Origin of the sequence: Haloarcula vallismortis ATCC 29715 (assembly GCF_000337775.1) — an archaeon.
GTDB classification, from domain to species: domain Archaea; phylum Halobacteriota; class Halobacteria; order Halobacteriales; family Haloarculaceae; genus Haloarcula; species Haloarcula vallismortis.
Genome location: NZ_AOLQ01000009.1, coordinates 1 through 55,494, shown reverse-complemented (window position 1 = coordinate 55,494; position 55,494 = coordinate 1). Strand labels below are relative to the sequence as shown.

The 55,494-nt window shown below is 63.9% G+C and carries 59 protein-coding genes and 1 rRNA gene (1 of these 60 only partly in view); 28 read left to right on the top strand and 32 right to left on the bottom strand.

What is annotated here, in order from left to right; genetic code table 11:
• Positions 1–1,455, bottom strand: the 5' portion of a protein-coding gene (gene katG / locus C437_RS03550; protein WP_004515507.1) for a catalase/peroxidase HPI. It extends 735 nt beyond the left edge of the window; 1,455 of the gene's 2,190 nt are visible here — the first part of the coding sequence; the start codon lies at positions 1,453–1,455; its stop codon lies beyond the left edge, outside the window.
• 204 nt (positions 1,456–1,659) lie between these two features.
• On the opposite strand from katG, the gene C437_RS03545 reads away from it, so the two are divergent.
• Positions 1,660–2,007, top strand: a complete 348-nt coding sequence (locus C437_RS03545) for an FUN14 domain-containing protein (protein ID WP_004515506.1) — start codon at positions 1,660–1,662, stop codon at positions 2,005–2,007.
• 15 nt (positions 2,008–2,022) lie between these two features.
• Here the strand turns inward: C437_RS03545 and C437_RS03540 are convergent, their stop codons facing one another.
• From C437_RS03540 to C437_RS03515, 6 genes are all read right to left on the bottom strand, one after another.
• Complete coding sequence (locus C437_RS03540) at positions 2,023–2,751, bottom strand: ribosome assembly factor SBDS (RefSeq protein WP_004515505.1); 729 nt, start codon at positions 2,749–2,751, stop codon at positions 2,023–2,025.
• 82 nt (positions 2,752–2,833) lie between these two features.
• Complete coding sequence (gene psmA / locus C437_RS03535; RefSeq protein WP_004515504.1) at positions 2,834–3,610, bottom strand: archaeal proteasome endopeptidase complex subunit alpha; 777 nt, start codon at positions 3,608–3,610, stop codon at positions 2,834–2,836.
• A 2-nt stretch (positions 3,611–3,612) separates the two neighbouring features.
• Entirely contained in the window at positions 3,613–4,098 is a 486-nt protein-coding gene (locus C437_RS03530) for an Rpp14/Pop5 family protein (RefSeq protein ID WP_004515503.1), read from the bottom strand.
• An 81-nt stretch (positions 4,099–4,179) separates the two neighbouring features.
• Positions 4,180–4,899 carry an RNase P subunit p30 family protein gene (locus C437_RS03525; RefSeq protein ID WP_004515502.1) on the bottom strand — a complete coding sequence of 240 codons (720 nt, stop codon included), beginning with the start codon at positions 4,897–4,899 and terminating at the stop codon, positions 4,180–4,182.
• Entirely contained in the window at positions 4,899–5,324 is a 426-nt protein-coding gene (locus C437_RS03520) for an RNA-binding protein (protein ID WP_004515501.1), read from the bottom strand. Before C437_RS03520 ends, C437_RS03525 begins: the two co-directional genes overlap by 1 nt.
• A 7-nt stretch (positions 5,325–5,331) precedes the next feature.
• The gene (locus tag C437_RS03515) at positions 5,332–5,517 is read right to left on the bottom strand and encodes a hypothetical protein (RefSeq protein ID WP_004515500.1); all 186 of its coding nucleotides are present in this window, start codon (positions 5,515–5,517) and stop codon (positions 5,332–5,334) included.
• Positions 5,518–5,670: 153 nt separating this feature from the next.
• Here C437_RS03515 and C437_RS03510 point away from each other — a divergent pair, with 153 nt between their 5' ends.
• Positions 5,671–6,240 carry an NUDIX hydrolase gene (locus C437_RS03510; RefSeq protein ID WP_004515499.1) on the top strand — a complete coding sequence of 190 codons (570 nt, stop codon included), beginning with the start codon at positions 5,671–5,673 and terminating at the stop codon, positions 6,238–6,240.
• A 19-nt stretch (positions 6,241–6,259) separates the two neighbouring features.
• Here C437_RS03510 and C437_RS03505 read toward each other — a convergent pair whose 3' ends face one another.
• Both C437_RS03505 and thiC read right to left on the bottom strand, forming a co-directional pair.
• Positions 6,260–7,084, bottom strand: coding sequence for a hypothetical protein (locus C437_RS03505; protein ID WP_004515498.1), 825 nt, complete (start codon positions 7,082–7,084; stop codon positions 6,260–6,262).
• A gap of 296 nt (positions 7,085–7,380) precedes the next feature.
• Positions 7,381–8,823, bottom strand: a complete 1,443-nt coding sequence (thiC, locus tag C437_RS03500; protein ID WP_004515497.1) for a phosphomethylpyrimidine synthase ThiC — start codon at positions 8,821–8,823, stop codon at positions 7,381–7,383.
• Between the two features lie 117 nt (positions 8,824–8,940).
• Between thiC and C437_RS03495 the strand changes: the two genes are divergently transcribed.
• Together C437_RS03495 and C437_RS03490 are read left to right on the top strand one after the other, a co-directional pair.
• Complete coding sequence (locus tag C437_RS03495) at positions 8,941–9,822, top strand: extracellular solute-binding protein (protein WP_004515496.1); 882 nt, start codon at positions 8,941–8,943, stop codon at positions 9,820–9,822.
• Positions 9,797–10,597, top strand: a complete 801-nt coding sequence (locus C437_RS03490; protein ID WP_004515495.1) for an ABC transporter permease — start codon at positions 9,797–9,799, stop codon at positions 10,595–10,597. Before C437_RS03495 ends, C437_RS03490 begins: the two co-directional genes overlap by 26 nt.
• A gap of 22 nt (positions 10,598–10,619) precedes the next feature.
• Here the strand turns inward: C437_RS03490 and C437_RS03485 are convergent, their stop codons facing one another.
• The 6 genes from C437_RS03485 to C437_RS03460 form a co-directional block, all read right to left on the bottom strand.
• Positions 10,620–11,450, bottom strand: coding sequence for a molybdopterin synthase (locus C437_RS03485; RefSeq protein WP_004515494.1), 831 nt, complete (start codon positions 11,448–11,450; stop codon positions 10,620–10,622).
• Positions 11,451–11,523: 73 nt separating this feature from the next.
• Positions 11,524–11,997 carry a cyclic pyranopterin monophosphate synthase MoaC gene (gene moaC, locus C437_RS03480; protein ID WP_004515493.1) on the bottom strand — a complete coding sequence of 158 codons (474 nt, stop codon included), beginning with the start codon at positions 11,995–11,997 and terminating at the stop codon, positions 11,524–11,526.
• Between the two features lie 44 nt (positions 11,998–12,041).
• A complete protein-coding gene (locus C437_RS03475) occupies positions 12,042–12,665 on the bottom strand; it encodes a MogA/MoaB family molybdenum cofactor biosynthesis protein (RefSeq protein WP_004515492.1) in 624 nt (207 codons plus the stop codon).
• 106 nt (positions 12,666–12,771) lie between these two features.
• The gene (locus tag C437_RS03470) at positions 12,772–13,290 is read right to left on the bottom strand and encodes a TRAM domain-containing protein (protein ID WP_004515491.1); all 519 of its coding nucleotides are present in this window, start codon (positions 13,288–13,290) and stop codon (positions 12,772–12,774) included.
• Between the two features lie 136 nt (positions 13,291–13,426).
• On the bottom strand, positions 13,427–13,744 hold the full coding sequence (locus tag C437_RS03465; protein ID WP_004515490.1) for a DUF5783 family protein: 318 nt from the start codon (positions 13,742–13,744) through the stop codon (positions 13,427–13,429).
• A 100-nt stretch (positions 13,745–13,844) separates the two neighbouring features.
• Positions 13,845–14,504 (bottom strand): helix-turn-helix domain-containing protein, encoded by a 660-nt coding sequence (locus C437_RS03460; protein WP_004515489.1) that lies wholly within the window; start codon positions 14,502–14,504, stop codon positions 13,845–13,847.
• A 179-nt stretch (positions 14,505–14,683) separates the two neighbouring features.
• On the opposite strand from C437_RS03460, the gene C437_RS03455 reads away from it, so the two are divergent.
• From C437_RS03455 to C437_RS03400, 12 genes are all read left to right on the top strand, one after another.
• A complete protein-coding gene (locus C437_RS03455; protein WP_004515488.1) occupies positions 14,684–15,259 on the top strand; it encodes a hypothetical protein in 576 nt (191 codons plus the stop codon).
• Positions 15,256–15,912, top strand: coding sequence for a QcrA and Rieske domain-containing protein (locus C437_RS03450; RefSeq protein ID WP_004515487.1), 657 nt, complete (start codon positions 15,256–15,258; stop codon positions 15,910–15,912). Before C437_RS03455 ends, C437_RS03450 begins: the two co-directional genes overlap by 4 nt.
• Positions 15,912–17,324, top strand: coding sequence for a cytochrome b (locus C437_RS03445; protein ID WP_049919594.1), 1,413 nt, complete (start codon positions 15,912–15,914; stop codon positions 17,322–17,324). The genes C437_RS03450 and C437_RS03445 overlap by 1 nt, the downstream gene beginning before the upstream one ends.
• Complete coding sequence (locus C437_RS03440) at positions 17,321–17,503, top strand: hypothetical protein (protein ID WP_004515485.1); 183 nt, start codon at positions 17,321–17,323, stop codon at positions 17,501–17,503. Before C437_RS03445 ends, C437_RS03440 begins: the two co-directional genes overlap by 4 nt.
• Positions 17,496–20,354, top strand: a complete 2,859-nt coding sequence (gene narG, locus C437_RS03435; protein ID WP_004515484.1) for a nitrate reductase subunit alpha — start codon at positions 17,496–17,498, stop codon at positions 20,352–20,354. Before C437_RS03440 ends, narG begins: the two co-directional genes overlap by 8 nt.
• Positions 20,351–21,424 carry a nitrate reductase subunit beta gene (narH, locus tag C437_RS03430; RefSeq protein ID WP_004515483.1) on the top strand — a complete coding sequence of 358 codons (1,074 nt, stop codon included), beginning with the start codon at positions 20,351–20,353 and terminating at the stop codon, positions 21,422–21,424. Before narG ends, narH begins: the two co-directional genes overlap by 4 nt.
• Before the next feature lie 258 nt (positions 21,425–21,682).
• A complete protein-coding gene (locus tag C437_RS03425) occupies positions 21,683–22,516 on the top strand; it encodes an ethylbenzene dehydrogenase-related protein (RefSeq protein ID WP_004515482.1) in 834 nt (277 codons plus the stop codon).
• Positions 22,516–23,196, top strand: a complete 681-nt coding sequence (locus C437_RS03420) for a molecular chaperone TorD family protein (protein WP_049919586.1) — start codon at positions 22,516–22,518, stop codon at positions 23,194–23,196. Before C437_RS03425 ends, C437_RS03420 begins: the two co-directional genes overlap by 1 nt.
• The gene (locus C437_RS03415) at positions 23,193–24,047 is read left to right on the top strand and encodes a hypothetical protein (RefSeq protein ID WP_004515480.1); all 855 of its coding nucleotides are present in this window, start codon (positions 23,193–23,195) and stop codon (positions 24,045–24,047) included. Before C437_RS03420 ends, C437_RS03415 begins: the two co-directional genes overlap by 4 nt.
• A complete protein-coding gene (locus C437_RS03410; protein WP_004515479.1) occupies positions 24,044–24,895 on the top strand; it encodes a HEAT repeat domain-containing protein in 852 nt (283 codons plus the stop codon). Before C437_RS03415 ends, C437_RS03410 begins: the two co-directional genes overlap by 4 nt.
• A gap of 2 nt (positions 24,896–24,897) precedes the next feature.
• On the top strand, positions 24,898–26,136 hold the full coding sequence (locus C437_RS03405; RefSeq protein WP_004515478.1) for a P-loop NTPase: 1,239 nt from the start codon (positions 24,898–24,900) through the stop codon (positions 26,134–26,136).
• A 172-nt stretch (positions 26,137–26,308) separates the two neighbouring features.
• A complete protein-coding gene (locus C437_RS03400) occupies positions 26,309–26,938 on the top strand; it encodes a trimeric intracellular cation channel family protein (protein ID WP_319946235.1) in 630 nt (209 codons plus the stop codon).
• Positions 26,939–26,948: 10 nt separating this feature from the next.
• Here C437_RS03400 and C437_RS03395 read toward each other — a convergent pair whose 3' ends face one another.
• The 7 genes from C437_RS03395 to C437_RS03365 all read right to left on the bottom strand — a co-directional run bounded on the left by C437_RS03395 (position 26,949) and on the right by C437_RS03365 (position 34,554).
• Positions 26,949–27,986, bottom strand: coding sequence for a YihY/virulence factor BrkB family protein (locus C437_RS03395; protein WP_004515476.1), 1,038 nt, complete (start codon positions 27,984–27,986; stop codon positions 26,949–26,951).
• A 218-nt stretch (positions 27,987–28,204) separates the two neighbouring features.
• Positions 28,205–28,792, bottom strand: coding sequence for a TorD/DmsD family molecular chaperone (locus C437_RS03390; RefSeq protein ID WP_004515475.1), 588 nt, complete (start codon positions 28,790–28,792; stop codon positions 28,205–28,207).
• Positions 28,789–30,084 carry an NrfD/PsrC family molybdoenzyme membrane anchor subunit gene (nrfD, locus tag C437_RS03385; RefSeq protein WP_004515474.1) on the bottom strand — a complete coding sequence of 432 codons (1,296 nt, stop codon included), beginning with the start codon at positions 30,082–30,084 and terminating at the stop codon, positions 28,789–28,791. The genes C437_RS03390 and nrfD overlap by 4 nt, the downstream gene beginning before the upstream one ends.
• Positions 30,084–30,914, bottom strand: a complete 831-nt coding sequence (gene dsrO, locus C437_RS03380; protein WP_004515473.1) for a sulfate reduction electron transfer complex DsrMKJOP subunit DsrO — start codon at positions 30,912–30,914, stop codon at positions 30,084–30,086. Before dsrO ends, nrfD begins: the two co-directional genes overlap by 1 nt.
• 2 nt (positions 30,915–30,916) lie before the next feature.
• Positions 30,917–33,406, bottom strand: a complete 2,490-nt coding sequence (locus C437_RS03375) for a molybdopterin-dependent oxidoreductase (protein ID WP_004515472.1) — start codon at positions 33,404–33,406, stop codon at positions 30,917–30,919.
• A complete protein-coding gene (locus C437_RS03370; RefSeq protein WP_004515471.1) occupies positions 33,399–33,641 on the bottom strand; it encodes a 4Fe-4S ferredoxin N-terminal domain-containing protein in 243 nt (80 codons plus the stop codon). The genes C437_RS03375 and C437_RS03370 overlap by 8 nt, the downstream gene beginning before the upstream one ends.
• 274 nt (positions 33,642–33,915) lie before the next feature.
• The gene (locus C437_RS03365) at positions 33,916–34,554 is read right to left on the bottom strand and encodes a helix-turn-helix domain-containing protein (protein ID WP_004515470.1); all 639 of its coding nucleotides are present in this window, start codon (positions 34,552–34,554) and stop codon (positions 33,916–33,918) included.
• Between the two features lie 304 nt (positions 34,555–34,858).
• Here C437_RS03365 and C437_RS03360 point away from each other — a divergent pair, with 304 nt between their 5' ends.
• From C437_RS03360 to C437_RS03335, 6 genes are read left to right on the top strand one after another with little or no spacing between them, the layout of a single operon-like run.
• Complete coding sequence (locus C437_RS03360; RefSeq protein WP_004515469.1) at positions 34,859–36,652, top strand: vWA domain-containing protein; 1,794 nt, start codon at positions 34,859–34,861, stop codon at positions 36,650–36,652.
• Positions 36,652–39,018: a VWA domain-containing protein gene (locus C437_RS03355; protein WP_004515468.1), complete on the top strand. Its 2,367-nt coding sequence runs from the start codon at positions 36,652–36,654 to the stop codon at positions 39,016–39,018. Before C437_RS03360 ends, C437_RS03355 begins: the two co-directional genes overlap by 1 nt.
• Positions 39,015–39,677 (top strand): DUF1664 domain-containing protein, encoded by a 663-nt coding sequence (locus C437_RS03350; RefSeq protein ID WP_004515467.1) that lies wholly within the window; start codon positions 39,015–39,017, stop codon positions 39,675–39,677. Before C437_RS03355 ends, C437_RS03350 begins: the two co-directional genes overlap by 4 nt.
• Positions 39,677–40,633 (top strand): DUF7502 family protein, encoded by a 957-nt coding sequence (locus C437_RS03345; protein WP_004515466.1) that lies wholly within the window; start codon positions 39,677–39,679, stop codon positions 40,631–40,633. Before C437_RS03350 ends, C437_RS03345 begins: the two co-directional genes overlap by 1 nt.
• Positions 40,630–41,571 carry an AAA family ATPase gene (locus C437_RS03340; RefSeq protein ID WP_004515465.1) on the top strand — a complete coding sequence of 314 codons (942 nt, stop codon included), beginning with the start codon at positions 40,630–40,632 and terminating at the stop codon, positions 41,569–41,571. Before C437_RS03345 ends, C437_RS03340 begins: the two co-directional genes overlap by 4 nt.
• Positions 41,568–42,434, top strand: coding sequence for a DUF58 domain-containing protein (locus C437_RS03335; RefSeq protein ID WP_004515464.1), 867 nt, complete (start codon positions 41,568–41,570; stop codon positions 42,432–42,434). The genes C437_RS03340 and C437_RS03335 overlap by 4 nt, the downstream gene beginning before the upstream one ends.
• Before the next feature lie 21 nt (positions 42,435–42,455).
• On the opposite strand, the gene pyrI is transcribed toward C437_RS03335, so the two are convergent.
• The 4 genes from pyrI to C437_RS03315 form a co-directional block, all read right to left on the bottom strand.
• Positions 42,456–42,923 carry an aspartate carbamoyltransferase regulatory subunit gene (gene pyrI / locus C437_RS03330; RefSeq protein ID WP_004515463.1) on the bottom strand — a complete coding sequence of 156 codons (468 nt, stop codon included), beginning with the start codon at positions 42,921–42,923 and terminating at the stop codon, positions 42,456–42,458.
• Positions 42,920–43,834, bottom strand: coding sequence for an aspartate carbamoyltransferase (gene pyrB / locus C437_RS03325; protein WP_004515462.1), 915 nt, complete (start codon positions 43,832–43,834; stop codon positions 42,920–42,922). The genes pyrI and pyrB overlap by 4 nt, the downstream gene beginning before the upstream one ends.
• A gap of 148 nt (positions 43,835–43,982) precedes the next feature.
• Positions 43,983–45,119: an FG-GAP repeat domain-containing protein gene (locus C437_RS03320; RefSeq protein ID WP_241431628.1), complete on the bottom strand. Its 1,137-nt coding sequence runs from the start codon at positions 45,117–45,119 to the stop codon at positions 43,983–43,985.
• A 60-nt stretch (positions 45,120–45,179) separates the two neighbouring features.
• Positions 45,180–46,112, bottom strand: a complete 933-nt coding sequence (locus C437_RS03315; RefSeq protein WP_004515460.1) for a sugar phosphate isomerase/epimerase family protein — start codon at positions 46,110–46,112, stop codon at positions 45,180–45,182.
• 259 nt (positions 46,113–46,371) lie between these two features.
• Between C437_RS03315 and C437_RS03310 the strand changes: the two genes are divergently transcribed.
• The gene (locus tag C437_RS03310) at positions 46,372–46,998 is read left to right on the top strand and encodes a MinD/ParA family ATP-binding protein (RefSeq protein WP_004515459.1); all 627 of its coding nucleotides are present in this window, start codon (positions 46,372–46,374) and stop codon (positions 46,996–46,998) included.
• A gap of 28 nt (positions 46,999–47,026) precedes the next feature.
• Positions 47,027–47,656, top strand: a complete 630-nt coding sequence (locus C437_RS03305; RefSeq protein WP_004515458.1) for an RAD55 family ATPase — start codon at positions 47,027–47,029, stop codon at positions 47,654–47,656.
• Positions 47,657–47,664: 8 nt separating this feature from the next.
• On the opposite strand, the gene C437_RS03300 is transcribed toward C437_RS03305, so the two are convergent.
• From C437_RS03300 to C437_RS03290, 3 genes are all read right to left on the bottom strand, one after another.
• Positions 47,665–47,865 (bottom strand): hypothetical protein, encoded by a 201-nt coding sequence (locus C437_RS03300; protein WP_004515457.1) that lies wholly within the window; start codon positions 47,863–47,865, stop codon positions 47,665–47,667.
• 132 nt (positions 47,866–47,997) lie between these two features.
• Entirely contained in the window at positions 47,998–48,939 is a 942-nt protein-coding gene (locus C437_RS03295) for an FKBP-type peptidyl-prolyl cis-trans isomerase (protein ID WP_004515456.1), read from the bottom strand.
• Between the two features lie 79 nt (positions 48,940–49,018).
• Positions 49,019–50,047, bottom strand: a complete 1,029-nt coding sequence (locus tag C437_RS03290; RefSeq protein ID WP_004515455.1) for a threonine ammonia-lyase — start codon at positions 50,045–50,047, stop codon at positions 49,019–49,021.
• A gap of 80 nt (positions 50,048–50,127) precedes the next feature.
• Here C437_RS03290 and cyaB point away from each other — a divergent pair, with 80 nt between their 5' ends.
• Genes cyaB through C437_RS03270 form a run of 4 tightly spaced genes read left to right on the top strand, consistent with a single transcriptional unit; the run spans position 50,128 to position 53,734 of the window.
• Positions 50,128–50,670 carry a class IV adenylate cyclase gene (gene cyaB, locus C437_RS03285; RefSeq protein ID WP_049919585.1) on the top strand — a complete coding sequence of 181 codons (543 nt, stop codon included), beginning with the start codon at positions 50,128–50,130 and terminating at the stop codon, positions 50,668–50,670.
• Between the two features lie 59 nt (positions 50,671–50,729).
• The gene (locus C437_RS03280) at positions 50,730–51,932 is read left to right on the top strand and encodes a methionine adenosyltransferase (RefSeq protein ID WP_004515453.1); all 1,203 of its coding nucleotides are present in this window, start codon (positions 50,730–50,732) and stop codon (positions 51,930–51,932) included.
• 47 nt (positions 51,933–51,979) lie between these two features.
• A complete protein-coding gene (locus C437_RS03275) occupies positions 51,980–53,167 on the top strand; it encodes a tRNA sulfurtransferase (protein ID WP_004515452.1) in 1,188 nt (395 codons plus the stop codon).
• A gap of 27 nt (positions 53,168–53,194) precedes the next feature.
• Positions 53,195–53,734: a DUF5804 family protein gene (locus tag C437_RS03270; protein WP_004515451.1), complete on the top strand. Its 540-nt coding sequence runs from the start codon at positions 53,195–53,197 to the stop codon at positions 53,732–53,734.
• 33 nt (positions 53,735–53,767) lie between these two features.
• Here C437_RS03270 and C437_RS03265 read toward each other — a convergent pair whose 3' ends face one another.
• From C437_RS03265 to rrf, 3 genes are all read right to left on the bottom strand, one after another.
• On the bottom strand, positions 53,768–54,679 hold the full coding sequence (locus tag C437_RS03265; protein WP_004515450.1) for a PLP-dependent cysteine synthase family protein: 912 nt from the start codon (positions 54,677–54,679) through the stop codon (positions 53,768–53,770).
• Positions 54,680–54,775: 96 nt separating this feature from the next.
• Positions 54,776–55,195, bottom strand: coding sequence for a CopG family ribbon-helix-helix protein (locus C437_RS03260; protein ID WP_004515449.1), 420 nt, complete (start codon positions 55,193–55,195; stop codon positions 54,776–54,778).
• A gap of 193 nt (positions 55,196–55,388) precedes the next feature.
• A 5S ribosomal RNA gene (rrf, locus tag C437_RS03255) occupies positions 55,389–55,494 on the bottom strand; the annotation flags it as partial.

The window sequence follows — 55,494 nt, the reverse complement described above, 5'->3', positions numbered from 1 at the left end:
GCGAGCGCCGTTAGCGCCGCCGCGCTTGTCGCTGTCGCGGTAGGTCGACGCTGACGCCCACGCGGTCTTGACGAGCTGAGAGATAGAGAGGTCCGAGTCGAGGATTTTGTCCTTCAGCTCGGCAATCTCCGCGTCCCCGATGAGGTCGTAGTCGGCGTCCGGGAGCGGGTCTTGCCACAGCATCTCCTCGTCAGGAACCTCAGGGCCGAGGAACCGCTCGGGCGGCCCCATGTCGCGGTGGGTCAGCTTGTACCAGGCCTTCGCGAAGTTCATCCCGAACTCCATCGGGTTCTCCTGGAAGGTTTCCATGACCTCTCGGTAGTCCGGGTCTCGCTTCAGCGCGATGTCCGTCGTGAGCATCATCGGCGTCTGCTTTTCGTCCGGGTCGTGGGCGTCCGGAACGCTGTTTTTCAGCTCCTCGCTCTTGGGTGCCCACTGCCACGCGCCGCCGGGGCCCTTCTCCGGCTCCCACTCGTAGTCAAGCAGGTTGTTGATATAGCCCATGTCCCATTCGGTCGGCGACTGGGTCCACGGCCCTTCGATACCGCTCGTGATCATCTCGCCGCCTTTGCTGCCATCGTTCTCCCAGCCGAGGCCCTGCTGCTCGATGGGGGCCGCTTCCGGCTCGGGGCCGAGGTTCTCCTCGGGGTCGTCAGCGCCGTGGACCTTTCCGAACGTGTGGCCGCCGGCGATGAGTGCAGCCGTCTCCTTGTCGTTCATCGCCATCCGGTCGAACGTCTGCCGGATGTTCTTCGCAGACGCTTCCGGGTCCGGGTTACCGTTTGGCCCTTCCGGATTCACGTAGATGAGACCCATCACAGAGGCACCGAGCCCTTCTTCGATTTCGCCGGGCTCGTCGAAGCGCTCCTGCGTCTCGAACTCGTCTTCTGGCCCCCAGTTGACAGCCTTGTCCTCCTCGAAAGCGTCCTCGCGACCGCCGGCGTAGCCGAACGTCTTGAATCCCATCGACTCGATGGCGACGTTCCCGGCGAGGATCATCAGGTCAGCCCATGAGATCTTTTGACCGTACTTCTGCTTGATCGGCAGAAGCAGCCGCCGCGCCTTATCGAGATTCGCGTTGTCCGGCCAGCTGTTGATCGGTGCAAAGCGCTGTCGACCGCCAGCCGCGCCGCCGCGGCCGTCGGCGGTCCGGTACGTCCCGGCGCTGTGCCAGGCCATACGGATGAACAGCGGGCCGTAGTGGCCGTAGTCGGCCGGCCACCAGTCCTGTGATGAGGTCATCAGCTCTTCGAGGTCCGACTTCACCGCTTCGAGATCGAGTTTCTGGAACTCTTCTGCATAATCAAAGTCAGCCTCCATCGGACCGACGTCCCGCGCGTTCTGGTCGAGAATCTCCAGATTCAGCTTGTTTGGCCACCAGTCCTGATTAGATTTCGGTCGCTTTGAATGCCCACCTGCGGCGCCGCTTGTATCGGAGTTCGGTGTTTCTGCCATCTTAACAGTAAGAAGGATTCGTCCCTCGGATACAAATCTTTGGATATGAGTAAAGAAATAGCATTGTGTCGAAAATAATCCCCTGAATTCTTTGGGATACCCTAGCAGGAACTAAGTTACTTCTTTCTGATACATTTAGATATGAGAGTTGGTACTAAACGGAGGAGCATAAAGGATTTATAAGCAGACGGTCAGGTACGCGGTATGGATGAGTTCGTACTCCAACTAGATGGGTTGGGCCTCCAGCAGATGGGCCTCGAATTCGGTGGCGGCGGCCTTATCGGTGGCATCATCGGATTCGCTGCCAAGAAGGTCGCAAAGCTCATCGCCGTCATCGTCGGCATTGAGCTAGCGCTGTTCAAGTTCCTCGAGACACGCGGGATTCTCGAGGTGAACTGGGACGCGATAGGTGGGACCGCACAGAACGCGACTGGCAGCGCCGGGAATGCGGCAGCGACACAACCGCCGTCGTGGGTCACCTCGCTGCTCTCTGCCCTACCGGTCAGCGCCGGTTTCACCGCCGGCTTTCTCGTCGGCTTCAAGAAGGGGTAACGCGACGCCGCGGCGTCAGCCGCGCGTACTGATGTCGTCTTCGTCTTTGATGATCTGTGTTTCTGCCTCGCCGCTCGTGTGTTCGTTCACCACGTCGTAGAAGTCGTTTTGCAGACCGGCAGGGAACGTCATAACGCCGACCCACGAACCGTCGGACTGCCACTCCTCACGTTCGAGGTCGCCGAACTGCCGTATCTGTGCCTGAGCACTCCCGGCGTAGTCAGCGGGGACCTGTACGGCGACAGTGACTTCGTCGAACCGGATTGGAATGACTGGCCGGAGTGCATCGAGAGCGTCATCGACCTGTGCCTCGACCGGCTCCATCGGATCAACCCTGAAATCAGTCTCTTCGAGCGCGGATTCGATGCGCTCCGGCGGGTGTGGCGCGTCGTCCATCTGCGGGTTGACCGCGTTGCGGGTGATCCGCTGGATGAGCTGTTTGTGCTTTTGTTCCTGCATCTCGCGGCGCTGGTCGGCCGTGATCTGAATCCCTCCCCGCTTGATGACCTCGGGGATGATAGCCATCGGCTCGGTGGTGTCAAACACCTCTTCGAGCATGTTCTCGGGCGGGCGGTCCCCCCGCGAGGCGTCCTCGAACACGTCCTCCGCTGCGATAACGTCTTCGAGGTCACCGTCGAAGTCATCGCGCTTTATCGCTAGCGCAGCGTCCGGATCCACCAGTACCTCGAACCGCTGACCGTGGGATTCGAGGCGCGCCGTCACCGCCTCGTCAAGCGATATCATACCCGTCGGTAGCAGTGGACCAGTTAAAGGCCTTACTGCGTGACGGAGAAAGTCCAATCGCCCGCGAGGGCCGTCGGAAGCGTTACTCTTCGGTGGCGTCTTCGCCTTCGTCGTCCGCGTCTTCACCGGTATCAAGCAGGTCAGCCTCCGCGAGGTGAGCCTCCTTCTCCTCGTCGGTCAGCTGGCCGAACGTCTCCGTTTCGACGTCGACCGTGGCCACGCCGATACCTTCCGGGGAGAGTTCGTCGTCGTTGACCGACGCGAGGGCGGCCAGCGCGAGGTCGACGCCGTCGTCGAGGTCCATCCCTTCGTCGTAATGCTCTTCGAGGTAGTCCCGGATATCGCCACGGTCGGCCCCGACAGCGAGGGCCTTCCACTCGTAGGGCGTCCCGGAGGGGTCGGTCTCGAACAGGCGCGGCTCGCCGTTGACGATGCCGCCGATGATGAGCGCGACGCCGAACGGGCGCGCACCGCCGACCTGCGTGTACTGCTGGATGTAGTCGGTGATTTCCTTGGTGAGCGTCTCGACACCGACCGGCTCGCCGTAGCGTAGCTGGTTCACCTGCGCCTGTCGACGGGCGAAGTCGATGAGCTGTCGGGCGTCGGCGACGTGACCGGCCGAGGCGATACCGATGTGGTCGTCGGCCTTGTGTATCTTCTCGACCGAGGAGCGCTCCATCAGCGGCGACCGGATGCGCTTGTCCACGGCGAGAACGACGCCGTCGCTCGTTCTGACGCCGATGCTTGCTGTGCCGCGTTTGACCGCTTCGCGGGCGTACTCGACCTGGTAGAGGCGTCCGTCCGGCGAGAAGATAGTGATCCCGCGGTCGTAGGCCTGCTGTTGATTTTGTCCCTGCATAGTTATCGGAAATCGAGTGCTGTCGCGCCGACAAACGCACCGTCGGAGGCCGCTTCGACATCGTAGCGCGGCGGCCGAACAGCAGCGCTCCGGTCTGCGTTCTCGAACACGACGTGTCTCTGTTCAGTGGCTTCCGGCGGCCCGCGTATATACTTTTCTTCACAGGCACGCACAGTGCCGCTAATCCCCCGGACACGGACCCGAATCTCGTCGTCATCGACGCTGTCAATGCAGGCCAGCGCCGCACGTGCTGAGTCCGTCTGACCGCGTCGCGTTCGGACGATGGCTTCGGCCGTGCCGTCGTAGTCGTGGAACTGGAGGACGGTCATATCCGTCTCGGCGCTGCCGGTGTCGCCAAGCAGGTTCTGGGCGGCGTACCACACCTCGCGCTGGAACGCCCGGCGGCCGAAGGAGGCGTTCGGCCACGTCTCGATGTCGACGGCGAGATAGCGCCATCGGGGGCGGAGGTGCTTCGGGAGGTGTTTCATGCGTGAGTGTTGGCGCGAAGGACAATGAGCGGTGTGGTGTGGCTACTGGCAGTCTTTGTGGTCAGCAGATCGATGGCGTAGCTACTCCCCGTTATCACTGACTTCGCCTGTGCCGTCCTCCAACCGAACGCCCGGTTCGATAACGGCGTCGCTCTGGCGTTCGCGGTTGCGCTCCACGACGCGGCCCCACTCTGCCAGTCCCTCGCGGACGGTGTCGGCGTCGAAGCCGACGGTCTCCCCGACTGCAGCGATATCCCGCGGTGCGCGAATCTGGAGATGATTAGTCGGCGACGCCGAGATGACAAACGGCGCGCCCGCATTCTCGACCAGTTCCCGGAGTTTCCGGAGTTCCTTGATAGCCCGGACGCGACTGCCGCCGGACGCCCGGAGCACCGGGCCGAAGTCGAACTCGACGCGGACACCGTTGTCGGCCGCCGCGTTCGCCAGCACGTGGTTGAAATCGCCGTCCTCACGCATCGGATGGGCGAGTACGTCGACGGTCGGTTGCTCGACCGCGAACCGGTTGATACGGCGGTCGCCGCCGTGGACGACGACGACCGTGCGGTCACTACGGTAGTTCCCGACAAACCCGCTCGCCCGCGAGGGGTCGTCGGCCCGGACCTCGACGCCCTCGGCCACGTCGACCCCGTACTCCTCAGCGACGGCGTCGGCGTCGTACTCTGCCTGTTCGTCGCCGTGGTTCCTGACGACGATGCCGTCATAGCCCGAGTCGGCGGCTGTCAGCGCGTGCCGGGCGACGGTGCTGTCGCCGTCGGGATGGGCGTAGACGGCCTCGTACATCACAACTCCTCTAAGAGTTCGCGGGCGTTTTCGACGGCCTTCTCCCGCTTTGCGGGATAGGCCTCGACTTTCGCCCGGAGCGTAATGCCGTCGCCGCGCTCGACATCCCCGCCGAACGCGGCCTGTTTGTCGAAGGTGAGAAAGAACGAGCAGTTGTCGTCGACCCGGTCGTCCAGTTCCGCACGCACCGCGTCGATGTCCGGCGCTGACGCGACCTGCGTGAGCACGTGACGGATGTCGTCGGCGTTCTCGACGCGAGCCGAGAGGACGATAATGCGGTCACCGTAGTGCCCCTCGCTTTTGGCGCGCTCGACAGGGTAATCCTCCGGGAGAAACGCCCGGAGCGCTTGCTTGACACGTTTGTCGTCCTCTGTCGCGTAACAGAAGGTCCGAAGGTCGACGTAGTGGAACGGAACCGACGACATCGAGGCCCTACTCGTCCTCAGCGGCTTCGAGGTTGTCCTCGGGGACGCCCTGCTCCTGTCCGTCCTCGAAGGAAACCGTGTAGTTGGCGTCGCCGAACATCGTCTCGACGACCTGCGTGATGGTGCCTTCCTCGCCGTCGTAGTCGCTGTGCTCATCGTGGAGAATAACGCTGTCGTCCTCTTCGAATGCCATACCCGGCGGTACTCGGTGGCTCGTCAAAAAGGGACTGATTCGGTGTCGAAGGCTTATAGGCACCTCGCGCCAACGGCTTGCCATGAGCAACACGGCAGGGGTCCCCGGATACTCGTCGCCCTCACGGCGGGCGCTCACACAGCGTTCGAACAGATGACGAGCGTCGACGACCTGTGGTTTCTCGCCGACGGCGCGTGTCAGACCGCCGAGCAGACGTATCACCGGCTCCGGGAGCAGTACAGCGGCTACGTCGAGTTCACGCGCCATCGGAACGTCCCGCGGAACCGATTCCGAGACGTGGCCACCGTCGCCCGGGACCACGGTGCGCCCTATGGCGCGCACGCCCTCACATACCGACCCACTGGCGAACTCCTGCTCGTCCGGCACGAAGGCGTCGATATGTGGGTTCTTCCCGGCGGTGAACTCGATGCCAGCGAATCATTTCAGGAGGCCGCACTGCGGGAGTTAGACGAAGAGAGCGGCATTGAAGCGACAATTGAGGGTCTGGCGATGCTCGGACGGGTCGAGTTCTACTGTGACGGCAACATGGCCTGGGGCGTTTTGCCGGTGTACGAAGCACAAGCGGAGACGACCGATATCGCCGTCAACGACCCGGACCACGAAATCAGCGAGGCCCGGTGGTTCGACGAACTGCCGGCCGATACGCGTGACCGTGAGGAGATTCTGCAGTGGCGCGGACAGCGGTTCGGCGGCAGGGCCTAAGCCGCCGGAATTGAGTGCGTTACTCCGGCCCGAACGACTGCCCCTCGCGAGCGTCGGCGTTCATCCGCCGGATGGTCGCACGGGCGTTGCTGGCGTCGTAGCCGAACAACACGGTCTCGGCGTACTCATCGGCCACTTCGACGGCCTTCGAGAGGTCGTCGACGTCTACGTCGACGGCGTACAGTTCGATGCTGAACGGCGTCGAAAGGCGATCCTGCCAGCCCTTTGCGAGAATCTCTAGCCAGTACGTCGTCGAGTAGGCCATGTCGTAGATGGGGACAACAAACTCGTCGACGTACGCGGCGATATCGTCGACCGCGACGCCCGAGCGGGCTTCGAGGTGGCCGGGGTAGGGGTCCGGATACAGCGTGAGATACATCTCACCGGGCACGCGCTCGCGGGCTTCCGCGACGAACTCCGTGATGACGTTACTGCGCCAGGCCGACCAGTCCTCGAACTCGCTGTCGGCGAAGCGCTGCTCGCAACGGTCGCAGTGGCAGTACTCGTCCCGAGGGAAACCAACATCGTCGAGGCGGACATCCTCGTTGACGGCCGCCGCCTCCTCGATGATGTCGAGTAGACCCTCCCGGTAGCGGTCGTGGGTCGGACAGACGTACGTCCAGTCGAAGTAGGGCTGGTTCCGTGTCGCCGGCGTCCCCTCGTCGTCGAACGCGAGCAGGTCTTCCTCGCTCTCGACCGCGTTATCTCCGAAACAGGATACCATGTTTACCGCGCCCGCAATCGGTTCGACAGCGCGGCCGGTTACGTCCTTGACCTCGTAGAACGCTCGGTCGAACTCGGACCACTCCGTCTCCTCCTCGTTACGGGTGACGACGCCGTACATACACGCTGGTACGGCCGTTCGTCGGGTAAGGGTTCGGAAAGTGACGGCGCTATTGCTGACAGCGCAGAAACCGGGAGAATACTGCCGGCCATCGGGATACCCCACCCGTGCGACGCCGTTGAGGACCAGTGGGAAGGGCGGCCGGTAGTAGATTCAGCTAGCGATACAGCCTATTCGAACAGCTTTACCGCTTGACGACGTACACGAGGGCAAGCGCAGCGACCGCGACGAAGGCGATGACTTTCTTTGACATCGTTTCAATAGACGAACACCGGTTATAAAGAACTATCGCCGTGCTAATCGTCGGCACGCCCTCCTGTTCCAGAGTCGCTATCGGCGTCAGGGCCGGGAACATCAGCCTTGTCGTGGGTACCGACGGGTGGCCGGTTTACTTCCGCCGCTGGCGAGTCTTCGATGGCAGTCCGGTCGTCGGCATCGGCTTCTATCGATTCCATCTCGCCGTCTTCCCGCGCGTCCTGATCGATGCGCATCGAGCAGAACTCCGTGCCACACATCGAACAAAAGCGTGCCTCTTTGTAGTTGTCGCCAGGGAGCGTCTGGTCGTGGTACTCGCGGGCGCGCTCGGGGTCCAGCGCCAGGTCGAACTGTTCGCGCCAGTCGAAGGCGTATCGGGCTTCCGAGAGGGCGTCGTCCCAGTCCCGTGCCCCCTCGCGCCCGTTTGCCACGTCGGCGGCGTGAGCGGCGATGCGGTAGGCCGCGAGCCCGTCCCGCACGTCGGATTGCTCCGGGAGACCGAGGTGCTCTTTGGGAGTCACGTAACAGAGCATCGCCGCGCCGGCACGACCCGCCTCCGTCGCGCCGATGGCGCTCGTGATGTGGTCATAGCCCGGCGCAACGTCGGTCACGAGCGGACCGAGGACGTAGAACGGCGCGCCGTCACAGACCTCCTGCTGTCGTTCGACCTGCGCGGCGACCTGATCCATCGGAACATGACCTGGGCCTTCGACCATCACCTGTACGTCGTGGTCCCGTGCGGTTCGCGTGAGTTCCCCGAGCGTGTCCAGTTCGGCGAACTGCGCGTCGTCGCCGGCGTCGGCAAGACAGCCCGGCCGAAGGCCGTCACCGAGGCTGAAGGTCACGTCGTACTCGCGGAATATCTCGCAGATCTCCTCGAATGTTGCGTACAGTGGGTTTTCCATTCCGTTTTCCTCCATCCACTGTGCGAGAATGGAACCGCCACGGGAGACGATACCCGTCTTCCGGCCGTCGGTCAGCGGCAGGTGTTCCATCCGGACACCGGCGTGGATGGTCATGTAATCGACGCCCTGTTTCGCCTGCTTCTCGATGACATCCAGCAGTAGTTCGTGCGTAATCTCGCTCGCATCACCGGCGCGCTTGACCGCTTCGTAGATGGGGACCGTTCCGATTGGGACCGGCGAATGTTCGACGTTGGCCGACCGAATTTCGTCGAGATTGCTCCCTGTCGAGAGGTCCATCACTGTGTCTGCGCCGTAGTGGACGGCAGTGTGGAGCTTCTCCAGTTCGCCCTCGATGTCGCTGGTCTCCTCGCTGTTGCCGATGTTCGCGTTGACCTTCGTCGCAAACTCCCGGCCGATAATCATCGGGTCGAGTGCGTCGTGACCGACGTTTGCGGGAATCACCGCCTGTCCGTCGGCGACTTGCTGCCGGACGAATTCGGGCGCGACGCTCTCGCGCTCGGCGATCCGCTCCATCTCTTTGGTGACGGTCCCGTTCCGGGCCGCTGCTAGCTGCGTCATAACCACTAGGTTATACTACTTGGTTATAAATCACGGTGTTCGGTCGTGGTAAAGAAGCCCTGTCAATACTGGGACCGACCCCAACACCGATGTACGCGAACGGAGAATAGGCGAACAATGGCCCGCCGGACCCGCCGCGCAGTACTCACAGCGCTGGGGAGCGGTATCGCTGCGACAGCAGGCTGTGGGGCGTTCGGTCGGGAGCGAGTGGACGTGCTGGTCGCGGGGAGTCTACAAAAGGCGGCCAGCGAGACGCTACAAACCCAAACAGACGTTGATGTCGCTGTCGAAGCCCGCGGCTCTGTGCAGGCCGCGCGATTGGTCGCCGACGGGAAGCGCGACCCGGCTATCGTCGCGCTGGCGGATCCGACCCTGTTCGACCGGGTCATGGACACCGCCTGGCACGCTGTGGTCGCCAGCAACGAGATGGTGCTGGCATACAACCCGGAGACCGACGGCGGAGCACGCGTCGCGGAGGCGGACCCGTGGTACGCCCCGCTCCGTGGGGGCAGCGTCTCACTGGGCCGGACCGACCCGACGCTCGACCCGCTTGGCTACCGGACGCTGTTCGTGCTGGCCCTCGCAGCGGACTACTACGACGAACCCGGTCTGGCTGATGCGGTTCTCTCGCCGGACCAGACATACCCCGAGACGCAACTGCTCGCGCAGTTCGAAACGGGGGCCGTCGACGCCGCGTTCGTCTACCGGAGCATGGCTATCGAGCGGGACTACCCCTTCCGAGAGTTTCCGCCAGAGATACACCTTGGCGACCCCGCGCACGCGGAACAGTACCAGTCCACCAGCTATGCACTGCCAAACGGCGCGGCAATCACTGGCAGCCCAATCGAGTACGGAGCCGTCCGCCGTGATGAGCAAGAAGCGACACGTACAGCCTTCGAGGCAGTCCTGTCCGGTGACTGGCTCGCATCACACGGATTTACCCTCCGCCAGACGTATCCTCGACTAATGGGAGATGTCCCGAGTACTGTCACGCGGTGAAACCAGCGCCGGACACACGGTCGGCGTTCGCGAGCTCGTCCCTGTACTGGGAGCGGTGCTGCTCCTGTATTTCGTCGTTCCGGTAGCGGTGCTCGTGCTCACGTACTCCCCGGCGGCGCTGCTGACGAGCCTGACCGAGGCGTACGTTATCAACGCCGCGATCACCTCCCTTGTCGCCGCGCTCGGCAGTACCACCATCGCCGTCGCGTTCGGCCTGCCCCTGGCCTACTGGCTCTCGAAGAACACCGGCGCGCTCGCGACCGCCGCGCTGGGAGCCGTCGTTTTGCCGCTCGTCCTCCCGCCGGTCGTCAGCGGGATGTTACTGTTGACCGTCGTCGGCCCGAACGGCCTCGGCGGCCTCACCGATCTGGCGCTGACGCGGTCGCTGCTGGGCGTCATCGCCGCTCAGACGTTCGTGGCGTCGCCGTTTTTCGTCGTCACCGCCAAGGCCGCCTTCGACGGCATCGACGACCACCTCGAAGAGGCCTCGCGGTCGCTGGGTCGCGACTGGGTCGGAACGATGCGCTCGGTGACGGTTCCGCTGGCCAAGCCCGGCCTGCTCGCCGGCCTCGTGCTGACCTTCGCCCGCGCGATGGGCGAGTTTGGCGCGACGATGATGCTGGCGTACTACCCGCGGACGCTCCCCGTCCAGATATGGGCCTCGTTCATCTCGGACGGGCTGGACGCGGCACTGCCCGTGGCGGTGGTATTGCTGAGTGTCGCGCTCGGCACGTTGCTGGTGGTACACGGACTGCGGGCGACGCCGTGGCGGTAACGGTCGGTGTCAGAGAAGAGTACTACGACCGCTCGTGCGCCCAGAACTCCTCGTCGACGGTGACCTCTTTCTTGAACAGCGGGACCTCCTCCTTGAGACGGTTAATGCCGTCTTCGACGGCGCGGAACGCCTCGCCCCGGTGCCCGGCCAGAATAACGACGAAGACGATATCCTCGCCAGCGTCGACCACGCCGGTCTTGTGGTGCAGGCGGACCGCGTAGACGCCGTCCCGGGCTTCGAGGTCCCGCCGAAGCGCGGCCATCTTCTCGGCGGCGACCTCGTCGTAGCGCTCGAACTCTAGCAGTTCCGTCGGCGGGTCCTCCGGCCCCTCCTGTGCGCGGACGCGCCCGGTGAAGGTCGCGATTGCGCCGGAGTAGACTTCGTCCGGGTCCCGTTTGATGTCCGCTACAAGCGTCTCCAGCGTGATGTAGGGGTCCCGTTCCTCCAGCGCTGTGACGATATTGTCGAGGTCGGCATCCGCGCCGTGGGGCGCGCGGTGGAGGACTGGGTCGGCAACCTCGCGGTCGCCGAGGACGACTTTCGGAATGGACGCGTCTGAATATCCCTCGACGAGTGCGTAGTCGTAGTCGGGCGCGAGGGCATCAAGCGTCTCATCGAGCGTCCGCGACTGCCCCGTCGCGTACCACTCGCCGTCGTCGGTAAGCGCGACCGTCTCGGCCGCACCGGCGTCCCGGTGCCGAGCCGTGTCCTTCCCGTCCGTGTCCACGTCTGGCGCATGCGTGCAGTGTTTGACCGTCGCGACACGTCCGGACCCGGAGAGTCGCTGTGTCAGTCGCTCGACCAGCGTGGTCTTCCCCGTCTCGGAGTGGCCGACGATACCGAGGACTTGCATGCACACCAGTAGCAGGGCGACGTAGATAGACCTTTTTCATGGCAGCGGCGAATCTGCTTCCGATGGCCCAGCCTCAGCGGTCGACAGTCTTCTCGACCACGCGGATATCCTGAATTTCCGTCGTGGGATACTCGCCGTCTTCGTCCTTTTCGTTTGCCTTCACCATGTCCCAGACGACGTTGAGGCCAGTCGTCACGCCTTCCAGGGCCTCCATCTCGCAGCCGGTCTTGCCGACCGTTTCGACCGCGACCGTTATTTCGACGGCCTTGTCGCCGACCACGAACTCGACTTCGACGTTAGTGATAGGAATCTGATGGCACATCGGTACCGTCTCCCAGGTGTGTTTGACCGCCTGAATCGCGCCGATTCGGGCCGTCGTCAGCACGTCGCCTTTCTCCACCTCGTCGGCGTCGATAGCCGCCAGCGTGGACTCGGTGAGGCGAATCTGTCCACGTGCGACCGCGCGGCGCTGGCTCTCGGCCTTGTCTCCCACATCGACCATCTGCGCGTCCCCATCCTCATCGACGTGCGTGAACTCCTCGGGCATGGTCAATCGTAGCTGACGCTGGCCCAAAACCGTGCGGGTCCGGATTATCGGCGGACGAGACCCAGCAGGTGGCCCACCGCCGGCGCGACCAGTTTCTCAGCGCCAGTCCGGGCGGCGTTCTCGCTCCCGGGTAGACAGAACACCAGACGGTCGTCAACGACGCCGGCGGTCGCGCGCGAGGCCATCGCCATCGGCCCGACTTCCTCGTAGGAAAGCCAGCGGAACAGTTCGCCGAAGCCGGGGACCGGCCGGTCGAACAGCGGTTCGATAGCGTCGACAGTCACGTCGTCGGGCGTGAGGCCGGTCCCGCCGGTCGTCAGGACCACGTCGACGCCGTCATCGAGCAACGCGGCGACGGCGTCCTCGATAGCGTCCATCTCGTCAGCCACGAGGCGGCGCTCGGCGATTCTGTGCCCCGCGTCTTCGCAAGCCTCGGCGATGATATCGCCGGCCGGATCGTCGTCTAGCGTTCGTGAGGACGAAACCGTGAGAACACCAATGCCGACCCCTTCGGCGTCGTGGGCGTGATGGTCGTCGGTAGTGTGTTCCCCGTGGCTGTGGTCGTGGTCATGTTCCGCGCGGTCGTGGCTGTGCTCACCGTCTTCGTGCTCATCGTGATTGTGGCCCACCTCGCTGTCGCTGGCTCTCTCATCGTGTTCGTGTCCCATACAGGGGATGACAGTCGGCGGAAAAATATACCCTCGGCTGTGTGGCAGACAGTCGCGCTAACTCTGGCAGCAGGCCGGGGCAGGTGCCAGTCGACAGAAGCGGTGCTTATTCGTAGTAGGGGAGACGCTCGACAATCTCAGCGAAGGCCACGTTCTCGCGGACCTGATTCATCTCGACACGGAGGCGCTCTCCCACATCGGCGTCGGAGACGATGACGACGTACCCGCCGTCGATACGTGCGACGCCGTCGCCCTTATCGCCGATATTGTCGATCTCGACGACACGCGTTTCACCCTCAGCAACGGGCGGGGACGACGGTGCGAACTCCGGGTCCCTGCTCCGCCCGTCAGACCGGGAATCGGACTGGGTCTCAGACGTGGGTTCTGAATTGGATCGAGGCTCGGGCTCCGATTGCGAGTTGGACCCGGGCTCAGGACTGGATTGAGACGATGACTGCGGTGTGGGTGCCTCAGCCGCCGACTGGAACAGCGCGATCCGGTACAGCGTCTCGATGTCCAGCGTTCCCAGTTCGAGTTCCTGCTTCGGAATCTCGATCACGTACGAGTCGTCCTGCTCCTCAACAAGTCCGGTAAAGAGACAGTGAAGATTTGAATCGGTCGCCATTAGTATAATTGGTTCGGCTAGGAGCGGAACTGCATTGATTCTGGTGTTTTCGATCCGCCGAGCCGACCGCTGCTGGGAGAGTGACAGACAGGCTGTACGCGCCTGCTATCGGGCGAGCCGTCGGGCAGCGACGGGGTTACTCGAACTCGAACAGCTGACGGAGTTCGCGCTCGATGGCGTCAGTGAACGCCGACAGCACTGTGTCGAACGTCGCTTCGTCGCCCGGCAGGGACTGCGCACGCGCCGCGGTGTCGTCAGGCAGTCGGATGCTGAACGTTCCGTCCCCCTCGTATATCGGCTCGCTCTCGCTGAGGATCTGGCGGTCGATTCCCCGAAGGACCGCAGAATCGTACTGGCCGTGCAGCTCCTGATACGCGTTCGAGTACGCCGTTTCGAGCTCCTCGAAGTAATGGACGTACTTCTCGTCGAACTTCTCGGCGTCGAATTCGGTCATGGATGTAGTGTCGCCGGGGGCGAGGGGAAAGGGTTCCGTGACCGCGCGGGCGACTCGCCCGCTCGTCGCCGATGTGGTACCAGCCGAAAACGGGTCCGTATCAACAAGAGTCAAGCAGGTCGTCGAGGAGTTTCCGCTGGGCGGCGGCGAGGTGTTCGGTGAACGTCGAGGTGGAGATGTCCAGCGCGTCGGCAACGTCGCCGGCAGTTGCCTCGCGCGGGTGCTCGAAATACCCCATCTCGTGCGCCCGACCGAGGACCTCCCGCTGCCGGGTGGTCAGTTTCGCCCGGTCGAGCACGACCGGACGGTCTGTCTCTGCGGGCGTATCTTCCAGTAGCCGTCGGAGTTTGACAGTATCGCCTTCCGACTGGAGGTCGTCGACGATGTCCCGCAGTGTCGGCACGTCGTCGACGAGGAACGTGACGACGACGGATTCGGTGTCCGCCGAGAACTCCTGAACCACACAGCCGGCCGCTTCGATACGTTCACACACGCAGCCCTGTCCGGCTGCCCGAGACAGCTGGAAAACGTGCCGCTGGTCGTAGGCGAACACATGGTCGGCCTTTGGGTCGCCACTCTGTAGCGCCGACGGTGTTCCGTCACCGCCTTTGAGCGTGAACTCTTCGACAACGCGACCGGTACCGCCACTCGTTGCGCTCCGAGAGACCGACGACACCGACCACTCCTCGTCAGCGTGTGGCTGTACTTGACACGACCGAGGACCGAATACTTCGACCTCGGCAAGCATTCGGCCCGACATGCGTGGGAAGTCTGCTGGCTGGTATAAGAAAGTCTGTGCGAACATGTTCGTATAAAAAACCGCCATATAATGGGCCTAAGATGTCGGGCTGGCAGTTCATCCGGATGCTGCAACAAACCCCGAACACAGCGACGCAGATAGCCGTTCGAATCGCTGGCGAACCGAGATGACACAGAATTATGAGACGCAACACGATACTCATCGGTCTGTTGATAACGGCGGTACTACTGCCGATGTGGTACGTCGCACTGCACGGCGAGCCACCGTCGGAAGAGATCGCTATCGACGAGAGCGTCAGCGACATCCGGCCGCTCGATGGCCCGGTCGAGACGCCGAACAAACTGTCGCCGAGCCAGGTCGGCGTCGTCGTCTGGGTCGCCCTGTTCGGCCTCGTGGGCGTGCTGACGGCCGCCCACCAGTTCATGAACAGGGCGGTCCGGCCGCCCGACGAGGCCGAACCAGTCACTGACGGCGGGACGGTCTCGCTGCCGTGGCTCGATACGGAGCACCGCTGGGTCGTCGAGTACCACGACGCCTCAGACGCCATAGAGGGACTCGTCGCGATGAGCGGACTGACAGCCCTCTCTATTGTCTTCGCGGCGCTGTTCACTGGCGAGTACCTTACGCTCGCCCGCACTCAGTACTTCGGGCTGTACGCGACGGGGCTGTTTCTCTCGCTCGCGCTCTCGACGGTCGCGTACTACGCCTGGTTCATGCCACACGTCGAAGTCGCCGAACTCAGGGGGCACGAATGATAGAGTATCCGAAACCCGATGACGACGACGAGGAACAGAGCGACGACTGCTCGTGTGACGGGCCCAGCGGTACGTCTCCCACACTGTATGGAGACGCCCGCGCAGAACTCCGCCGCCGGGACTTCGCGAAGTTCCTCGCGACCGTCGGTGGCCTGACCGCCGTCGCCAGCCTCACCGCCCCGCTTGCCAGCACCACGCAAGTGTTCGAGCGAGGGTACAACGGGCCGGTGTACTCCGACGGCATCCACCTCGTCGACAGCGAGGGCGAACGCATCGCGGAGGGACGGCTCTCCGAAGGCGAGCACATCACCGTCTTCCCAGAGCCCCGGCCCGGCATCGAAGACGCCCCGACGCTGCTGGTGCGCTACGCTGAGTCTGACTACGGCAGTGACATCTCGGAGGGGTTCACCGTCAGCGGCTACGCCGCCTTCTCCAAAGTGTGTACCCACGCCGGCTGTATGGTGTCAGACCGGGAGGAGGACCTGGTCGTCTGTCCCTGTCACTTCGGGAAGTTCAACGTTCTAGAGGGCGCGGCGGTCAGCGGCGGCCCGCCGGGACGGGCGCTCCCACAGCTTCCGATTACGGTGACCAGCGACGGATTCCTCGTCGCCACCGGTGACTTCGAGGGGCCAGTCGGCCCCGGAGGTGAATGATGTCCCGCGCGAAAGCCGTCTACGACTGGTTTGACACCCGGCTGGACCTGGAGAACGGCCAGAAGTTCCTCGGGAAGGCGTTCCCGGCCGAGGACTCGTTCCTGCTGGGGGAGGTGGCGCTGTTCTGTTTCCTCCTCCTGATTCTGTCTGGGGTCTTCCTCGGGTTCTTCTTCGAGCCCTCGACCTCCGACGTGGAGTACGACGGCAGCGTCCAGAAGTTTCAGGGCAAGGAGATGCCCGAGGCGTTCGTCTCGGTACTGCACATAACCTACGACGTGCCCTTCGGGATGTTCATCCGCCGGCTCCACCACTGGGCGGCCCACCTCTTTGTCGCCTCTATCGGGTTGCACATGTTACGGGTGTTTTTCACCGGCGCGTACCGCAATCCGCGGGAGCCAAACTGGATTGTGGGGACCGGGCTCGCGGCGCTGGCGATGGGCGCAGCCTACACCGGCTACGCCCTGCCGTTCGACGAGTTCGCCGCCACGGCCACGAGTATCGGCTACAATCTCACCGTGTCGATACCCCTGTTAGGTGATTTCCTCGGTCAGGTGGTGTTCGGGGGGGAGTTCCCCTCCAGTGCCACCATCCCGCGGCTGTACTTCCTCCACGTCCTCGTGATACCGGCTGCCATCGCCGTGGGCCTAGCGGTCCACATGGCCATCCTCATCCGGCAGAAACACACTGAGGCCCCGCGGGACGGCGACGTGACCGGCGGCCGCCAGCCCGTCGACGAGGACGACGACGACATCATCATCGGCCTGCCGGCGTTCCCGAACCAGGCCGCCGTCTCAGCGGTGGTGTTTTTCGTCACCGCGGCGACGCTGTCGGCGCTTTCGGGCCTGCTGCCGGTCCACAACGTCGCCGAGTACGGCCCGAACGACCCCGCGGCCACGCCGGAGCTCATCATGCCGGACTGGTTCCTGATGTGGGTGTACGGCTTCCTGAAGCTCCTGCCACAGATCAGCTTCAACATCGGCCCGGCCCACATCAACGGGGAGTTCATCGGCGGCATCGTCCTCCCGGGACTGGTGTTTGCCGCTGTCGCCGTCTGGCCATTTATCGACCGGACGGAGCCGACCCACTTCACCGCGGACCCACTGGACCGGGCCTGGCAGACCGGCGTCGGCGTGGGCGCCGTCGCGTTCATCATGATCGCCTCCATCGCGGGGATGAACAACATCCTCGCCGACCAGGTGCTTGGAACGACCACCGGCGTCGTCAACCCCATCCTGACGGCCGCGCTGCTCGTCGTCCCGCCGGTCTTCGGGGGGATTACGTACCTGCTGTTGCGCGACGGCGAGCCCACGCCGTCCCGAGAGGGTGACGTGGCTGCCGACGGCGGCGGGGTCCAAGATGACGCGGCCGACAACGTTGACGACGAAACCGCCGAACCGGAGGGAGACAGATGACCGGGACCGTCGAGCTGACTGAGCGACAGTATCGCCTGCTGGATACGACGAGCAAGCTGGTCGGCCTCGTGCTGGTCGCCGCCGGCCTCGAAGTCGGCGGTAGCACGCTCGCCGGCATCGCGCTGGCCGTGGCCGGCACTGCCTGCGCGACTGCGACAGTGTTCATCACCAATGAGTAGAAACGACCTGACTGACGACGAGGCGGACAGTGCGGGAATCAGTCGCCGCGACTTCGTGCGCGGGCTCGGAGCGGCATCGGTGCTTGGCGCGACGGGGCTGTCGTTTGCCGACGACGGCATGGACGGTCTGGAGGCGGTCGACGACCCCATCGGGTCGTATCCGTACCGGGACTGGGAGGACCTCTACCGCGACGAGTGGGACTGGGACTCCGTCGCCCGCTCGACCCACAGCGTCAACTGCACCGGCTCCTGCTCGTGGAACGTCTACGTCAAGGACGGCCAGGTCTGGCGCGAGGAACAGGCCGGCGACTACCCGACCTTCGACGAGAGCCTCCCTGACCCGAACCCGCGTGGCTGTCAGAAGGGGGCCTGTTACACGGACTACGTCAACGCCGACCAGCGCGTGCTCCACCCGCTCCGCCGCACGGGCGAGCGCGGCGAGGGCCAGTGGGAGCGGATCAGCTGGGACGAGGCGCTGACCGAGATCGCCGACCACGTCATCGACGAGGTGCAGGCGGGCCGGTACGACGCCATCTCCGGGTTCACGCCGATTCCGGCGATGTCGCCCGTGAGCTTCGCCTCCGGCTCCCGGCTCGTGAACCTGCTCGGCGGCGTCTCGCATAGCTTCTACGACTGGTACTCGGACCTGCCGCCGGGCCAGCCCATCACCTGGGGCACCCAGACGGACAACGCCGAATCCGCAGACTGGCACAACGCCGACTACATCATCGCCTGGGGGTCGAACATCAACGTCACGCGAATCCCCGACGCGAAGTACTTCCTCGACGCCGGCTACGAGGGCGCAAAGCGGGTCGGTATCTTCACCGACTACTCCCAGACGGCGATTCACACCGACGAGTGGCTCTCGCCCCACGGCGGCAGCGACACCGCGCTCGCGCTGGGCATGGCCCAGACCATCGTCGACGAGGGACTGCACGACGAGGAACACCTCAAAGAGCAGACCGACATGCCGCTTTTGGTCCGGGAGGACACCGGGAAGTTCCTCCGGGCCAGCGAGGTCGGCCTCGCCGCGGACGCCGACGACCCTGAGAAGGTGTTCGTCATGGTCGACGCCGACGGGAACCTCCGTCGAGCGCCCGGCTCGCTCGGCGAGCGGGACGGCCAGCACGACCACTCAGAGAGCATCGAACTCGACTTCGACCCGCAGCTGAGCGTCGAACGCAGCGTCGACACCGACGCGGGCAGCGTCGCGGTCCGGTCGGTCTGGGAGAACCTCACCGACGAGCTCAGTCAGTACACGCCGGATGTCGTCCACGAAGAGACCGGCGTTGGCGAGAACACCTACCAGCGGGTCGCTCGCGAGTTCGCCGAGGCCGACGCCGCCAAGATCATCCACGGCAAGGGCGTCAACGACTGGTATCACAACGACCTGGGCAACCGCGCCATCCAGTTGCTCGTGACGCTGACGGGGAACCTCGGCGACCCCGGCACCGGGCTGGACCACTACGTCGGCCAGGAGAAGATCTGGTCGTTCCACGGCTGGAAGGTCCTGTCGTTCCCAACCGGGAACGTCCGCGGCGTGCCGACGACGCTGTGGACCTACTTCCACGCCGGCATCCTCGACAATACCGACCCGGACACCGCCGAGAAAATCCGGGAGTCCATCGATAAGGGATGGATGCCGGTCTACCCCGAAGAACGCGAGGACGGGAGCCGGCCGGACCCGTCTACGATGTTCATCTGGCGCGGAAACTACTTCAACCAGGCCAAGGGCAACGTCGCCCTCGAAGAACAGCTCTGGCCCAAGCTCGACCTCGTCGTCGACATCAATTTCCGGATGGACTCGACCGCGATGTACTCAGACATCGTCCTGCCGGCGGCCAGCCACTACGAGAAGTACGACCTCTCGGAGACGGACATGCACACCTACGTGCACCCGTTCACGCCGGCCGTCGAACCCCTCGGCGAGGCCAAGACCGACTGGGAGATATTCCGCCTGCTCGCCGAGAAGATACAGGAGCGCGCCCGGGAGCGCGGTGTCGAGCCGATAGAAGACCGGAAGTTCGACCGGACCATCGACCTTACGACCATCTACGACGACTACGTCCGCGACTGGGAGAGCGGCGAAGAGGAAGGTCTCGTCGAAGACAAAGCTGCGGCGGAGTTCATCCTCGAACACTCCGAGGAGACCAATCCCGAGGGCAGCAACGAGCAGATAACCTTCGACGATATCGACGAGCAACCGCAGCGGTTCCTCGAAGCTGGCGACCACTGGAGTTCGGACATCAAAGACGGCGAGGCCTACGTCCCGTGGCAGGATTACGTCCACGACAAGAACCCCTGGCCGACCTTCACCGGCCGACAGCAGTACTACATCGACCACGACTGGTATCTCGAACTCGGGGAGGAGCTGCCGACCCACAAGGAGGGGCCGGAAGACACCGGCGGCGACTACCCGCTGTCGTACAACACGCCCCACGGTCGGTGGTCTATTCACTCGACGTGGCGCGACGACACCAAGATGCTCAGGCTCCAGCGCGGCGAGCCAGTGGTGTATCTGAACCCCAAGGACGCCGAAGAGCGGGGCATCGAGGACGGCGACACCGTGGAGGTGTACAACGACCTCGGCGCGGTGGAGGTGCAAGCGAAGATCTACCCCTCCAGCGAGCCGGGGACCGTCCGGCACTTCTTCTCCTGGGAGAAGTTCCAGTACCCCGACCGGGACAACTTCAACACGCTCGTCCCGATGTACATGAAGCCGACACAGCTAGTGCAGTACCCCGAGGACACCGGGGAGCACCTGCACTTCTTCCCGAACTACTGGGGGCCGACAGGGGTCAACAGCGACGTCCGTGTCGATGTCCGACCCAGCGGAGGTGACAGCGAATGAGCACTGACCAACAGGACGACCAAGACGAGGACACGCTGGTCAACGTCGCGGACGGCGTCGACCACCAGGTCGCGATGGTGATGGACCTGAACAAATGTATCGGCTGCCAGACGTGTACCATCGCCTGCAAGAGCCTCTGGACGGAGGATGGCGGGTCGGAGTACATGTACTGGAACAACGTCGAAACCAAGCCCGGCGAGGGCTACCCGCGGGGCTGGGAGGACTCCGGCGGCGGCTGGGAGTCCGAGGAACATTCGGACCGCTCGCCCGGCGAGATTCCCGACGAGGAGGACTACGGCCGCGCCTGGGAGTTCAACCACAGCGAGATCATGTACGAGGGCAGCGACGAGCCGCTGCGGCCACGCGAGGGCGCGGAATGGGGCCCCAACTGGGACGAGGACCAGGGGGCCGGCGAGTACCCCAACAGCTACTACTTCTACCTCCCGCGCATCTGCAACCACTGTACCCATCCCTCCTGTGTCGAGGCCTGCCCGCGCTCGGCGCTGTACAAGCGCCAGGAGGACGGCATCGTCCTCGTCGACCAGGACCGCTGTCGGGGCTACCGCTACTGCGTCGAGGGGTGTCCCTACAAGAAGGTGTACTACAACACCGTCTCGAAGAAATCGGAGAAGTGTATCTTCTGTTACCCCCGTATCGAGGGCGAGGGTCCAGACGGGGAGACGTTCGCGCCGGCCTGCGCTGAGGAGTGTCCGCCCCAGCTCCGGATGGTCGGCTTCCTCGACGACGAGGAAGGGCCGATCCACAAGCTCGTCGAGGAGTACGAGGTCGCGCTGCCGCTCCATCCGGAGTTCCGCACGCAACCAAACGTCTACTACATCCCGCCCTTCGCCCCCGGCCAGCACACGGAGGACGGGGAGACGGTCGACATCGACCGGATTCCCCGGCAGTACCTCCGGAACCTGTTCGGCGACGGCGTCGACGAGGCGCTCGACACTATCGAGGCCCACCGGCAGCGCGTTCGCCAGGGTGGTGACAGCGAGCTGATGGAACTGCTTCAGGACAAGAACCCGGCCAAACAGTATCGACTGGAGGTGTTCGACGATGAGTGAGCACCGCGAACGAATGTTGAGCTCGGAAGACCGCAGGTCTTCCGGCGTTCGAACGAGCGAGCGTAGTGAGCGAGTTCGACTACGCTGGCGAATACGCCAGCGGTGTTCGACGATGAGTGGCGTTGCGAGCCGTAAAGCGGCTCAAATTTACGAGCGGGCCGCGCCCGCGAGTAGTGCGAGCGGCTCGGAAACGCGAGCGAGCGATGCCCGCGAGCGGCCCCAGTTGGCCACGCCGGAGCGCGCAGGGGGTGGGCAACGATGACTGACCACCGACGCACACTCGCACTCACGGCGGTGCTGGCGGGGCTCATCGTCATCTCGACGGTGGCCGCGCCGCTGGCGAGCGCCCGGCCAGCACACGAGATTCCGGTGAGAGAGGTCTCGGACGCCAACCTCGATGAGCCGGATGCCGACGGCTGGGAAGCAGTCCCGGCCTCGGACGTGCCGCTTGCAAGCGCCCCGAGTAGCGTGCCAAACGCCGACGACACGAGCATCGAGACGGTCGACGTGCAGGCGGCCCGCACCGACGAACGGCTGTACGTCCGCCTGGAGTGGCACGACGCAACCCGGGACATGGACGCCAGTGCCACGCGGGAGTTCGCCGACGCCGTCGCGGTCCAGTTCCCGGCCAACACGAGTTCCCGGCCGCCGATAGCAATGGGTGGTCCGGACAACCGGGTCAACGTCTGGTACTGGAGCGGGGCGACCGGCACGCAGGAACTGCTCGCCGGTGGCGCTGGCTCGACCACGGCATTCGAGAACCCGACCGTACAGGCGAATGCGAGTCACGCCGGCACCGGCGGCAACGCCACCTGGACGGTGGTCTATTCGCGGCCGCTCGACGTGTCGGGCGAGAACCGGACCGACCTGCGAACTGACGGCGACCTCGACGTAGCCTTCGCCGTCTGGAACGGCTCGAACGGCGAGCGGTCCGGCCAGAAAGCGGTCAGCGAGTGGCACTACTATCCCTTCAGCGGCGGCCCGCAGGGACCACCGTACGAGACGCTGCTGTGGACCATCGCTGGTATCGCTATCGTCGCCGTGGTCGGCGTCACCAGCTTCGGCATCTACCGCACGCGGGGGGTCGAGTGATGGCGACGACTCCCACTGACCCCATGGACGATCTCGACGAGGACGCAGCCGCACGCGGTGCGGTGTACGCAGCGCTCTCGAAGGCGTTCGAGTACCCAGAGGAGGCGTTCCACGAGGCCGCCGCGGACGGCTCGCTCGAAGCCGACCTCCGGGCCTGTCTCGACCGCACCACGCTGGACGTGTCCCTCCCGCCGCTCACGACCGACGACGACTACGAGACGCTCGCGGCTCGTTACAACGACATCTTCGAACTCGGCTACAGCGAGTACACAGACCGCACCGACGGCTCGCTGGAAGCGGAGGGACCGCCGGTCCCGCTGTACGAGTCCAAGTATCGGCCGGACCACTCCTGGAACGACGTGAACCTCGACCTCTCGCGGGCCTACAGCCACTACGGTCTCGAAATCGATCAGGAGGAGCGGGACAACCACGACGCCGTGACCTACGAACTGGAGTTCGCGGGCTATCTGGCACGCCGTGAAGCCGCCGTCGGCGAGGACGCCGCAATCGCTCGGCTGGACTTCCACGACCGCCACCTCGGCCACGCGGCGGCCGGCGTCGCGGACCGACTGGCCGACGAACCGGGGACCGACATCTACGGCGGCTTCGGCGAACTGCTTGAGACGTTCGTCCGAGCCGACCGCAACGACCTCGCGGAGAGGCTGGAGGGAAGGCGATGACAGCGGCGCTGCATCAGCGGGTCAGACCGTTGCTATCCGGCGAGAGCCGCTCGCTAGCGGACTTCGCGGTCGGCGCGGCGGCTGTCACGGTCGCTGCCCGCTACCTCGCCGTTCTGTTCGTCAACGCACCGGGACAATCAGCCGTTCCGGTCGCACCCGACCTCGCGACAACTGTGTCCACGGCCGTCGTCGCCGCAGCGGCAATTGCCGTTGCCGTCACCGACACCGACCCGCTGGCCGGCATTGGCCTGCTGTTCGTCGGCGTGTTCGGCCTGCTGTCGCTGCTCAGTAGCGCGGCAGTGCTGCCGGCGGCTGTCGCTGTCATCCTCGGGACTGCGACCGTCGCGGCCGTCGTAGGACACCGATTGGACCTCGTCTCGGCCGCCGCGACCGCCCTGCTCGGTGCTGCACTCAGCATCGGGCTGGCGAGCGGCGTCGGCGGCTGGACAAGTCTCCGTCCAGTGGCCTCGACCGTTGCGCTGCTGGGAATTGCATCGACGCCGGCCTTCGCGGCGACGGACTGGCGGTCGCTATCGACGGCTGACTGGGGCGCGATATTCGGCGGTATCGCCGCCTTCGCCGTCGTATTTGCCGTCGGTCGTGCCGTCCCGTTCGTCACCGGCGCGGTCACGCTCACCGGGACCGGCGTCGTCGGGACCAGCCTGCCGGTCGTCGCACTGGCCGTCGCCGGCGCGGTGACAACGGGCAGCGCTGCCAGCCGGACCCGCCGCTGGCAGTTGCTGGCCGGCGTCGCGCTGGTCGCGTTCGCCGGTGTCCCTGCGTCGCTGCCGCGGGCGCTCCCGTTCGCGCTCGGGGTCGCCACGCTCACCGCACAGGAGGGTCAGCCATGACCGGCTGTCACGACGACGACGAGTTCGAGAAGCACCTCGAAGAGGACCCGGACCCGCAACTGGACCCGGAGCGGAGTCCGGGCCTGCACGCCGACATCGAGGCGCTGGAGGACATCGAGGTGAGCCGCGAGGACGTGACCATCGGCGAGGCCACGCCCGAAGAACTGGCCGCCAGTGACACCGAACCCGTCGAGGACGACGCGGTAACGTCGCTGCTGTCGGACATCGAGCACGGCGCGAAAACCGACCGCCGGCGCGCTGTCCTCGAACTCAAAGACCGGGCGACCACCGACGACATCGTGGCAGCGCTGGCCCGCGCGGCGACGACCGACGACGACAGCGACGTGCGACAGTTCGCCGTCGAAGCGCTGACGGCCCACGGCGGCGAGCGGGCCGCAGCGGTGGCGGTGGAACTGCTCGACGACCCCGACCCGTGGGTCCGGGCGGAGGCCGTCGTCACGCTGGACAACGTCGACCGCGAGGCCCACGAAGACGACATCGAGAGTGCCGTCCGCGACGACCATCACGCGGTCCGTCGCAACGCGGCCATCTCGCTGTTCAAACTCCGCGGCGAAGCGATGGCCGACCTGCTGCTGGAACAGAGCCGCGACGACAGCGAGCGGGTCCGCGAGTGGGCCGCCCACATGCTCGGCGGCGTCGACGAGGACCGCGCCCGCGAGCGACTGCGGGAACTCACCGACGACCCGGCCACCGTCGTCCGCCAGACCGCCGAGCGGTCCCTCGAAGCGGACCCCGGACGGTTCCGCCGACAGTTCGGCGGTGCGCTGGAAAACGACGCCCGACTGTTGCCCGGCGAAGACAGACTCAATCGGATGCCCAACCTCTGACCATGACTGACGGAACGCCCACCACCCTGACCGACCGTATCGAAGCCGCACTGCGAGACGTACGCGACCCGAACGCCGACCTCTCCGTGTTCGACGCGGGCTTCGTCGAGAACATCGACGCGGCCGACGGCGACGTGACCATCGAGGCCGACCTGACCGCCGTAGACGGACAGACAAGCACGCAGGTCGTCCAGGCGATGCTCCACGCGGTCGACGACGTGGACGGCGTCGACAGCGTCCACGTCGAACGGACGACACCCACGAGCGAGGGCACCGCCGGCGTCGAATCCTTCGACCACGTCGTCGCCGTCGCCAGCGCGAAAGGCGGCGTCGGCAAGTCGACGGTCGCCACGCATCTGGCCTGTGCGCTGGCTGCTGACAACGACGTGGCGCTGTTCGACGCCGATATCCACGGGCCGAACGTTCCCGAACTGCTTGAGGTGAGCGGGCCGGTCCACTCTAGCGAGGCGGGCGACCCGCTCCCGGTCCGCGCCGGTGACATGGACGTGATGAGCGTCGGCCTGATGGAGAGCGGCGCGCCGCTGGCCTGGCGCGGGGCGATGGCCCACGACGCCCTCGATGACCTCTTCGAGAACACCGCCTGGCGCAACGACGACGTGCTGGTGCTTGACCTACCGCCGGGGACGGGCGACGTGGTGCTGACGACGCTGCAGGAGGTCCCCGTCGACGGCGTAGTGGTCGTAACGACGCCGTTTCACGCCAGCGTCAGCGACACCAGCCGGACGGTAGAGCTGTTCCGGGACAACGACGTGCCGGTACTCGGGACCGTCGTCAACATGGCCGAGTACGTCTGTGACTGCTGTGGCGAACCGAACGACCTGTTCAGCGGCGATGCGCTGGAAGACCTCGACGCGGAGGTGCTGGCTGAACTCCCGTTCTCTCAGGACCTGCAGGGGACGCCGGCACCCGGCAGCGTCCCCGGCGCTGTCAGCAGTTTAGGGGACGCCGTCGAGTCAGCCCTCGACACCGCCGGCGAGGTGTCTGTCGACCCCACGGTCGACATCCGGGGTTTGCCGCCACAGGAGCGCAAAGACCGGGTTCGCGAACGGTTCACTGCGCTGGACAGCGGCGAATCGTTCGTCCTCGTCAGCGACCGCGACCCGACCCCAGTCGGGCAGTTTCTGGGCCGGCTCGCGGAGGCCCCGCGGGAAGCCTTCGACCCGTTTGGGGTCCGACGAGAGACGCCCGAGGCCTGGGTACTGGAGACAGTCAAGCCGTAGGTGTGTTCGCCGGCAGCCAGCAGTGACAACCGGTAACAGGCCACTCAAGCAGGAGTAAAGGCATAATTGTCCGCACCCGTAGTAATACGGTAATGACCGCTATACTCGTGACAGCGGGTCGACTCGCCCGCGGTCGCTTACGTGTCAGGTCCCGGCAGGCCGGAGGGACAGCGTGACCGACCCGTTTGCGGTGATGAACGCTATCGGACTGGTCGGGTTCGCGTTCGTCGGCGCGGCGAAAGCCATCGAGGAGCGCTACGACGTGTTCGGTGTCACGGTCGTCGGCGTGATGACGGCGCTGGGTGGCGGGACGACGCGGGACCTGCTGTTGAACAGGGTTCCGAACTCCCTGCAGTCACCCGGCGAAGTCGCACTGTCGCTCCTCGGTGTTGCCGCTGCCGTTTTACTGGTGCATTTCCTCGACGACGGCCACCAACACCCAGTCGTCCTGACGGCCGACGCCATCGGGCTGGCGGCGTTCACGACCACCGGTGCGCTGTTGGGACAGCAAGCCGGCCTCCCGGTGTTTGCCGTCGTCGCACTGGCGACGGTCAATGCGGCCGGCGGCGGCGCGATCTCGGACCTGCTGTTGGGCCGGACGCCGTTCATCCTCCGCGAAGATTTCTACGCGTCCTGTGCCGTTATCGGCGGCCTCGCCTTCTGGGCACTGGCACAGATGGGCGTGGCGTCCGGTGCGGCATCGGCCGGGTGCGCGCTCGCGGTGCTGCTGGCCCGGGGACTCGGTGTCGGCCGCGGGTGGTCGCTCCCGACGGTGCAGGCGTGGGAACGACGCGACGCGTAGTCGAACGGCGTTACTTCTCCTTTGGCCACCACCTGAGCGCGAGCGCGACCGACTGGTCCAGCCCGAACACGTCCGACGAACGGTCGACAGTCGCGGTTTCCGGACAGTCGAGTTCAGTACGCTCATCGGCGACTTCGACGGTGACCGTCCCCTGCGTCTGCTGGAAGCGGTCAGCGAGTGCATCGAGTTCGGCCAGCAACGCCTCGCGGGACATCGTCGTCTCGCGCGCGCTGTTCTGCTGGGAGTGGTCGCCGACGACCGGGTTGATGTCGACATCCTCGGAGCGGTTCGACAGGACGGCGTTGATGGCCGCCCCAAGCAAGATCAGCAGGCCGATGATGTACAGCCAGCTCAGCAAGACGAGGATGCTAGCGATGATGTTCCCACCCGTCGAACCGGATTTGAACGCCGTAAAGAGGACCTGCGCAATCGTGAGGCCGACGGCGGCGAACGCGACACCCGGGACAATCTCAAGCGGCGAGACGTCGGTGTCCGGGAAGACGTAGTACATCGGATAGAAGACGACGAACAGGCCGGCGGCTCGGACCAGCCCGCCAACGACCGCCCACGTCAGGCCGCTCCCGGCCTCGGGCAGGATGCTGCCCAGTGCGCTGGCGCTGAGTATCGCCACGGCGACGGTCACGAGCAGGAGCAGCCCGTCGCCGAGCTGGTCGAGGAAGGTGTTCGACGCGCCCGTCTCGTAGATGTCCGAAAATGCGGTGTCCAGCCCCCGGAAGATACGTAACGACCCCCAGAGGAGAAAACCCACGCCGAGGACCGACACGGAGGCGTCGGCTTCGGTCAGCCCCTGCTGGATGATACCGCTGGCCTGTGCGGTCAGGACGGCTTCCATAATGCCGACGATAGAAGTGCTGAGCGCGACGTTCTCCGTCCGCTGGACGAAGGTCAACACTAGCAACAACAGCGGCAGGATCGACAGGAACGCGTGGTAGGCTATTGAGCCAGCCATGAACGTGAGCCGTTCCGCCCGAATTTCGTGAACGAGAGCCCGCAGGACCTCCTCCGTGCGGGCACGACTGAAACGCATACGGAGCGTTCAACGTCGGGACGCAAATAGACGATGCCGTGGCGGACATCCTGACACCGCCGACGAGCACAGCGTCGGTCCAACCGCCGAGAGTTGCGGGTCGTCACCTCGGAGTCGGCGACACGGTCTGTCACGGTCACGAATGAGGATAGTTGTTCCCAAGCATGGAGAAAGCGTCTAATCGCGGCGATAGATCTGGGGAGTGTCCGGCAGAGCCGCTATCGACTTAGTGCTTTCCGCGTCGTTGTTGCCAGCGACGCGTAGAACGCTTCGCGTGTCGCTGTCTCGACCTGCTCGAGGAACTCGTCAGCCCAGACAGCGAGGTGCTCCTCGAAGAACTGGTCAAGCTGTTCGTCGAAGCCCTCTTCTGCGAGGTAGGCGGCGAACTCCAGTTCAGTGGCGATGTGGTCCGGGAGGTCAGAATGGGCGGCAGCGGGCCTGACGCCGAACTCGCTGTACCAGCGGACGACAGCCGTCGTGGCTGGCCCCTTGACCGGGCCGAGTTCGTCCGGGTCGTCACCGTCGCGGTAGACGCTCTCGTAGGGTGGACACGGTGGTCCCGCTGGCCCGATGAACAACCGGGTGTATTCGGCGCGAAGGCAGCGCAAGTCGACCGAACCGATGTCGCCGACCACCGGAGCCAGTTCGCCTGTTTCAACGGCTTCGGTCAGTTGTTCGGTCGGTTCCCGCCAGCACTCGGCGAGGACAGCGTAGGTCGCCGCGGCGTCCGACCGAAACCCGTCACTCCCAGTGTCGCGCTCGGGCGCTTGCTTACGCGCGGTGGAGGGTTCAGTCTGTCCAGTCATTGTCGTTCCTGTGTCCCGCCGTCAGTCACGTACTGTCCGTCGACTTGCTGTATCGGCACGTATTTCAGTCCGAGCGTGACGATGAGTGCGCCGAAGGCGACGATACCGAGGGTCACAGCCACTTCGACCAGCGTCGGGGTGTAGGCCCCCGCAGTCGCCCAGATGTCGGTCGTGATACCGGCATACTCACCACCAACCGAGATGCCCGGCGGGAGGTCGATGTTAGCGACCTCGTATCCGGTGAAGACCAGCCGAATCCCTTCGAACATCGTTCCGAAGACCGCAAGCAGGCTCGCGGTGAAGATGACCGACACGCGCTTCCGAAGCGATGGGATCATCAGCATGACAAGCGGGACCGCCCCGCCGACGACTGTCCAGAGCCAGAAGTAGACGGACTCGCCGATAAGGAAGCTACCGGTGATAGCCCAGAACTCGAAGTGGTTCGCCCAGGCGTGGGGCAATCGCTCGGCCGCGAGCAGGTACACCACGTGGAGCGCGAGGAAGACGCCGAGTATCTTGCCGAGACTCGTGAGTTCCTCGCGGTCAACCTCGTAGTTCGTGAGCCGGTCCGCGAGTACCGACACGACGAGCAACAACCCGAGCCCAGAGACGAGCGCCTTGGCGATGAACACCGGTGCGACGAGGGGGCTGAACCAGTCGCCACGTCCGATCTGCGTCGCGAAAATCCACCCGGTCACGGAGTGGAGCGCGACTGCGGTCGGGAGTGCGAGTGCCGCGGTCCAGAACATGAGCGTGCGGTCACGGTCGCGTCCAGCATCGGTGTCGGCGATACCCAGTGCGAGTCGCGACCCGCGAGCGGCCAGGTCGCGGCGGGTCAGCAGCCACAGATACCAGAGGTTTAGCACGCCGTAGAGGATGACGATACCGAAATCCCACACCATCGGCGAGCGGAAATCCGGCGAGGTGAAAAACTGGTAGAGTCGTTCGGGCCGCCCGATGTCCGGCAGGATGAGGAGTCCGGCGACGGTGATACACGCGAGACTGACCAGTACGCCGAGCCGTGCGAACCCCTCGTAGCGGTGTGAATGGAAGAACTTCGGTGCGCTGGAGATGATGAGCCCCCCAGCAGACAGCCCGACGAACAGGACGAACATCATGATGTACAGGCCCCACGAGAAGACGTTTCGCATCCCCGTGGCGACAAGCCCCGTGGTGAGTTGGTAGCCCCAGGCTGCCAGTCCAGCGACCATGAAAGTAGCAAGCAGACCGAGCCACAGCTTGCCTTTCGTCCCGAAGGCAGGGATTGCGATCCGCGACGAGTCAGCGGCCATCAGTCATCACCTCCAGACCCCACTGCTGGGACGTGTGGATCTGCATCGCCCTCGATGGAATGGTGGCTGCCACCCGAGTCGCTACTGTCGCTTCCGTCGGCGTCAGACGGCACGTCCTCGGTTCCATCGGACCACGGAGAGACATCGTCGAGTTCGCTCTCCATTTTATCCGATGTCTGTGGCCGACCGGGGCTCATCTCGCCGCTGATGTAGTGCGTCTTCGGGTCCGTTCCGCGGTCTTCGAGGAGTTGGTCGGTCTCGTACTCGTTGATGTACTTCGAGACAGTACTCCCCTCGTCGTCGAGGTCGCCGAAGATGCGTGCGTCGGCCGGGCAGTTGACGACACAGGCCGGATCGAGTCCCTCGTCGACGCGGTGGCTACAGAACGTACACTTCTCGACGACGCCCTGTGGCCGGGCAGCAACGTCGCCCGTCCCCTCTTCGGGCATCTGCTCAGGTTCGTCCCAGTTGAACACCCGTGCGTTGTACGGGCAGGCCGCCATACAGTAGCGACAGCCGATACACTTGTCGTAGTCGATTTCGACGATGCCGTCGTCTCGGGTGTACGTCGCGTTGACCGGACAGACCTTCACACAGGGCGCATTTTCGCAGTGCTGGCACGCCGTCGGCTGATACTGCATATCCAGCGACCCACTACCGCCGTCTTCGGGGTAGCCACCGGATGGGGTGTCAATCTTGTCGCCGCCCTCCGTCAGGACGCGGTTCCAGAACTGCCCCATCGGAACGTTGTTCTCCTGCTTACACGACACTGCGCATGCCTGACAGCCGATACACCGCTCCTGATCGATTACTAGGCCGTAGTTCGTCATTGTCAGTCACCTCCTGCGCGTGCGTCGGCACCAGCCCCGCGCAGGGTATCGGCTTCGTACGTGTCCGTATCGACATTATCTGGGGCCGGTTCGACCGCGACACGGACGTCGTAGAACGCCATCGTCTGGCCGACTTCGCTGACCTCGTTGTGCGTGAGGTCGTTGTGGTGGCCCTTGATGAAGTCACGGCTCCACCACCCCTGATCGGTGTTGACCAGACCGGGCTGGAACGCCTCGTTGTACTTCGCCTTCACGATCATCTCGCCGCGGTCGTTGTGTACTCGGACGTACTCTCCGTCCTCGATGCCGCGGGCCTTCGCATCCGACGGGTGGATGTCTAACTGTGGTTCTGGGTTGACCTCACGTACCCAGTTCAGCATCTCGTACTGCGAGTGGATTCGGAACCGGCTGTGCTTCTGCATGAACATCAGCGGGTACTCGTCTGCCTTTTCGTAGTCGTCGGCTGTCCGGTCTTCGAGCGGTCGAGGAACGTCGAACGTCACACCCTCCTCGCTCGGGGCGTCGTCGTCGTACATTTTGATTCGCCCCGTCTCAGTGGGGAACGCATCGGTGTACTTGACGATGGGGACGCTCTCTTTCTTTTGGGTCCCCTGCTCGAACAGCGTGTCGAAGTCGATATCGTCGTCCCGACCGGCGATTTCCCGGAGCATTTCGCGTTTCGTCTCCGGGAAGTAGTCACCGAACCCGAGTCGCTCCGCGAGGCCGCGAATCGCGTCGTAGTCGTCTCTGGCCTCCCACATCGGTTCCTGAACCTTGTGTCGATAGCTGATGTGTGGATGGGACCCCCAGCTAGACGTGATGTCCTCCTGTTCGAACCAGTGTGGGGCCGGGAGGATGATGTCCGCGTGCTGGACTGTATCCGTGTGGTGCATATCCGCGACCACGTACATTTCAAGGGTCCTGATAGCCTCTCTGAACCGTTGCCGGTCCGGGAACTGGTTGCCCATCATGTTCGACTCGATAGAGTAGACCGCCCTGACCTTGTGCGGATCACCGTCGAGTATCGCGTCCGGGTATTCGGGGAAGAACAGCGACGGTCCGGGGTCAGCGTCCTCGGGAGTGCCCCACCCACCGGCGCTGAGCGTCGCACCGCCGGCGTGGTGCGCGTGGATGTTCCCGTGCCGGCCGTAGTCACCGGTCAGCCCCATCAGCATCGCATAGGTCTGGCCGAAGATATGCCCGTGTTTGTACCGTCCGAGCGCGTAGCTCGGGGCGATGCCACCGGGGCCGCGAGTCGCCAGCCATCGGACTGCCGTGCGGATGTTTTCAGCGTCGACACCGGTCTTCGCCGCGACTTTCGATGGCGCGTAGTCGGCCACGTGGTCACGGAGTCTGGTCAGTGCCGTCTCACATTCGATGCCGTCGACGGTGTACTCCCCGAAGAGCGCATACGGACCACCGGTCTCCGGTTCAAGTTCAACCGGCGTGGCACTGCCCTGTTCGACGGCGACGACCTGGTTCTCGCCGCCGTCTTCGAAGACATCGCTCGCCTTGAGCAGGTCGCCGGTGTCTTTCCGGATTAGCGCGGGACCGGTCGTCCGCTTCCGAAGGAACTGTTCGTCGTACGTCCCGTCCTCGAAGACAGTGTGCATCATCGCGAGCGCGAGATGCACGTCTTTCCCGGGTTTGACCGGGAGCCACAGGTCGGCTTTCGACGCCGTCGTCGTGTACACCGGGTCAACCACGACGAGCTTCGCCCCGCTCTCGACGGCGTCGAGAACCTTCGAGGCGTCCATCTGGAACTGGCTGGCGAAGAGGTCCGACCCCCAGACGATGATGGTGTTCGCGTTCTCCCAGTCCTCGGCCTCGTTCGTCGGGGGGAGGAAAAATCCAGTCCCTGTAACCCGGTTGAATCCGCGACCGACGTTGGCGTCAATCCCCCAGGCAGACTGTGTTGAGCCAAACAGAGAGGCCAGTCGATTGAACGCCTTGCCGGACTGGCCGTAGTTCCCCGACCCTTCGTGGAAGAGAACACTCTCCGCACCGTGGGCTGCCTTCAGCGACTGCATTTTCTCGGCGACAAGGTCGAGCGCCTCGTCCCACGAGACACGTTCGAACTCGGCGTCTGGGCCGCGTCCGTCGGGATTTGGCTCGTCGGGCGACCAGTCTGTGCGCTTCATCGGGTACTTCAGTCTCGTCGGGTCGTACACGCGCTGAGTGTGCGAGAGGCCGAGCACACAGGCCCGCTTGTACTGCTCGTCTTCGGGCGGATGTGGCTCGACCTTCTTCACCTGTCCGTCACGAACGTGGACATCGATTGGGCACTTCCCCCGACAGTTAGGCGAGCAGACGGTCTGGATGACATCGTTTTGCCCGACATAGTTCTCGATACTCGGGTCGCGTTTTGACGCCGTTTCGTCTCCGCGTTCGGCCAGCCCCTGAAGGAACTCACCGCCGCCGAGACCAAGGGCAGCAGCCGCTCCCCCTGCTTTCAGTACGTCGCGCCGATACAGCCCATCGTTGTCAGTCATCGTCGAATCCCTCGGGTTTGGTCGGCCGCTCGTCTTCACCGAACTCTTCCAGTATTTCTTCGTGATACTTCTCGTGGAATTCGGCGTCGCTCAGTTCACCGTTCGAGACACGAATCGCATCACGAGCCATCCGTAGCCCCAACTCAGTGTCGTACTCGACGCCGTCAAGCATCGCTTCCGCTTCGTCTTCCCACTCATCAATCGGCGTCAACCGCGGCTGCTGTGGGTCATTCATGGCTCTAGTTGTGGGTTCCCCTCGGAGTTCGGTAGGAAGCGCGCTGTATTATGAAGGGGTTTAAATAGGAGATGCGAATACCAGCAGGCCACTCAGAGGAGCCGAGAATTGGCGCAGATGTGGCAGTCAGACACCAGTAGCGGTGACGAGCGTGAGTCAGGTAGTACCAGTGTCACGGCCCCGTCCCACCAGAGAACACCTGTGCACGCTCAAGCCAGTCGGCAACCAAGAACAGTCGCTACCGCTACCAGTACGCCTATGTTAAACGGAGAGTCTACGGGTCAAAAGCAGCCGTCGTGAGTTTCGATTCGACGGCATTCAGACGTTGCGAGAGCGCAGACTTAGAAATGCCAAGCGTAGCTGCGAGTTCTTCAAGGGTCGTCTGTCGTGGCGTCTGATAGTATCCTTCGTCGACCGCAAGTATCGCTGCTTCCCGTTGTTTTGCCGTGAGACAAGAGAGATCAACCGTAGCAGGGTCCGATTCGGTCGTGTCGTCCTGTCGGGATGTCAGCCGTCGCAGACGCACTCGTTCAGCGGCCGATTGCAACTGATCGACTAGCTCACTGATGACACTTCGGTCTGAGAGGTACGTCTCAACAAAAAGCGAGTCACCGTCTACGCGCCGGGTTCGTGGGACACATCCGACCTCGCTAAACGCGAGACAGAGGCAGGCGTCCCCGACCTGAGTTGTCGAATGGAGGACCCGCGCGGTACCGGTCTCATCGGTGACAGTCATCTCTGCGTGACAGACCCCATCGTTGATCTGGTTCTGCGCGTTTTCGATGTCTGAATCCGGATCCGAAAGCGGACACGAGCAGTCATCGGGCAGGTCAATTTCCAACAGAAGCTTCAGGGGTCGTTCTTTCGCAGTCCCCGATGTCTCCCCTGTGAGCCCGCTTTCGGATTGTTCCATCCTGCCTACTCGTCATCCATCGTCAGTTAAATGCATTTTGTCATTCCCGCTGAAATCCGCAGACAGCGGTCATATTCTGCCTGTTTTTCTATGGACAGAATTCACTTCTCGGAGCCGCGACGGCGTCCCTCATGTGTCGGTGACAGCGTTCGTTTATTGTCGGTGGACCGAAATGAAACGATGGTGCCGCTCAGTTAGGCCGTAACTGGAGATAAGCCGACCGGAAGACACCGTCGTCAGGAGCACGTGCAGTGGTGTCACTAGAGTCACAAGATAAATGCCGCCGCCGCCTGATACACAGGTAATGGTCCTCTCGGACGTTTTGCTCGCCCCCCTGGGACTGGTGGCCCTTCTCCTTTCGGTACCGATTGTGGTGCTGTATCTTATCCGGCCGGATCCGCAGGAACGCACGCTGCCGACGTTCCAGTTCCTCGTCGCCGGGGAGCGCCAACAGTCAGCGACGCCGTTCCTCGAACGGATCTCACGCAGCCTTCTCCTGCTGTTACAGGTGCTTGTCGTGCTGGTACTCGCAGTCGGACTGGCGACACCGTATATCACCGTCTCCGAGCGGGCGACAGTGGAGGAGACAGTCATCGTCGTCGACACGAGCGCGTCCATGCAGACCGACGCCGACGGCCAGACACGCTTCCAGCGAGCCGTCGCAGCCGCCCGAGAGGAGGTGACTGGGACGACCTCTATCGTCACTACGACCAACGGTGGCGAGGTGGTGCTCCAGCGCGGCACGCCGACAGCGGCGGAGGAAACGCTGGACGGACTCAGCCCAACGGACACCCCGGAAACGCTCAGCGGTGCTATCTCGCAGGCGACCTCGCTGGCCGGCGAAAACGCCAGAATCGTCGTCCTGAGCGATTTCGCTGGCGAAGAGTGGGCCACCGCGGTCTCGACGGCCCGCGGACGCGGCCTCTCCGTCGACCTCCAGCAGTTCGACGGCGGGGGCGACGCGAACGTCGGCTTCATCAACCGGCGGTTCTCCGGCTCGGCGGTGACACTGTCGGTGAAAAACTACGGCGACTCGGCCGTCACTCGGACCGTTCGGCTCGGCAACACACAGCGAGAACTACAGCTCGGGCCTGACGACGTGGGTTCAGTGACGCTACCGGTCCCGGCCGGCGGGAGCGAGGCCCGGCTCAGTCCGGGCGACAGTTTCGCGACGGACGACAGCGTCTATATCGCCGCGCCGGCGGACACAGCTGTCGACGTACTGGTGCTGACAAACGACCGGAACCGGTATCTGACTACCGCGCTGTCGGTCGTCGACCGGGTGAACGTGACAGTCAGGCAGCCGCCGACGACGATTCAAGGCGATTACGACGTGATTCTGTACAGCAACGTCGACAGGAGTTCGTTGCTCCCCGGGAACGTCGAAAGCGGGCGCGAGCTGGTCGAGGACGGCGGCGGCGTGGCGGTGCTGGCACAGAATGACCTCCCCCAGCGGTACCGGGACCTCCTGCTCATCGAGCCCGGCGAGATTCGAACGGGTGCGACAGTAGGCCAGACGGCACAGACACAGCTCACCCGCGGTATCGACTTCCAGCCCCCGGACGAGTACATTGCCGGGTCGCTCCGCTCCGGCTCCGCGCAGGTGCAACTGGGCGACGGGACGCCCCTCATCGCGACCGAACAGCGAAACAGCGGGCGCGTCATGTACTACGGCTACATCGAGGACCGGTCCAGCTTCAAGTTCAACTACCAGTACCCCGTGTTCTGGAAACGAGCGGTCTACTACCTCGCGGACAGGGACCAGCTCCCGGCACTGAACCATGAGACCGGTGAAACCATCCGGTTCGGGAACACTACGGTCGAGGGGCCGACCGGCTCCGTCTCCGGGAGCTCGGTCCCACTCCAGCGGGCCGGTTTCTACCGCACCGAGAGTCGGCAGGTGAGCGCGTCGCTGCTGGACGAGGGCGAGTCAAACACCAATGTCGAAGCGCTCGACGGGCTCTCCGGGACAGCCGGGAACCTTACTCGGACCGAACAGCGGTCGGTGCCACAGCCGCTGACCGAGTACTTCGCGCTGGGCGGACTGGTGCTCGCACTGGCCGAGATCGGCTATCTGCGCCGGCGGGGTGACCTCTAATGACGGTTTCCTACACCCTCGCGGAGGGCCTGACCGTCGGCGTCGAGCACCTCTGGCCGCTAGTCGCCCTGCCGGTCGCCGTCGGCCTCCTCGCGTATCTCGTCCGGCGGGGCGAGGGCGGGCCGCGGTCGGCCTCGAACCGGAGTCGCCGCCTCCTGCTTGCCAGCCGCGTGCTCATCGTCTGCCTGCTTGTACTGGGCGCGATGGGGCCGTACACTGTCCAGACCAGAGAGACGCCGGGCGAACCGGGTGTGACACTCCTCACAGACGAGTCCGCGAGCATGGGCGTCTATCCGAACACGACCGACGAGTTGGTACAGGACATCGAGGGCGAGGGCGTTCCGGTGACACGAGCGACCGTCGGCAGCGGGCCGAACTCGCGGATCGGCGACGGCGTGGTGGCGAATCTTCAGGAGAACGGAACGGTCGTCGTTGTCTCCGACGGCCGCGTCACCGACGGGCGGAGCCTGTCCAGAGCCGCAGAGGACGCCGGTGCGCTCAACGCCACGGTCCACAGCGTCCGGCCACAGTCGCCACGCACCGAGCACGCCGTGGCGATAACAGGGCCGTCGACGGTGAGCCGCGGGGTCCAGTCGCAGTACACCGTCTCGATGCAGGGCGTGAGCGTCCTCGAACCAGTGCCCGTCGAAGTGACTATCGACGGCGAGACGGTCACCGAGGGCGAACTCCGGCCGGACGGCACGCTCACCGTCGACCACACGTTCGAGGAGATCGGGTCACACCGCGTGACTGCGACGCTGTCCGGTGACGACGAGTACGCGCGAAACGACGTGTTCTACAAGAGCGTCCGCGTCGTCGAACAGCCCGACGTGCTGTACGTCTCACAGGGCCAGTACCCGCTCCGGAACTACCTCGACTCGTTGTACAACGTCTCGACAGCCTCGTCGGTGCCGGCGGACCTCGACGACTACTCGGCTGTCGTCATGCAGGACACCCCCTCGGGCAACATCGGGAACGCCACCGCGCTGCAGGACTTCGTCATCAACGGCGGCGGGCTGGTCGTCGCAGGCGGTGACAACGCCTACGAGAACGGCGGCTACGAAACATCGCAAGTGGCCTCGATGCTCCCGGTCCGCGTCGGGAACGCGACCGGCGGCGAGTCGAACATCGTCATTCTCGTCGACGTGTCCGGCAGCGCCGAGAGCGGCCTCTCGATACAGAAAGCCGTCGCACTGGACGTGCTCGACCAGCTTGGCGACGAAAATCAGGTAGGTGTCGTCGCGTTCAACCACAACGCCTACCGCGTCTCGGAGATGCAAGCGCTCGGCCAGAACCGGGCGGAAACCGAGGACAAAATCCGACGGCTCAGCAGCGGCGGCGCGACGGACATCGCCGTCGGGCTTCAGGGGGCCGACGAACTGCTGGGCGACCGCGAAGGGACAATCATCCTCCTCAGTGACGGCCAGGACCGGCTGGGCCCGCCAGCGGCCGTCGCCAACCAACTGGGCCGTGAGGGGACCCGCGTCATCTCGGTCGGTGTCGGCAAGCGCGTCGGCGTCGCGACGATGCGCCAGATTGCCGGGGAGTCCGGTGGCTCGTACTTTGCCGCGGACGAGACCGAGCGGCTGCGACTCCTCTTTGGCGGCTCCTCGCGGCGCTATCAAGGGGAGAACCTCACCATCGTCACTGAGGACACGTTCATCACCTCCGGCGTCGAGCTGACGGCCAATCCCGGCCAGGCGAACAACGTGCAGGTCAAGCCCGGGGCCGACTATCAGGTCGCCACCGCCGACGGGAAGCCGGCCATCACCTCCTGGCGGTTCGGGCTGGGCCGCGTGGTTTCGATCACCGCCTACGATTCGGGCAACACGATGGGCGGGCTGCTCGACCGGCCGGACTCGCTGGTGGTAACCAAATCGGTCAACTACGCAGTGGGTGACCCCATGCGCACGCAGACCGGCGTCATAGCGGTCGGCGATGCCCGGGTCGGGAGTCCGACAACGCTGACCTATCAGGGAGAGAACCGCCCGGAGGCGGCGGATATCTCCTTCCGTCAGGTCGGCGACGGCCGGTACCGCGGCGAGTTCACGCCCAGAGAAGCGGGGTATCAGACGACACTCGACACCGAATACGCGGCGAACTACCCCGTCGAGTACGGTGCCTTCGGCCCGAGTGAGGCCCTCGATGCGCTCATCGAAGCGACCGGCGGGCAGACATTCAGTCCGAGCCAGGGCGAACAGATAGCCAGAGAGGCACGCCAGAAATCCACCCGGGTCCGCACCGTTCGAGAGAACTGGGACTGGGTCGCCCTGCTCAGCGCGCTCCTGCTTTTCACCGGCGAGGTGGTCGCCCGGCGTGTTCAAGTGTACCGCGGTCACACCTCCCTGGAGAGTGGTCTCCCGTGAGCGCAATCGGTCGCCGTATCAACCTCGGACTCGTACTGTTCGTCGTCCTCTCGATGGTTGGCACCGGCGGAACGACGGTGCTGTATCAGGACTCCGCGAGCGAACTGCGGTCGCAGAATCAGGAGCTCCGCCAGCAGAACGCCGAACTCCGTGACAATCTGGACACCACCAGGAACGAACTGGAATCTACCCGGAGCCGCGTCAGCGAACTCGAAGACCAGCTGGAGACGCGGTCGGAGGACGTCGATCAGGTCGCGACCAACCTGAACCAGACAGAAGAGCAGTTGAACGCCACGGAGAGCCAGTTAGCAGAGACCCGGCAGTCGCTCCGCGAGAGCGAGGACCGCGTCGAAGAACTGGAAGGGACAGTCGATGACCTGCAAGACGAGCGCGACACGCTCGAAAACGAAGTCGATGACCTCGAGTCGACAATCGACGACCTAGAGAGCGAAAACGAGGAGCTCGAGGACAAGCGTGAGGAATTGGAGGACCAGGTGTCCGACCTGCAAGACGATATCGACAGTCTGGAATCACGAATAAGTACGCTCGAAAGCGATATCGAGGACCTGGAAGACGAGAATCAAGAGCTGAGAGACGATATCGAGACGCTCTGTAGCCAGCCGGAGAACACTGACAAACCCACCTGTGGGGACTACTGATGGACGAGCAAGACACGAACAACGGAGAAACCGACGGGGAAGACGCGCCTGCAGCTGAACGGGCACAGGCACGCAAGCGCATGGCCGACGCCATCGCCGAGGTCAGACGCGAGGGCAAGAAGGCGGCGTTCATCTACGCCATTGTCGACGCGGTGCTGCTCTTTCTCCTGGTGAATATCTTCCTGACTGTCCTCTCGCCGACTGAACTCCCGACACAGGTGTCGGTTCCCGCGGCGGTGACGGACCCGGTCGGGGCGGCTGTCGGTCGCTCGATATCGGGGCTATCCTTCCCGACGGGCGCAGTCGTCGGCATCGCCGTCGGACTGGTCTGGTTCCTCGGCGAGTATCTGTACCGGGTCCGGCAGCCGCTCGTCGAGCAGTTCGAGGCGGCAAACGCGAACGTCACCGACGCGCTCCGGACGGCGCGGGATGCGGTCGCAGACGGGGCCGAGACGCGGATGGCCGCCCGGCTTTACGAAGACGTCCTCGACAGCCTGAAACAGAGTTCGAGCGTCGCACTCGTCGACAGCCGACGCCTGCTCGGGACCCTCGTCGTCATCGTGCTGCTGAGCCTGGCGACGGTACAGGTGGCTGTCGTCGATATCGCTCTCCTCGACCGGGACCCAGTAGAGACGGAGTCACCGAGCGAGCGGCCCAGTCAGTACGAAGGACTCGAAGACGGCGATGCGATACTCGGCGACAGCGAGGACGTACAGGCCGGCGATGAGAACCTCACCGCCGAGATCGATTCGACGGGCGGCGACGAGGAAATCGACCGAGAGCAGTCGTTCCCATCGTCGCCGGACATCGGGGAGCCGGGAAGCGGCGGTGGCACGGTCGACAGCCAGCAGGCCGGATTTGCCGGCCAAGAAGACATCGAAGACGCGGACCTCATCCGCGAGTACAATCTCAGGATACGAGATCAGGACACAGACGACGAGGATACCGACCCATGAGCCCAGAGCAAGACATCGACGAACTACAGCAGAAGATCGCGAACGCACGTGAACAGATCAGCACGCGAATCGTCGGCCAGGAGGAGGTACTGGAGCAACTGCTCATCTGCATCCTGGCCGACGGCAACGCCCTGCTCGAATCGAACCCCGGACTGGGGAAGACAACGATGGTCCGGACCGTCGCAGAGGTGACCGATCTCCAGTTCTCCCGGATCCAGAACACCCCGGACCTGATGCCCTCAGACATCACGGGGACCGAGATTATCCGCGAGACCGACAGCGGTCGTGAGTTTGTTTTCGAGAAAGGGCCGGTGTTCGCCAACGTGGTGCTGGCCGACGAGATCAACCGGGCGACGCCGAAGACACAGGCCGCCCTGCTGGAAGCGATGCAGGAGAAGCAGGTGACCGCCGCTGGCGAGACCTACGAACTGCCGCGGCCGTTCTTTATCCTGGCCACCCAGAACCCCATCGACCAGTCCGGAACCTACGCGCTTCCGGAGGCACAGACCGACCGTTTCATGCTGAAGCTGCTGGTCGATTACCCCGACTACGAGGAGGAGCGGACTATTGTTGACATGTACACCGCCGGGAAGAAACAGGTGCCTGTCAAGCGCTCGCTGACCCGCTCGGAGATACAGGAGATACAGCAGCTAGTCCGCGAGATGCCTATTGCCGACGACCTGCGCGACCGAGCGGTCCAGCTCGTTCGACGGACCCGCGAGGCCGACGACATCGAGTTCGGGGCCAGCCCGCGAGCGAGCATGGCGCTTGTCCAGACGGCGAAAGCGCGGGCCTTCCTTCAGGGCCGGTCACACGTCACCGGCGCAGATATCGAAGCACTGGCCGCGCCCGTCCTCCGCCACCGGATTATCGTGGACTTCCGGGCCGAGCGGGCGGGCCGGACGGCAGACGACCTCATCGCGGCCCTGCTGGAATGACTATCGAGCCGGACTTCCTGGACGAACTTGGCCGGTTTACCGCCGCCTTGAACCGTCAGACCACCTCGATTCGGCAGGGCGATCAGGAGTCCCCTCGTGTCGGCGAAGGGCTCACCTTCAGCGACTACCGCCGCTACTCGCCGGGCGACGACACCCGACGGATCGACTGGAAGCTGTTCGCCCGGACTGAAGAGTACTTCATCAAGCAGTACGAGGAGGAGCGGAGCCTGACCGTCCACCTGCTCGTCGACACGAGCGCGTCAATGGATTTCGGCGACGCAACAAGTCACAAGTTCGAGTACGCCGCCAAGCTCGGGCTCGGCTTCGCCTACCTCACCGCAGAGGAGAACAACGACTTCCAGTTCTGTACGTTCCGTGACCGAGTCGAGCGCATCGACACTGGCCAGTCGAACCGCGGCGAGATACTCTCGCTTATCGACCAGTTGAACGAGGTGACACTCGAGGGGACAGCCGATTTCGAATCCGCGCTAGAGGCGTACGCCGAACGCATCCGCTCACGCTCACTCGTCGTCGTGTTCAGCGACTGTCTGACCGAGCCGGAGGAACTCGAATCCGGCGTCGCCGCGCTCGTACGTAACGATGCCGACGTGCTGCTGGTCCGCGTGGTCGCCCCAGCGGAACGGGACCCCGGCGTCGTCGGCGACGTGCTGTTTACCGACCCCGAGAGCGACGAGACGCGCCGGTCGTATTTCAGCGGCTCACTGGCCGAAACGTATCAGTCGCGGCTCGACGCCCATGTCGACTCGGTTTCAAATCGCGTGACTGCGCTGGGTGCGGACCACGTGCTGGTCGATACTGGCGAAGACTACTTTGACTCGTTTGCGAGCATCTGGCTGCAGTAGCCAGACGGCGGCAGGGTCGGCTTACTCTGCGAGGATGTGTGCCGGCAGGTCGTCGCGGATGATCGTATCGCAGTACTCACAGCGGACGCCGTCGTCGCCGACGGCAAAGCGCGAGTCGACGGGTTCTGCCTCGGTCGTGATGCAGTTGTGATTCGGGCATTCGAGGACGCCTTCGACGACCGACGGCCGCTCGACACGGCGCTTCTCGACGACATCGTAGTCACGGATGATGTTGATCGTCGCCGCGGGAGCGATGAGCGAGAGCACGTCAACCTCGTCCTGAGAGAGTTCCCGGCCCTCGACTTTGACCACGTCCTTGTGACCCAGACGGTCTGAGGGCATGTTCATTGCGACTGAGACGGAGTCACCGCTGGTGCCGTCGATGCCGAGAATCGCCAGGACGTTCAGCGCCTGGCCGCCCGTGATGTGGTCGATGACGGTGCCGTTGCGAATCTTCGAGACGCGGAGTTGCTGGTCGTTGTCGCTCATTGGTCGCCTCCGAGCATCAGGTCGAGCAAAGCCATCCGTACCGGGACGCCGTTGTGGGCCTGCTGGAAGTACTGTGCATGGGTGGTCTCGTCGACATCGTGAGCGATCTCGTCGACGCGCGGGAGCGGGTGCATCACGGTCAGGTCGTCCTTGGCCGCCGCAAGCGTGTCGGCATCGATCTGGTACTGGCCCGCGACTTCGCGGTACTCGCTCTCGTCGGGGAACCGCTCTGCCTGAATGCGTGTCACGTAGAGCACGTCCAGGTCGGGCAGAATCTCGTCGAGGTCGGTGTGCTCACGGATGCCCGCACCGGCCTCGTGGAGGTCGTAGCGGACCGAGCGTGGGAGCTGGAGCGATTCGGGACTGATGAAGTGCTGTCGGGCGTCGACGGTCGTGAGCGCGTGGGCCAGCGAGTGGACGGTTCGGCCGTACTTCAGGTCGCCCATGATGCCGATGGTCAGGTCCTCAAAGCCCGCGTTCTCACGGATCGTGTAGAGGTCGAGTAGCGTCTGTGTTGGGTGCTGGCCGGCTCCGTCGCCGGCGTTGACGAGTGGCACGTCGACGAACTCGCTCGCCATCTTCGCGGACCCCTCCATGGGATGCCGGAGTACGAGCGTGTCGGTGTAGCCCTCGACGACGCGGACGGTGTCGGCCAGTGACTCACCTTTCTTCACGCTCGAGGACTCGACAGAGCCCATGTCGACGATGTCGCCGCCGAGGCGTTTCATCGCCGTTGTGAAGCTCATCTTCGTCCGGGTACTCGGCTCGAAAAAGAGGAGCCCGAGCAAGGTGTCGCTATGCCGGTTCGCGAACGCCCCCGGGTCAGCCGCGATGTCAGCCGCGTGGTCGAGCACCGTCTCGATGTCGCCCCGCGAGAGTTGTTTCGCGCTGATGATGTGGTCGTGCCGCATTTCACTCGGTACCGCGCTCCGGACGGTCTTGAATCCCCCGACACGGGAATTGAACGGTCGCTTACATCATCAGGTTCGGCCTCGAGAGCGTCGACACTGACTCCGAAACCGAGGGCAGGAAGGCTAGCGACCGAAGTAGCTGTTCGGGTCAGGGATTGCTCTGCCAGACATCGACGCGTGGCTCGGTGTATGCCTTGCCGACGATATCAGGAACGCCGTCTCCGTCGAGGTCGACGACCTTCGCCTCGTGGGTGGGAATGCCGATGCCCAGTTCTTTCTGCTTGAAGTTCCCCGCGCCGTCGTTGTGGAACACGAACTGTCGCGGTTCGTGTCCCTCCTCAAGGCCCATTTCCGCGACGAAGATATCAGGATTACCGTCGCCGTCGAAGTCCGCCACATCGAGACTGTGCGGGTTCGAGAGGTCGTCGTGCAACAGCGTCAGGTTCCACTCGGGCGGGTCGAACACACCCAGTCGGGCCGGCCGGTCGTCGAGATACGGTTCGTCACCCTCGACCAGAATTATCTCCTGATCGCCGTCGCCGTCGATGTCCTCGATAGCGACGCGGGTACACTGCCAGCCTTCGGCGACCTGCTCCCGGTCCCAGCCGTCGTCCGTCCGGTGGAAGATGTTCGGGCCGGCAACGAGCTCGACTGCACCGTCCCCGTCGACATCCTCGACTGCGACGCCCTCGACGTCGAGGTCTTCGGCGATGATGTGGCGGTTCGTCACCGGCCACGGTTCTCGCGTTGGGTCATCGGGAATATCGTAGTAGAAGACGGTTTGGGACTCCTGAGACAGTCCGACGACCTCGTTCTGTCCGTCGCCGTCTACGTCCGCTACGGCGGTATCGTGATACTTCTCGAAGTCGTCGGTGATGAGCCGGCGCGTCCACTGCTGGCGCGGGTCGTCCGGAATCTCGAACCACCACAGCTTGTGCTGGTGGATGTTCTGGCCGGCGACCATGTCCGGGCGGCCGTTCCCTGTTATGTCGCCGAGCGAGCCCCCGACGGAGAGCTCTGGCGCGCTGGCAACGTCGTGGCGCTCCCAGCCCGGGTTCTCGTACCAGAACACGTTCGTCTGGAGCCAGCGGGCCAGCGGCCCCATGCCGAACACAGACAACAAGTCGACCGACTTGTCGACGAGCGGGAGATTGACCACGTGTTTATCGCCGAGCGCTCCGACGATGATGTCCGGCCGGCCGTTCCCCGTGAGATCAGTTGTGAGACAGAAGCTCATTGTGTTCGCCGGCGGCGAGGCTTCGATGCGCTCGTGGTGGAGGTTCATGTCCCAGCCGTTCGGGTACACCGGTATTGTTATAGCCGGGCTAACACCGGCCGATAGCGGTCACGAACTCGTAGCGGGCATCCGTGTCGGGATTCGGGATGGTTCGCGCTCATCGAGCAGGCGCGCAAGCGTGGTCGCCCCGTGAGTAATCTTCGCCTCCGGGTCGCCGTCGAGTTCGTTCTCGTAGATCACCCAGTCGACGCCGGCGTCAGTCGCGGCGTCGACGACCGCATCCATGTCCACGAGGCCCTCGCCATGGGGAACGTCCTCGTAGCCCCGGAACGGCCCAGTAGGGTTCACATCGCGGAGGTGCACCATCTGGATGCGGTCGCTACACAGCGAGAAGATAGCGGTCGGGTCGTAGCCGGCTTCGCGAATCTCTGCGACCTCCGGTTCGAACGTAAGCTCCGTCGGGGTGGTCCGAGCGACGAGGTTCCACATTGGGGTCTCGTTCGGTATCGTCGTCGGCTCGGTCGGCCAGCGTTCGGTCAGTAACCGGTGTGCGTACCGCCCGACGGCTGCGGGTACCGGCGTCTCCTCGATGATCGTGCCTACCCCGTCCGGAAGGAATGGACGGAACGCCCGGCGGCCTGTGTGGTATCCGAGCTGGATGTCCCAGTCTTCGAGGTCGGCCGCTGCGTCCCGGAGCCGGGAGGAGAGCGAACGGATATCGCCCCGGGTCCAAAGCTCAGACAGCGGGAGATGTGGAACGACAACAGTGTCACACCCCACTGTTCGACACCGGGCCAGCAGGTCTGACTCTCCGTTCAGGGCAGCCTCAATCTCAGGAAGGGCGGCGTGGACGGCGACCGGTTCGAGATCAGCGTCGTCAAGTGCTGTTGCGATGTCTCTGGAAGATTCCTCGTGGAACCGATATGCGAATTCGACCCCGTCGTAGCCTGCAGCGCCGACACGGCGGACGATTTCGGGGAGCGGTTCGGACAGGGTGCGGGTACTGTATAACTGAAAGGCCGTGTTTGGTCCACTGCCCATATGCCCAGTAGTGGTGTCCTCGTTATCGTTACACACACACTAGCAAGCGTCGTTTGGAGCGGACTCAAACCGGTCGACTGTCGGGACCAGCGCCAGCGGAAGAACAGACTGGCTACGGACAGGGAGGGGAGCATATAACGACCGTATAAAAGTAGGCAACGGCCAACCGACGTAAGTAAGCCTTTCCAGCCCAGTCCGGTTGCCAATGTTTCCGACCCCAGTGCAAGGGTTCAAGACACATAGACAGCCCACCCTCGGTATGCTCGCAATCGCTGGCGGCAAGGGTGGCTGTGGCAAAACGACCATCGCCCTCGGAGTCGGCCAAGCACTGGGAACGCCGATCAGACGGTCGCTGGTCGTGGACACCGACCGCGATATGCCGAACCTCCACCGTCGGGCCGGCGTCGATCCGACACCCGGAATCGCAGATATCACGGCCTCGGCTGCGCCGACCGCGGTCGCCAGGCACGCCACGGCCGTCGAGAACGTCGACGTACTCACCTGTCAGGATGCAACCGAAGCCGCTGTCGACAGTGCCATCGGCAGACTGACCCGGCCTGATCGCCCCGTGGTGCTCGACTGCCCAGCCGGCGCTGGGCCGGACGTTGCCCGCCCGCTTCGGGCGGCTGACAGGACAGTACTCGTGAGTTTGCCGACCCGTCAGAGCCTCACCGACACAGCAAAGACCGCAGCGATGGCCCGTGCGCTCGATGCACCGCCCGTCCTCACCGTCCTCGTCGGCAGTGACAGGTCCGTAGACCCATCGACCCTGCTGTGCTGCCCGGAAACGATTCACGTTCCGTCAGTGTCGAAGCCGCTGGAATCGGACCGGGCGAGGGCAAAATACGTCGAGATAGCGGACGTTCTCACCAAGCGGAATACTTAATCTCGTGGGAAAATAACTTTTCAGTGGTATGGCCAACCGGTTGCGAACGGGGATCGATGTCCTCGACAGAAAGCTCGATGGTGGCATCCCTGCGGGGAGTATCGTCGTGCTCTCTGCCCAGCCGGCTAGCCAGGCGGAGCTGTTCCTCTACGAACTCACCGCCACGCGCGGGACGCTGTGGCTGTCACTCGACCGGACCGCCGAATCAGTCATCGCAAGCATCGAGCAGACGCCGGCCAACACTGGGGACCCGACAGTTCGGCACATCTCCGGCGAAGCGCCACTCGACAACGCCGGCAAGCTCGTCTCGGCGCTGCCGGAAACCTCGAACCTCATTGTCGATCCGCTCGACGTGCTGGAAGCACAGGAGCCCCACTCGCGCTTTCGGGCCTTCATGAACGACCTGCAGAACCACATCGTCAACACCGGCAGCCTCGCTATCGTGCACTGTCTCGATGGCCGTGACGTGCCACCGCTTCGGGATACGACCGAGCACTTCGCCGACGTGGTGTTCCAGCTCAACACCACGACGACCGGTGACGAGGTGGAGAACCGTCTCGCAATTCCGAAGTTCCGTGGCGGGCGCGCTCCCACTGACATTATTAAGCTCAATCTCGTCGAAGAGGTCAGTATCGACACGAGCCGCGACATCGCCTGACACGAGTTCTACTCGCGGCCGGGCTGTGGCTCTCTATCTGTCGACCCAAACTCCGTCCCGACGAGTATCAGCAGGAACAGGCCGAGACTGACGCTGACACCCGCTGTCAGCCCGGTTCCGGTGCTTCCAGTCAACACGACCGTGCCGACGCCGAGCGCGATTCCCGGCGGGAGCGCGAGCAGTAACGGGTACACCAGCGAAACTCGCATGCGTAGTGATGACGTGTCGCGCGTATAACGGTTCGCCCGTGGTGGCCGTCAGAAAATGGCGGTCGCTCGGAGCGACACAACCGCTCGATGGCGCACACTCCTGCAGAACCGCTCGGCGTGCTCGCGGCGCAGTTACTCTTCGGCGCCTTCGATCTCTTCGACGATCTCCTCGGCGTCCACGTCAGCGTCTTCCAGCGCCTCCTCGATGTCAGCGCCGCCGGCACCGCCCATGCCACCCATCATGCCGGGCATGCCCATGCCGCCACCGCCGATCTCCTCCTGCACGATGATGCGGTCGATATCGAGTAGCTGGGTGAGCTGCTGGGCGATCTGCTGTTTGCCCATCATCCACTGCTGGTTCATCGTCAGCTGCGGCGTCGCCTCGATGTAGAGCGTTTCCTTCTCGACCTCGACGGTTTCGTACTCGGGCTCGGACTCCTCGTCTTCGTCGTCGTCGGTCTCGACGAGCTGTTCTTCCTCGACGGAATCGGTCTCGAACCAGACGTCGAGCTCCATATCGAGCATCATCTGGATGATGCCCTGTGCCTTCTCCTCGCGGTCCGTGACCTCCTCGAGAATCTCGTAGTCGTACTCGACATCCTCGCCGGCCAGCGGGTGGTTGAAGTCCACTCGCGCGCGGCCGCCGATGATGGTCTCGACGTGGCCGTGCTCGCCCTCGATGTCGACGTGCGCGCCGGGGTAGCGGTCATCCTCGGGAATCTTGTCCTTCGAGACCGTCCGGACTTCTTCCTCGTCGTACTCGCCGAAGGCGTCGGCGGCGGCGACGGTCACGTCGCCCTCGTCGCCGACCTCCTTCCCGTAGATGTCTTGCTCGACATCCGGGAAGATGTGGTTCTCGCCCAGTACGATGGTGCGCGGGCCGAACTCCTGCTGTTCGGTGTCGATACCGTCGTCTTCGGCGACTTCTTCGTCAGTCGTGTCGACAAGCTGGCCGCCGTCGACGGTGCGGGCGGTGTAGGCGAGCTTGACAACATCGCCCTTCTGGAGTCCCTCCGCCTGTTCTTCTTCGTCTGCGGTTTCCTCATCGACTTCAGTCTCAGACTCGTTGCTCATACCCTGTTCGTCAGTCGTGGCACTCTTAAGGACAACGTTTCCCGGTCAGCAGCGGTCGAGTAACTTCGGAAGTGACCGACTAATACTCGCTTTCGGCCAGCAACCGGTCGAACTTCTCGCGGTCGATGTTCCGCCCCGAGATTGGGAGGACAACCGTCTCGCCCCGTAGTTCCTCGCCAGCCTGAAGCGCCGCAGCGACAGCCGTCGCGCAGGCCCCTTCCATGACGATGCGGTCTGTCTCGAACAGGCGCGCTACGGCGTCTGCGATAGCGTCTTCGGACACGAGTCGAAAATCGGAGAGTCCCGCCTGCAGTATTTCCGTCGGAAGCGCGAACGGCACCCGGGTCGCGACGCCCTCGGCGATAGTGTCGACGCTGTCGAGGGCTTCCAGCGTCTCCTCCTGCCAGGCGCGATACACTGCAGGCGCGCCCGCAGCCTGTACACCGATGATATCTGTGTCGGTCATCGCCCCGAGGGTGAGACAGTACCCGGCAGCGGCGGTGCCACCACCGACGGGACAGAACACGCGGTCAACGTCAGGTCGTTTGTCGAGGATTTCGAGGCCGGCCGTGCCGACGCCGGCGAGCAACTTCGGTTCGTTGCCTGAGTGGACGTAGCGCGCCTCGCGCTGGGTCGCCAGCTCTTCGATGTGTTCGCGGGCCTCATCGTAGTCCTCGCCAAACTGGATGACCTCCGCGCCGAGTTGTTCCAGCGCGTCGACCTTTCCGGCGTTTGCTTCCTCTGGAACGCCGATAGTGACGGGGACGTCGAACTCACGTCCGGCCCAGGCGATAGACTGACCGTGATTCCCCGTGCTCGCGGCGAGTAGCCCGGCGTCGCTGAACTCCTCGTCGAGGGACGAAACGAGGTTCACACCGCCACGGACTTTGAACGCACCAGTCGGGAGCGTATCCTCACGTTTGAGCAAGACATCAGCGTCGAGGGCTTCAGAGAGGGCTTCGCTGCGGACCAAGGGCGTCTCTGGGAGGTGGTGTCGGATGCGTTGCCGGGCGCGCGCGACCGTGGTAACTGTCGGCGGCGTCAGGTCGTGATACGGAAAGAGGGTCGTCTCGTCCGGGGAGTCGATCGGTTCGTAGCGACCGGCCATACTACTACCCGAGAGAGCGGACACAGTAAATGGCGCGGTCGACGGGAGCGTTTTTCAGCGGCCCGGCCCAGCCCCACAGTATGTACGAAGTCGAGGTGAAAGTGCCAGCGGACATCGAGGCTATCGCGGAGCGACTCGACGAACTCGGGGCCGAGCAGGTCGATACGGTGATACAGACGGACACGTACTACGATGCGCCCCACCGGGATTTCGCCGAGACAGACGAGGCGTTCCGGGTCCGCCGTGAAACCAGAAAGGGGGTAACGAACGCGAAAGTCACCTACAAGGGGCCACTCCTCGAAGCGGAATCGAAGAGCCGAGAGGAGTTCGAAACCGGGGTTGAGGACGGCGACGGCATCGACGCTATCGTCCGACACCTTGGCTTCGAGCCGGCGGCAACCGTCCGGAAGAACCGCCGGGTGTATGAAACCCGAGAGTACGATGTCACGCTTGACGCGGTCGACGACGTCGGCGAGTTCGTCGAGGTCGAACGAGAGACCGACGGCGACATCGAACCTGTCCGGGAGGGTGCCTACGAGGTGCTCCGGGACCTCGGTCTGGACCCCGACGAGCAACAACGGACCTCCTATCTCGGCATGCTACTTAGCGATGCGAACGAGTAATCATTCGGCCGTTATCTGTTCCCGTAAGTTATAGAACCCGGCCAGACGAAGTCGAGGCAATGACCGAGCGGAACATCCACGTCCAACCTGCGAGCGGGCTTGCCGTCGAAGATCAGGACATCGAAGTCGTAGAGCGCAAGGGTATCGGCCATCCGGACTCCATCTGTGACGGCATTGCAGAGACGGTGTCGCGTGCGCTGGCACAGACCTACATCGACCGGTTCGGCACAGTCTTACACTACAACACAGACGAGACACAACTCGTCGCCGGCACTGCCGCCCCCGCGTACGGCGGCGGCGAGGTACTGGAGCCGATCTACATTCTGGTCGTCGGCCGAGCGACGAAGGAGTTCGAGGGCGAGCGCATCCCGGCGGAGAGCATCGCCCTCCGGGCCGCGCGCGACTACCTCGACGAACAATTCCCCCACCTCGACCTCGGGTCCGATGTCGTCGTCGACGTCCAGTTCGGTGAAGGGTCAGGCGACCTCCAGACAGTGTTCGGCGAGGAGGCAACAGTTCCGATGGCAAACGACACGAGCTACGGTGTCGGGCACGCACCCCTGACGGAAACCGAGCAGATCGTCCGCAACACCGAACAGAAACTGACCGGCGAGTACGCCGAGTCTAATCCGGTTGTCGGACAGGACGTGAAGGTGATGGGCAAGCGGGAAGGTGACCACATCGACGTGACCGTGGCCGTCGCGATGGTCGACGAACACGTTCCGGACCTCGAAGCGTACAAAACCGCTGTTTCGGACGTTCAAGCGTTTGTCACCGATCTCGCCGAGGAGTACACCGACCGTAACGTAACGGTCCACGTCAACACGGCCGACGATTACGACGCCGAGTCGATCTATCTCACTACCACTGGGACCAGCGCCGAGCAAGGCGATGACGGCTCCGTTGGGCGCGGGAACCGTGCGAACGGCCTCATCACGCCGAACCGGCCGATGAGCATGGAGGCGACATCGGGGAAAAACCCCGTCAACCACATCGGGAAGATATACAATCTTCTCTCGACAGAGATCGCCCAGTCTGTCGCGAGCGAGGTCGATGGCATCCGACAGGTCCAGATGCGCTTGCTCTCACAGATCGGGTCACCAATTGATGAGCCCCACGTCGCCGACGCCACGGTTGTCACTGAAGACGGCGTCGCGGTCGGCGACGTCGAATCAGACATCCAGACCGTGATCGACGACGAACTGGCCGACGTGACCGACATCACGCGGCAAGTCATCGAGGGCAACCTCTCGACGTTCTAAGACGACCAGGCGATATCCCTTTACTCGCTGGTAGTCAACTCACAGACATGCATCCCCCAGACGCCGACAGCGTACTCGTCCGCCACGGGGAGCTCGGCGTCAAGAGCGACCAGGTCCGCCGGAAGATGGAACAACAGATGGCGGACAACCTCCGTGCGATGCTCACCGTCCGCGACCTGTCTGGGGATATCGACCAACGGCGGAACCGACTGTTTATCCACACCGACCACCCCGAGGGCGTGACCACGGCCGCGGCCGACACGTTCGGCGTCACCTCCGCATCGGCAGTTACGACAGTCGACCCGACGCTATCCGCAATTGCGGACGCACTGGCAACGACCACGCGAATGCAGTACGACGGGGGCACGTTCGCCGTCGAGGCCCGCCGTGCGGGGCCACCGGCGGCACATCCCTTTTCGAGTTTGGATATCGAGTCCACCGGCGGGACCGCTATCGGAGCGGTAATAGCGGAACTGGGCGGTGAGCCCGCTGTCGACCTCGACGACCCCGATTTCGAGCTGTTCGTCGAGTGTCGCGCCGATCAGGCGTACGTCTTCTGCGAGAAATGTGCCGGCCCGGGCGGACTCCCGCTCGGAACCCAGCAACCCGTCGTCGGACTCGTCAGCGGCGGCATCGACTCGCCCGTCGCTGCCTGGAAGCTCATGAAACGCGGCGCGCCGGTGGTTCCCGTCTACGTCGACCTCGGTGACTACGGCGGCCCCGACCACCGGGCGCGGGCCGTTTCGACTGTCGAGACGCTCGCCGCGTACGCGCCCGGACACGACCTGTCTCTCAACGTCGTTGACGCCGGTGACGTCGTCACCGACCTCACGCAAAATCTCGGATCGCTCCGAATGCTCGTTCTCCGTCGGTTCATGCTCGCAGTCGCCGAGGCTATCGCGCACGACTTCGACGCTGTCGGCATCGTCACCGGCGAAGCTATCGGGCAAAAATCTAGCCAGACGAGCGCGAACATCGCCGTCACCGATGCTGCGACCACGCTCCCGGTGTACCGACCGAACCTTACCGTCGACAAGTCCGACATAACGAATCACGCGCGAACCATCGGAACGTTCGAGGACTCGGCAATCGATACCGGTTGCAACCGTATCGCGCCATCACATCCTGAAACCAATGCCTCGCTGGAAGCAGTTCGGACGGCCGAACCCGACGACCTGTTCGAGCGCGCCAAATCCTGTGCCCAGGACCGCACTGTTGTCCCCATCGAAAGCTAAATTTCCGGGGCGGGCCAGGGTTGAGCCATGACGCAGGTCTGTCTCGTTGGCACCGAGGACGTGAACCTTCGATACGAACTCCTCTCTCGCGAGACCGCGCGGAACGCACTCGCCACCTACGACCTGCAGGAACCGTTCGCGAATACTGTCGCCGTCGACACTGTGAGCCTTGGAGCGGCGGTGGCGCTACTCAACGACCTGAACTGGTATCTCGTCCGTTTCGCTGACGCCGCGTTCATCCGCGACCCATCAATCAGTGAGACAGAGTGGCTCTCCCGGAACCTCGCCGCGTCGATCCGGGATGACGACGTTATGCCCGCAGATACAGGTCGTTTTCTCAAGGTGTACGGTATCGTCGAATCGAACAGGGCGAGTGATGCTGATGACGAAGCCACGTCAGAAAAAGAGTCAACGCCTGACACACAGGCGACGGAAGCCGGCGGCCCACCGGAACTGGTCGAGCCAATGCTTCTGACGCGGACCGGCGACACCATTCCTGAGTACGATCTTCAAGACGTGGACGAAACGCTCATCGTCAGAGTGACCGAATCGGAGTTTGGGGCCTGAGTTTACCCACGTTACACGCAGCACAGACCGTCCTCAGTCGAACATCCCGGTCGACATGTATCGCTCGCCACTGTCCCAGTAGACTGTGACCACGAGCGGATCATCAACGTCATCCGCAACGAGTTGCTCAGCCACCTTCCGTGCGGCGAGGTTCGATGCGCCAGAGGACTGGCCGATGAGGATTCCCTCCTCGCGGGCGAGTCGTCGACACTCGTCTTCCGCGTCCGCGAGTTCGACCGTCAGCACGTCGTCCAGCAGGTCGGTATCGAGGTTATCACTGACGAACCCGGGTCCCATCCCCTGGAAACTGTCCTCACCAGTGCCCGGCTCCATCCCTGAGAGAACGGCGTTGTCTGCCGGCTCGACCGCGATAATATCCATCCCGGGGAACGCTTCACGCAGTCGACGGCCAGTGCCGGTGAGTGTCCCACCGGTACCGACACCCGCAACCAGCGCGTCGATGGTCCGGTCGCCCACCTGTTCGAGTATTTCCTCACCCGTCGTCTCGTAATGTGCTCTCGGGTTCGCCGGGTTCTCGAACTGCCGGACCTGCACGTGGTCGTCGCGTCCACACAGTTCGTCCGCACGCTCTTTCGCGTCGGAGATGTCCCCCTCGACCAATTCAATGTCTGCGCCGTAGGCCTTCATTATCTGGCGGCGCTCGGGCGACTTCGAGGACGGCATCACCAGCACCACGTCGTATCCCTTTGTTGCCCCGACCATCGCCATCCCAATGCCAGTGTTCCCACTCGTCGGTTCGACGAGCGTATCACCCGGTTCGAGCGTTCCGTTCTGCTCGGCGTCGTCGATCATGTACTTCGCCGGCCGGTCCTTCGCGGATCCGCCGGGGTTGAACGACTCGACCTTCGCCGCGACTGTCGCCCCCTCCGGCGCACGAACCGAGACCAGCGGGGACCCGATTGCTTCGAGAATGGAGTCTTTCATCGCCGCCGGCTACGCGGCCCCGACTTAAACGCCTACTGAAGGTCCCAAACGGTTCGCTGTCTCCCGGGACGCGGCAGCGCTTTCCGGCACCACCCCCTAAGTGAACATGTTTATGTCGTCGACCGGCAGTACCGAGTAATCGACCGACAGCGTGTCCTTCGTTGCCCGAACCTTGCCGACGAACGCGGAGATATCTTCGAGTTGTCCCTCCAAGACGAACAGTTCCATGCAGTACCGGTCGCCGACGTGGCTGTGGAAGTTCGACGCGACGATGGACTCGTGATCGTGGCGGAGATGCATCATCTTCTCTTCGACGGCCGTTGTCTCGTAGTCGAACAGCACCGTGACGATAGCCATCAGTTCGCGGTCCTCCAGTCGCTTGTCTTCGAACTCGCCCATCAGATTCCGGACCGCTTCCCGAACAACCTCGCTGCGACCTGTGTATCCGTGTTCGTCGGCGAACGTGTCGATTCGCTCCTCCAGTTCGTCCGGCATCGAGATACTTACAACGCCCATGTATTAACTCAACACCGATAGAGTATTAATAGTTCATATCCACCCGCATAGACTGGAGTTACGATGGGTAACGCTGCCGCCAGCTCGCATCATGTGAGCGCCTTGCCTGTTATACTGATAGCTCTCACACTGTATAAATACAGAAAACCCACTCGGGAGAGATGTCTCTCCTGAGTGGGCTAAGAGGTATGAATGGTGGCGGCGAACCGCGTTTCCCAGAGGCTCGCGCACTTCAGTACTCCCCGGAACGCTGGTGGGCTTATCTTCCGTGTTCGGGATGGGTACGGGAGGCAACCCCA

Bases quoted from the DNA above. Each gene is read 5' to 3' on its own strand.
- C437_RS03545 (WP_004515506.1), top strand. From the start codon at position 1,660: ATGGATGAGTTCGTACTCCAACTAGATGGGTTGGGCCTCCAGCAGATG.
- C437_RS03540 (WP_004515505.1), bottom strand. From the start codon at position 2,751: ATGATATCGCTTGACGAGGCGGTGACGGCGCGCCTCGAATCCCACGGT.
- psmA (WP_004515504.1), bottom strand. From the start codon at position 3,610: ATGCAGGGACAAAATCAACAGCAGGCCTACGACCGCGGGATCACTATC.
- C437_RS03530 (WP_004515503.1), bottom strand. From the start codon at position 4,098: ATGAAACACCTCCCGAAGCACCTCCGCCCCCGATGGCGCTATCTCGCC.
- C437_RS03525 (WP_004515502.1), bottom strand. From the start codon at position 4,899: ATGTACGAGGCCGTCTACGCCCATCCCGACGGCGACAGCACCGTCGCC.
- C437_RS03520 (WP_004515501.1), bottom strand. From the start codon at position 5,324: ATGTCGTCGGTTCCGTTCCACTACGTCGACCTTCGGACCTTCTGTTAC.
- C437_RS03515 (WP_004515500.1), bottom strand. From the start codon at position 5,517: ATGGCATTCGAAGAGGACGACAGCGTTATTCTCCACGATGAGCACAGC.
- C437_RS03510 (WP_004515499.1), top strand. From the start codon at position 5,671: ATGACGAGCGTCGACGACCTGTGGTTTCTCGCCGACGGCGCGTGTCAG.
- C437_RS03505 (WP_004515498.1), bottom strand. From the start codon at position 7,084: ATGTACGGCGTCGTCACCCGTAACGAGGAGGAGACGGAGTGGTCCGAG.
- thiC (WP_004515497.1), bottom strand. From the start codon at position 8,823: ATGACGCAGCTAGCAGCGGCCCGGAACGGGACCGTCACCAAAGAGATG.
- C437_RS03495 (WP_004515496.1), top strand. From the start codon at position 8,941: ATGGCCCGCCGGACCCGCCGCGCAGTACTCACAGCGCTGGGGAGCGGT.
- C437_RS03490 (WP_004515495.1), top strand. From the start codon at position 9,797: ATGTCCCGAGTACTGTCACGCGGTGAAACCAGCGCCGGACACACGGTC.
- C437_RS03485 (WP_004515494.1), bottom strand. From the start codon at position 11,450: ATGCAAGTCCTCGGTATCGTCGGCCACTCCGAGACGGGGAAGACCACG.
- moaC (WP_004515493.1), bottom strand. From the start codon at position 11,997: ATGCCCGAGGAGTTCACGCACGTCGATGAGGATGGGGACGCGCAGATG.
- C437_RS03475 (WP_004515492.1), bottom strand. From the start codon at position 12,665: ATGGGACACGAACACGATGAGAGAGCCAGCGACAGCGAGGTGGGCCAC.
- C437_RS03470 (WP_004515491.1), bottom strand. From the start codon at position 13,290: ATGGCGACCGATTCAAATCTTCACTGTCTCTTTACCGGACTTGTTGAG.
- C437_RS03465 (WP_004515490.1), bottom strand. From the start codon at position 13,744: ATGACCGAATTCGACGCCGAGAAGTTCGACGAGAAGTACGTCCATTAC.
- C437_RS03460 (WP_004515489.1), bottom strand. From the start codon at position 14,504: ATGTCGGGCCGAATGCTTGCCGAGGTCGAAGTATTCGGTCCTCGGTCG.
- C437_RS03455 (WP_004515488.1), top strand. From the start codon at position 14,684: ATGAGACGCAACACGATACTCATCGGTCTGTTGATAACGGCGGTACTA.
- C437_RS03450 (WP_004515487.1), top strand. From the start codon at position 15,256: ATGATAGAGTATCCGAAACCCGATGACGACGACGAGGAACAGAGCGAC.
- C437_RS03445 (WP_049919594.1), top strand. From the start codon at position 15,912: ATGTCCCGCGCGAAAGCCGTCTACGACTGGTTTGACACCCGGCTGGAC.
- C437_RS03440 (WP_004515485.1), top strand. From the start codon at position 17,321: ATGACCGGGACCGTCGAGCTGACTGAGCGACAGTATCGCCTGCTGGAT.
- narG (WP_004515484.1), top strand. From the start codon at position 17,496: ATGAGTAGAAACGACCTGACTGACGACGAGGCGGACAGTGCGGGAATC.
- narH (WP_004515483.1), top strand. From the start codon at position 20,351: ATGAGCACTGACCAACAGGACGACCAAGACGAGGACACGCTGGTCAAC.
- C437_RS03425 (WP_004515482.1), top strand. From the start codon at position 21,683: ATGACTGACCACCGACGCACACTCGCACTCACGGCGGTGCTGGCGGGG.
- C437_RS03420 (WP_049919586.1), top strand. From the start codon at position 22,516: ATGGCGACGACTCCCACTGACCCCATGGACGATCTCGACGAGGACGCA.
- C437_RS03415 (WP_004515480.1), top strand. From the start codon at position 23,193: ATGACAGCGGCGCTGCATCAGCGGGTCAGACCGTTGCTATCCGGCGAG.
- C437_RS03410 (WP_004515479.1), top strand. From the start codon at position 24,044: ATGACCGGCTGTCACGACGACGACGAGTTCGAGAAGCACCTCGAAGAG.
- C437_RS03405 (WP_004515478.1), top strand. From the start codon at position 24,898: ATGACTGACGGAACGCCCACCACCCTGACCGACCGTATCGAAGCCGCA.
- C437_RS03395 (WP_004515476.1), bottom strand. From the start codon at position 27,986: ATGCGTTTCAGTCGTGCCCGCACGGAGGAGGTCCTGCGGGCTCTCGTT.
- C437_RS03390 (WP_004515475.1), bottom strand. From the start codon at position 28,792: ATGACTGGACAGACTGAACCCTCCACCGCGCGTAAGCAAGCGCCCGAG.
- nrfD (WP_004515474.1), bottom strand. From the start codon at position 30,084: ATGGCCGCTGACTCGTCGCGGATCGCAATCCCTGCCTTCGGGACGAAA.
- dsrO (WP_004515473.1), bottom strand. From the start codon at position 30,914: ATGACGAACTACGGCCTAGTAATCGATCAGGAGCGGTGTATCGGCTGT.
- C437_RS03375 (WP_004515472.1), bottom strand. From the start codon at position 33,406: ATGACTGACAACGATGGGCTGTATCGGCGCGACGTACTGAAAGCAGGG.
- C437_RS03370 (WP_004515471.1), bottom strand. From the start codon at position 33,641: ATGAATGACCCACAGCAGCCGCGGTTGACGCCGATTGATGAGTGGGAA.
- C437_RS03365 (WP_004515470.1), bottom strand. From the start codon at position 34,554: ATGGAACAATCCGAAAGCGGGCTCACAGGGGAGACATCGGGGACTGCG.
- C437_RS03360 (WP_004515469.1), top strand. From the start codon at position 34,859: ATGGTCCTCTCGGACGTTTTGCTCGCCCCCCTGGGACTGGTGGCCCTT.
- C437_RS03355 (WP_004515468.1), top strand. From the start codon at position 36,652: ATGACGGTTTCCTACACCCTCGCGGAGGGCCTGACCGTCGGCGTCGAG.
- C437_RS03345 (WP_004515466.1), top strand. From the start codon at position 39,677: ATGGACGAGCAAGACACGAACAACGGAGAAACCGACGGGGAAGACGCG.
- C437_RS03340 (WP_004515465.1), top strand. From the start codon at position 40,630: ATGAGCCCAGAGCAAGACATCGACGAACTACAGCAGAAGATCGCGAAC.
- C437_RS03335 (WP_004515464.1), top strand. From the start codon at position 41,568: ATGACTATCGAGCCGGACTTCCTGGACGAACTTGGCCGGTTTACCGCC.
- pyrI (WP_004515463.1), bottom strand. From the start codon at position 42,923: ATGAGCGACAACGACCAGCAACTCCGCGTCTCGAAGATTCGCAACGGC.
- pyrB (WP_004515462.1), bottom strand. From the start codon at position 43,834: ATGCGGCACGACCACATCATCAGCGCGAAACAACTCTCGCGGGGCGAC.
- C437_RS03320 (WP_241431628.1), bottom strand. From the start codon at position 45,119: ATGAACCTCCACCACGAGCGCATCGAAGCCTCGCCGCCGGCGAACACA.
- C437_RS03315 (WP_004515460.1), bottom strand. From the start codon at position 46,112: ATGGGCAGTGGACCAAACACGGCCTTTCAGTTATACAGTACCCGCACC.
- C437_RS03310 (WP_004515459.1), top strand. From the start codon at position 46,372: ATGCTCGCAATCGCTGGCGGCAAGGGTGGCTGTGGCAAAACGACCATC.
- C437_RS03305 (WP_004515458.1), top strand. From the start codon at position 47,027: ATGGCCAACCGGTTGCGAACGGGGATCGATGTCCTCGACAGAAAGCTC.
- C437_RS03300 (WP_004515457.1), bottom strand. From the start codon at position 47,865: ATGCGAGTTTCGCTGGTGTACCCGTTACTGCTCGCGCTCCCGCCGGGA.
- C437_RS03295 (WP_004515456.1), bottom strand. From the start codon at position 48,939: ATGAGCAACGAGTCTGAGACTGAAGTCGATGAGGAAACCGCAGACGAA.
- C437_RS03290 (WP_004515455.1), bottom strand. From the start codon at position 50,047: ATGGCCGGTCGCTACGAACCGATCGACTCCCCGGACGAGACGACCCTC.
- cyaB (WP_049919585.1), top strand. From the start codon at position 50,128: ATGTACGAAGTCGAGGTGAAAGTGCCAGCGGACATCGAGGCTATCGCG.
- C437_RS03280 (WP_004515453.1), top strand. From the start codon at position 50,730: ATGACCGAGCGGAACATCCACGTCCAACCTGCGAGCGGGCTTGCCGTC.
- C437_RS03275 (WP_004515452.1), top strand. From the start codon at position 51,980: ATGCATCCCCCAGACGCCGACAGCGTACTCGTCCGCCACGGGGAGCTC.
- C437_RS03270 (WP_004515451.1), top strand. From the start codon at position 53,195: ATGACGCAGGTCTGTCTCGTTGGCACCGAGGACGTGAACCTTCGATAC.
- C437_RS03265 (WP_004515450.1), bottom strand. From the start codon at position 54,679: ATGAAAGACTCCATTCTCGAAGCAATCGGGTCCCCGCTGGTCTCGGTT.
- C437_RS03260 (WP_004515449.1), bottom strand. From the start codon at position 55,195: ATGGGCGTTGTAAGTATCTCGATGCCGGACGAACTGGAGGAGCGAATC.